53 protein-coding genes are annotated in these 54,708 nt (G+C 71.4%); 19 read left to right on the top strand and 34 right to left on the bottom strand.

Features of this window, described 5'->3' with window-relative positions:
• The 4 genes from ACESM1_RS10655 to ACESM1_RS10640 form a co-directional block, all read right to left on the bottom strand.
• Window positions 1-816, bottom strand: an 816-nt coding sequence (locus ACESM1_RS10655; RefSeq protein WP_372619905.1) for an outer membrane protein, incomplete at its 3' end; no start/stop codon positions are given.
• Window positions 817-1,034: 218 nt separating this feature from the next.
• Complete coding sequence (locus tag ACESM1_RS10650; RefSeq protein ID WP_372619904.1) at window positions 1,035-2,156, bottom strand: 5-(carboxyamino)imidazole ribonucleotide synthase; 1,122 nt, start codon at window positions 2,154-2,156, stop codon at window positions 1,035-1,037.
• Entirely contained in the window at window positions 2,153-2,641 is a 489-nt protein-coding gene (purE, locus tag ACESM1_RS10645; protein WP_372619902.1) for a 5-(carboxyamino)imidazole ribonucleotide mutase, read from the bottom strand. Before purE ends, ACESM1_RS10650 begins: the two co-directional genes overlap by 4 nt.
• 69 nt (window positions 2,642-2,710) lie before the next feature.
• Window positions 2,711-2,911: a YdcH family protein gene (locus tag ACESM1_RS10640; RefSeq protein WP_372619900.1), complete on the bottom strand. Its 201-nt coding sequence runs from the start codon at window positions 2,909-2,911 to the stop codon at window positions 2,711-2,713.
• Between the two features lie 233 nt (window positions 2,912-3,144).
• On the opposite strand from ACESM1_RS10640, the gene ACESM1_RS10635 reads away from it, so the two are divergent.
• Window positions 3,145-3,321: a YdcH family protein gene (locus ACESM1_RS10635; RefSeq protein WP_372619899.1), complete on the top strand. Its 177-nt coding sequence runs from the start codon at window positions 3,145-3,147 to the stop codon at window positions 3,319-3,321.
• 69 nt (window positions 3,322-3,390) lie between these two features.
• Here the strand turns inward: ACESM1_RS10635 and ACESM1_RS10630 are convergent, their stop codons facing one another.
• Entirely contained in the window at window positions 3,391-3,957 is a 567-nt protein-coding gene (locus ACESM1_RS10630) for a DUF1013 domain-containing protein (RefSeq protein WP_372619897.1), read from the bottom strand.
• 142 nt (window positions 3,958-4,099) lie between these two features.
• On the opposite strand from ACESM1_RS10630, the gene ACESM1_RS10625 reads away from it, so the two are divergent.
• A complete protein-coding gene (locus ACESM1_RS10625) occupies window positions 4,100-4,288 on the top strand; it encodes a DUF1192 family protein (protein WP_372619895.1) in 189 nt (62 codons plus the stop codon).
• Window positions 4,289-4,312: 24 nt separating this feature from the next.
• Here ACESM1_RS10625 and ACESM1_RS10620 read toward each other — a convergent pair whose 3' ends face one another.
• Window positions 4,313-5,863 carry a sensor histidine kinase gene (locus tag ACESM1_RS10620; protein WP_372619893.1) on the bottom strand — a complete coding sequence of 517 codons (1,551 nt, stop codon included), beginning with the start codon at window positions 5,861-5,863 and terminating at the stop codon, window positions 4,313-4,315.
• A 204-nt stretch (window positions 5,864-6,067) separates the two neighbouring features.
• Between ACESM1_RS10620 and ACESM1_RS10615 the strand changes: the two genes are divergently transcribed.
• Together ACESM1_RS10615 and ACESM1_RS10610 are read left to right on the top strand one after the other, a co-directional pair.
• The gene (locus ACESM1_RS10615) at window positions 6,068-7,513 is read left to right on the top strand and encodes an RAD55 family ATPase (protein ID WP_372619891.1); all 1,446 of its coding nucleotides are present in this window, start codon (window positions 6,068-6,070) and stop codon (window positions 7,511-7,513) included.
• A 1-nt stretch (window position 7,514) separates the two neighbouring features.
• On the top strand, window positions 7,515-7,874 hold the full coding sequence (locus tag ACESM1_RS10610) for a response regulator transcription factor (RefSeq protein WP_372619889.1): 360 nt from the start codon (window positions 7,515-7,517) through the stop codon (window positions 7,872-7,874).
• Between the two features lie 143 nt (window positions 7,875-8,017).
• Here ACESM1_RS10610 and ACESM1_RS10605 read toward each other — a convergent pair whose 3' ends face one another.
• Window positions 8,018-8,491: an Hsp20 family protein gene (locus tag ACESM1_RS10605; protein WP_372619888.1), complete on the bottom strand. Its 474-nt coding sequence runs from the start codon at window positions 8,489-8,491 to the stop codon at window positions 8,018-8,020.
• Window positions 8,492-8,757: 266 nt separating this feature from the next.
• Window positions 8,758-8,985, bottom strand: coding sequence for a 50S ribosomal protein L31 (gene rpmE, locus ACESM1_RS10600; protein WP_372619886.1), 228 nt, complete (start codon window positions 8,983-8,985; stop codon window positions 8,758-8,760).
• A 177-nt stretch (window positions 8,986-9,162) separates the two neighbouring features.
• Here rpmE and pdxY point away from each other — a divergent pair, with 177 nt between their 5' ends.
• Window positions 9,163-10,050, top strand: coding sequence for a pyridoxal kinase PdxY (gene pdxY, locus ACESM1_RS10595; protein ID WP_372619884.1), 888 nt, complete (start codon window positions 9,163-9,165; stop codon window positions 10,048-10,050).
• A gap of 69 nt (window positions 10,051-10,119) precedes the next feature.
• On the opposite strand, the gene ACESM1_RS10590 is transcribed toward pdxY, so the two are convergent.
• Together ACESM1_RS10590 and ACESM1_RS10585 are read right to left on the bottom strand one after the other, a co-directional pair.
• Window positions 10,120-12,084, bottom strand: coding sequence for a S8 family peptidase (locus ACESM1_RS10590; protein WP_372619883.1), 1,965 nt, complete (start codon window positions 12,082-12,084; stop codon window positions 10,120-10,122).
• Between the two features lie 807 nt (window positions 12,085-12,891).
• On the bottom strand, window positions 12,892-14,475 hold the full coding sequence (locus ACESM1_RS10585; protein ID WP_372619881.1) for an ABC transporter substrate-binding protein: 1,584 nt from the start codon (window positions 14,473-14,475) through the stop codon (window positions 12,892-12,894).
• A 290-nt stretch (window positions 14,476-14,765) separates the two neighbouring features.
• Between ACESM1_RS10585 and ACESM1_RS10580 the strand changes: the two genes are divergently transcribed.
• The 5 genes from ACESM1_RS10580 (at window position 14,766) to ACESM1_RS10560 (ending at window position 20,852) form a co-directional block, all read left to right on the top strand.
• Window positions 14,766-15,068: a hypothetical protein gene (locus ACESM1_RS10580; protein ID WP_372619879.1), complete on the top strand. Its 303-nt coding sequence runs from the start codon at window positions 14,766-14,768 to the stop codon at window positions 15,066-15,068.
• Between the two features lie 99 nt (window positions 15,069-15,167).
• Window positions 15,168-16,163, top strand: coding sequence for a TAXI family TRAP transporter solute-binding subunit (locus tag ACESM1_RS10575; protein ID WP_372619878.1), 996 nt, complete (start codon window positions 15,168-15,170; stop codon window positions 16,161-16,163).
• 28 nt (window positions 16,164-16,191) lie between these two features.
• Window positions 16,192-18,102: a TRAP transporter permease gene (locus tag ACESM1_RS10570; RefSeq protein ID WP_372619876.1), complete on the top strand. Its 1,911-nt coding sequence runs from the start codon at window positions 16,192-16,194 to the stop codon at window positions 18,100-18,102.
• A complete protein-coding gene (locus tag ACESM1_RS10565) occupies window positions 18,099-19,130 on the top strand; it encodes an amino acid ABC transporter substrate-binding protein (protein ID WP_372619874.1) in 1,032 nt (343 codons plus the stop codon). Before ACESM1_RS10570 ends, ACESM1_RS10565 begins: the two co-directional genes overlap by 4 nt.
• A gap of 120 nt (window positions 19,131-19,250) precedes the next feature.
• A complete protein-coding gene (locus ACESM1_RS10560) occupies window positions 19,251-20,852 on the top strand; it encodes a peroxidase family protein (RefSeq protein WP_372619873.1) in 1,602 nt (533 codons plus the stop codon).
• Between the two features lie 25 nt (window positions 20,853-20,877).
• On the opposite strand, the gene ACESM1_RS10555 is transcribed toward ACESM1_RS10560, so the two are convergent.
• The 12 genes from ACESM1_RS10555 to ACESM1_RS10500 form a co-directional block, all read right to left on the bottom strand.
• Window positions 20,878-21,621, bottom strand: coding sequence for an ABC transporter permease subunit (locus ACESM1_RS10555; protein ID WP_372619871.1), 744 nt, complete (start codon window positions 21,619-21,621; stop codon window positions 20,878-20,880).
• Between the two features lie 10 nt (window positions 21,622-21,631).
• The gene (locus ACESM1_RS10550; RefSeq protein WP_372619870.1) at window positions 21,632-22,552 is read right to left on the bottom strand and encodes an ATP-binding cassette domain-containing protein; all 921 of its coding nucleotides are present in this window, start codon (window positions 22,550-22,552) and stop codon (window positions 21,632-21,634) included.
• Window positions 22,549-23,670, bottom strand: coding sequence for an ABC transporter permease subunit (locus ACESM1_RS10545; RefSeq protein WP_372619868.1), 1,122 nt, complete (start codon window positions 23,668-23,670; stop codon window positions 22,549-22,551). Before ACESM1_RS10545 ends, ACESM1_RS10550 begins: the two co-directional genes overlap by 4 nt.
• Window positions 23,667-24,608 (bottom strand): ABC transporter substrate-binding protein, encoded by a 942-nt coding sequence (locus tag ACESM1_RS10540; RefSeq protein WP_372619866.1) that lies wholly within the window; start codon window positions 24,606-24,608, stop codon window positions 23,667-23,669. The genes ACESM1_RS10545 and ACESM1_RS10540 overlap by 4 nt, the downstream gene beginning before the upstream one ends.
• Window positions 24,609-24,690: 82 nt before the next feature.
• Complete coding sequence (locus ACESM1_RS10535; protein ID WP_372619864.1) at window positions 24,691-24,879, bottom strand: hypothetical protein; 189 nt, start codon at window positions 24,877-24,879, stop codon at window positions 24,691-24,693.
• A gap of 235 nt (window positions 24,880-25,114) precedes the next feature.
• Window positions 25,115-27,397, bottom strand: coding sequence for a DUF3141 domain-containing protein (locus tag ACESM1_RS10530; RefSeq protein ID WP_372619863.1), 2,283 nt, complete (start codon window positions 27,395-27,397; stop codon window positions 25,115-25,117).
• Between the two features lie 207 nt (window positions 27,398-27,604).
• Window positions 27,605-29,371, bottom strand: a complete 1,767-nt coding sequence (locus tag ACESM1_RS10525; protein ID WP_372619861.1) for an ABC transporter transmembrane domain-containing protein — start codon at window positions 29,369-29,371, stop codon at window positions 27,605-27,607.
• 53 nt (window positions 29,372-29,424) lie between these two features.
• Entirely contained in the window at window positions 29,425-30,744 is a 1,320-nt protein-coding gene (locus tag ACESM1_RS10520) for a TRAP transporter large permease (protein WP_372619859.1), read from the bottom strand.
• Complete coding sequence (locus tag ACESM1_RS10515; RefSeq protein WP_372619857.1) at window positions 30,744-31,259, bottom strand: TRAP transporter small permease; 516 nt, start codon at window positions 31,257-31,259, stop codon at window positions 30,744-30,746. Before ACESM1_RS10515 ends, ACESM1_RS10520 begins: the two co-directional genes overlap by 1 nt.
• A gap of 70 nt (window positions 31,260-31,329) precedes the next feature.
• On the bottom strand, window positions 31,330-32,328 hold the full coding sequence (locus ACESM1_RS10510; protein ID WP_372619855.1) for a TRAP transporter substrate-binding protein: 999 nt from the start codon (window positions 32,326-32,328) through the stop codon (window positions 31,330-31,332).
• 88 nt (window positions 32,329-32,416) lie between these two features.
• Complete coding sequence (locus ACESM1_RS10505; protein WP_372619853.1) at window positions 32,417-32,854, bottom strand: MaoC family dehydratase; 438 nt, start codon at window positions 32,852-32,854, stop codon at window positions 32,417-32,419.
• Entirely contained in the window at window positions 32,851-34,395 is a 1,545-nt protein-coding gene (locus ACESM1_RS10500) for an acyl CoA:acetate/3-ketoacid CoA transferase (RefSeq protein ID WP_372619851.1), read from the bottom strand. Before ACESM1_RS10500 ends, ACESM1_RS10505 begins: the two co-directional genes overlap by 4 nt.
• A gap of 64 nt (window positions 34,396-34,459) precedes the next feature.
• Here ACESM1_RS10500 and ACESM1_RS10495 point away from each other — a divergent pair, with 64 nt between their 5' ends.
• The 3 genes from ACESM1_RS10495 to ACESM1_RS10485 all read left to right on the top strand — a co-directional run bounded on the left by ACESM1_RS10495 (window position 34,460) and on the right by ACESM1_RS10485 (window position 36,980).
• Window positions 34,460-35,182: an enoyl-CoA hydratase/isomerase family protein gene (locus ACESM1_RS10495; protein ID WP_372619849.1), complete on the top strand. Its 723-nt coding sequence runs from the start codon at window positions 34,460-34,462 to the stop codon at window positions 35,180-35,182.
• Entirely contained in the window at window positions 35,182-36,201 is a 1,020-nt protein-coding gene (locus tag ACESM1_RS10490) for a Gfo/Idh/MocA family protein (protein ID WP_372619848.1), read from the top strand. The genes ACESM1_RS10495 and ACESM1_RS10490 overlap by 1 nt, the downstream gene beginning before the upstream one ends.
• Window positions 36,202-36,383: 182 nt before the next feature.
• Window positions 36,384-36,980 (top strand): hypothetical protein, encoded by a 597-nt coding sequence (locus ACESM1_RS10485; RefSeq protein ID WP_372619847.1) that lies wholly within the window; start codon window positions 36,384-36,386, stop codon window positions 36,978-36,980.
• Window positions 36,981-36,986: 6 nt separating this feature from the next.
• Here the strand turns inward: ACESM1_RS10485 and ACESM1_RS10480 are convergent, their stop codons facing one another.
• Genes ACESM1_RS10480 through ACESM1_RS10465 form a run of 4 tightly spaced genes read right to left on the bottom strand, consistent with a single transcriptional unit; the run spans window position 36,987 to window position 40,686 of the window.
• A complete protein-coding gene (locus tag ACESM1_RS10480; protein WP_372619846.1) occupies window positions 36,987-37,454 on the bottom strand; it encodes a MaoC family dehydratase in 468 nt (155 codons plus the stop codon).
• Complete coding sequence (locus tag ACESM1_RS10475; RefSeq protein WP_372619845.1) at window positions 37,454-38,218, bottom strand: 3-ketoacyl-ACP reductase; 765 nt, start codon at window positions 38,216-38,218, stop codon at window positions 37,454-37,456. The genes ACESM1_RS10480 and ACESM1_RS10475 overlap by 1 nt, the downstream gene beginning before the upstream one ends.
• Complete coding sequence (locus ACESM1_RS10470; RefSeq protein ID WP_372619843.1) at window positions 38,215-39,345, bottom strand: acyl-CoA dehydrogenase family protein; 1,131 nt, start codon at window positions 39,343-39,345, stop codon at window positions 38,215-38,217. Before ACESM1_RS10470 ends, ACESM1_RS10475 begins: the two co-directional genes overlap by 4 nt.
• A gap of 48 nt (window positions 39,346-39,393) precedes the next feature.
• Window positions 39,394-40,686 (bottom strand): MATE family efflux transporter, encoded by a 1,293-nt coding sequence (locus ACESM1_RS10465; RefSeq protein ID WP_372619841.1) that lies wholly within the window; start codon window positions 40,684-40,686, stop codon window positions 39,394-39,396.
• Between the two features lie 99 nt (window positions 40,687-40,785).
• Here ACESM1_RS10465 and ACESM1_RS10460 point away from each other — a divergent pair, with 99 nt between their 5' ends.
• Window positions 40,786-42,087 (top strand): ArgE/DapE family deacylase, encoded by a 1,302-nt coding sequence (locus ACESM1_RS10460; RefSeq protein WP_372619840.1) that lies wholly within the window; start codon window positions 40,786-40,788, stop codon window positions 42,085-42,087.
• A gap of 13 nt (window positions 42,088-42,100) precedes the next feature.
• On the opposite strand, the gene ACESM1_RS10455 is transcribed toward ACESM1_RS10460, so the two are convergent.
• The 5 genes from ACESM1_RS10455 to ACESM1_RS10435 are packed head-to-tail and all read right to left on the bottom strand — an operon-like array spanning window position 42,101 to window position 45,879.
• On the bottom strand, window positions 42,101-43,075 hold the full coding sequence (locus ACESM1_RS10455; RefSeq protein ID WP_372619839.1) for a Bug family tripartite tricarboxylate transporter substrate binding protein: 975 nt from the start codon (window positions 43,073-43,075) through the stop codon (window positions 42,101-42,103).
• A gap of 48 nt (window positions 43,076-43,123) precedes the next feature.
• Window positions 43,124-43,852: an aspartate/glutamate racemase family protein gene (locus ACESM1_RS10450; RefSeq protein ID WP_372619838.1), complete on the bottom strand. Its 729-nt coding sequence runs from the start codon at window positions 43,850-43,852 to the stop codon at window positions 43,124-43,126.
• On the bottom strand, window positions 43,853-44,767 hold the full coding sequence (locus ACESM1_RS10445) for a polysaccharide deacetylase family protein (RefSeq protein WP_372619836.1): 915 nt from the start codon (window positions 44,765-44,767) through the stop codon (window positions 43,853-43,855).
• A 3-nt stretch (window positions 44,768-44,770) separates the two neighbouring features.
• Window positions 44,771-45,127: a hydroxyisourate hydrolase gene (locus tag ACESM1_RS10440; RefSeq protein WP_372619835.1), complete on the bottom strand. Its 357-nt coding sequence runs from the start codon at window positions 45,125-45,127 to the stop codon at window positions 44,771-44,773.
• Entirely contained in the window at window positions 45,124-45,879 is a 756-nt protein-coding gene (locus tag ACESM1_RS10435; protein ID WP_372619833.1) for a hypothetical protein, read from the bottom strand. The genes ACESM1_RS10440 and ACESM1_RS10435 overlap by 4 nt, the downstream gene beginning before the upstream one ends.
• A gap of 96 nt (window positions 45,880-45,975) precedes the next feature.
• Between ACESM1_RS10435 and ACESM1_RS10430 the strand changes: the two genes are divergently transcribed.
• Window positions 45,976-46,959: a Bug family tripartite tricarboxylate transporter substrate binding protein gene (locus ACESM1_RS10430; RefSeq protein WP_372619831.1), complete on the top strand. Its 984-nt coding sequence runs from the start codon at window positions 45,976-45,978 to the stop codon at window positions 46,957-46,959.
• Window positions 46,956-47,858, top strand: a complete 903-nt coding sequence (locus tag ACESM1_RS10425) for a BMP family ABC transporter substrate-binding protein (RefSeq protein ID WP_372619829.1) — start codon at window positions 46,956-46,958, stop codon at window positions 47,856-47,858. Before ACESM1_RS10430 ends, ACESM1_RS10425 begins: the two co-directional genes overlap by 4 nt.
• 3 nt (window positions 47,859-47,861) lie before the next feature.
• Here the strand turns inward: ACESM1_RS10425 and mscL are convergent, their stop codons facing one another.
• Both mscL and ACESM1_RS10415 read right to left on the bottom strand, forming a co-directional pair.
• Window positions 47,862-48,329: a large conductance mechanosensitive channel protein MscL gene (gene mscL / locus ACESM1_RS10420; RefSeq protein ID WP_372619827.1), complete on the bottom strand. Its 468-nt coding sequence runs from the start codon at window positions 48,327-48,329 to the stop codon at window positions 47,862-47,864.
• 63 nt (window positions 48,330-48,392) lie between these two features.
• Entirely contained in the window at window positions 48,393-49,706 is a 1,314-nt protein-coding gene (locus ACESM1_RS10415) for a M20 family metallopeptidase (RefSeq protein ID WP_372619826.1), read from the bottom strand.
• Between the two features lie 132 nt (window positions 49,707-49,838).
• Between ACESM1_RS10415 and ACESM1_RS10410 the strand changes: the two genes are divergently transcribed.
• The gene (locus tag ACESM1_RS10410; RefSeq protein WP_372619824.1) at window positions 49,839-50,528 is read left to right on the top strand and encodes a glutathione S-transferase; all 690 of its coding nucleotides are present in this window, start codon (window positions 49,839-49,841) and stop codon (window positions 50,526-50,528) included.
• A 228-nt stretch (window positions 50,529-50,756) separates the two neighbouring features.
• Window positions 50,757-52,214, top strand: coding sequence for a PRC-barrel domain-containing protein (locus tag ACESM1_RS10405; RefSeq protein ID WP_372619822.1), 1,458 nt, complete (start codon window positions 50,757-50,759; stop codon window positions 52,212-52,214).
• Between the two features lie 81 nt (window positions 52,215-52,295).
• Here ACESM1_RS10405 and ACESM1_RS10400 read toward each other — a convergent pair whose 3' ends face one another.
• Window positions 52,296-52,943: a DUF6064 family protein gene (locus ACESM1_RS10400; protein ID WP_372619821.1), complete on the bottom strand. Its 648-nt coding sequence runs from the start codon at window positions 52,941-52,943 to the stop codon at window positions 52,296-52,298.
• 150 nt (window positions 52,944-53,093) lie between these two features.
• On the opposite strand from ACESM1_RS10400, the gene ACESM1_RS10395 reads away from it, so the two are divergent.
• Complete coding sequence (locus ACESM1_RS10395; protein ID WP_372619819.1) at window positions 53,094-54,317, top strand: MFS transporter; 1,224 nt, start codon at window positions 53,094-53,096, stop codon at window positions 54,315-54,317.
• Window positions 54,318-54,708 lie beyond the last annotated feature (391 nt).

Raw genomic sequence — 54,708 nt, 5'->3', positions numbered from 1 at the left:
GCGGGTGGAGTTCTGCGCGGCCTCGGCGATGATCTGGCGGGCGCGGTCGGTCAGGTCGGCGCGATCCCAGTCGAAGAAGACCAGGAAGGTGCGGGCCGGCGCCGGCGCGGCTGCTGGGGCAGGAGCCACCACCGGCGGCGGCGGGGCCGCGCCGAAGGCATAGCGGAGGCCGAGGAACAGGCTGTGGTTCATGTTGGTGAGCTCGGCGTTGCCGCGGGTCGCGCCGGCGGTGGCGTCGATCTCGGGGTTCAGCGTGCCCATGAACCGGTATTCGGCCGTCAGCGCCAGGCCGGGCGCGACGTCGTTCAGCGGCAGGGCGGCGCCGACGATCGCCTGGTAGGCGAACTGCCCGTTCGAGCCGTCCACCACCGCACCGGTGTTGCCGCGCAGGCCGTCGGCATCGGTCCAGACATAGCCAGCGCCAAGGCCGACATAGGGCTGCACCGGCAGGCCGAGGTCGAAGTCATACAGCGCGTTCGCCATCACACCGTAGGAGCGAACCGTGCCGCTGCCGCCCGTCACGCCGCCGAAGCCGGAAACGCTGTCCACTTCGTTCTCGCGGTAGTTGCCCTCGATCTCGGCGCGGACGCCGTTGCCGAAGCCGTAACCGAGGCTGATCACGCCGCCCCAGCCGAGGTTGAACTCGGCATTGCCCGAGCGCGGCGCGGCGAACTGGCTGCTGAGGTCGACGTCGCTTTCCATCAGCCAGTTGATGCCGGCGCCGGCACCCACATAGAAACCGCTGACCGGCTGGGCCTGCGCGGCGACCGGCAGAGCCAGCACCGTCGCGGCAAGAAGCGCCCTTTTGAGGCTCATCTGGGATTCTCCTCGGAATCTCGAACTGGGCACCGGTGCGGCTGAGGAAGGAGCCAATCTCGAAGCGGCAAGCCTTATGCCTGGCGCCGATCGCTCCAGCCCTCAGTCAGGGCGATGCATGAACCGGAACATATCACCGATTCGGTTCGCCGATACCTCCTGCGCAACGGAAATGGCGCAGTGTGGCGAAGCCGCAACAGCAGGGTGTCGCGCCCGCGCTACACCGGCGCGAGCGCTGCCGGATCGCCCGCCGAGGCCAGGCTTCCTTTCGCCAGTAGCCGCGTCGCATGGCCCAGCTTGCGGCCATCACGCGCTTCGGACTTGCCGTAGAGGTGCAGCGCAACGCCGGGTTGCGCCGCCAGATCCGGCCAGCGGGCGTAGGATTCGGGTCCGACCAGATTCTTCATCACGGCATCGTGATGTCGGGCGGGATCCGGCAGCGGCAACCCGGCCACCGCCCGCACATGCATCTCGAACTGCCCGCACAGGCAGGCATCCATCGTCCAATGGCCCGAATTGTGCGGCCGCGGCGCCATCTCATTGGCCAGCAGACGACCATCCGGCAGCAGGAACATCTCCAGGGCCAGCAGGCCGACCAGCCCGAGTCCGTCTGCCAGCCGCGCGACGTGGGCGCGAGCAGCCGAGGCCACCTCGGCCGGGACCTGGGCCGGGGCGATCGAGAGGTCGAGGATGTGGTGATGGTGGCGGTTCTCGGTGGCGTCGAAGGTCACCACCGCGCCATCCGCGCCGCGCGCGGCGATGGCCGAGATCTCGCGCTCGAAGGGGATGAAGGCTTCCAGGATCAGCGGCCGCGGCGCCAGCCTCTCCCAGGCCGGATCGAGATCCTCCGGCGCGCGCAACACCGCCTGGCCCCGCCCGTCATAGCCGAGCCGGGTGGTCTTCAGCACCGCCGGCAGGCCGAGGGCGGCGACCGCCGCCTCCAGATCGGCGCGGCTGGCGACCTCTCGCCAGGGGCCGACGGGCAGTCCGGCCGAGTCGAAGAAGCGCTTCTCCAGCAGGCGGTCCTGGCCGATGCGCAGCGCCTCCACCCCCGGCCGGCAAGGTACCAGGGGGGCGAGAATGTCGAGCGTGGCGGCGGGGACGTTCTCGAACTCGAAGGTCACCACGTCCACCGCGGCGGCGAAGGCGGAGAGTGCCGCGGCATCCTCATAGCCGGCGACACTGCGCGCGGCCGCCACCTGCATCCCCGGGCTGTCGGCCTCCGGCGCATAGACGTGGCAGCGATAGCCGAGCCGGGCCGCGGCCAGCGCCGACATGCGGCCGAGCTGCCCGCCGCCGAGGATGCCGATGGTCGAGCCGGGCGCCAAGGGCGAGGTCATGCCGGCATCTCCGGCACCGACTCCGTCTGCGCAGCGCGCCAGGCAGCGAGCCGCCGCGCCAGGTCGGGGTCGGCCAGGGCCAGGATGGCCGCGGCCAGCAGCGCCGCGTTCACCGCGCCGGCCCGCCCGATCGCCAGGGTGCCGACGGGGATGCCGGCCGGCATCTGGACGATGGAAAGCAGGCTGTCCATGCCCTTCAGCGCATGGCTTTCCACCGGCACGCCGAGCACCGGCAGCGCCGTCATCGAGGCCGCCATGCCCGGCAGATGCGCCGCCCCGCCGGCGCCGGCGATCAGCACCTTGAGGCCGCGGCCCTCGGCGGCGGCGGCGTAGTCGAACAGCCGGCGCGGGGTGCGGTGGGCGGAGACCACGCGCGCCTCATGCGGGACGCCGAGCTTCTGCATCGTCTCGGCCGCGTGGCGCATGGTCTCCCAGTCGGAGGTGCTGCCCATGATCAGCCCCACCAGGGGCGCCGCGTCGCTCATCTTGTCCAACCGTATCGGCTCATCGGGAGAGGGAAAGCGGCGCGGGCCTGGTCTGCCGGCCCCGGCGCATCAGGCGATCACGTCCGGGATCAGCCGGCTTTCGAGCCAGGCGATCTCGTCCTTGAGCTTGAGCTTGCGCTTCTTCAGGCGCTGCAGCTGCAGCGGATCCGCGCCCGACTCGCCCAGCCTGGCGATCACCGTGTCGAGGTCGCGGTGTTCGCTGCGCAGCTCGTGCAGGCGGCGGAGGAGGCTGTCGCGATCGGCCAGCATGCGCCCCCGGATCCAATCATGGTCGTTGCGGCGGCCGGGCTTCGTTAACCCTTGCGGGCGCAGGAAGGAACCGGCGGCGGGACGAAGAAATCCTGGACCCCGCCGACAGACGGCATAACATGGGTGTCGTGGGGGCAGAAGTGACGGATCGCGGGAGTTGGGCCCGGCGTCGAGTCCGGCCCTGCTACGCGACCTGCCACAGCCCCTGCGGACAACGGACAGGGATCGTGCGCATGCCAGAGTTCCCCCGCCTCCGCGCCCTCGAGGAGCGCCACGCCGCGCTGGAAGCCCGCATCAGCGAGGAGGACAACCGTCCCCGCCCCGATGCGGACCAGCTGTCCCGGCTGAAACGCGAGAAGCTGCGGCTGAAGGAGGAGATGGAACGGCTGAAGGGCCAACTCGTCCACTGAGTGGAAAGGGGGGCACCGCGACGGTGCCCCCGACCAGCCGGTTTCAGTCGGCGCGGCGCGTGCTTCGTTTCAGGCCGCGTCGTCGGTGGGAATAGGCGTGGTGTTGGTGGCCCCCGTCCGGGCATTCGCCGCGGCCACCGCCTCGTTCAGCGCAGTCTGCGTGCACAGGCCAAGGGTGACCGGATCGCGCGGCTTGATGTTCGCCATGTTCGGATGGCTCTTGTCGCGCACCTTCTGGATCGTCTCCTTGGTGGTGGCGAGCAGCTTGACGACCTGCGGGTCCGAGAGCTGGGGGAAGTTGCGCAGCAGCCAGGCGATGGCATCCGGCCGCTCCGTCCGCTTGGCCACAGGAATGTAGCGCGCGCCCTTGCCGCGGGGCTTGGGCAGGGGGATCGAGCTTTCGAGCAGGGTCAGCCGGGCGGAGGGGTCGGCCTCGGCGCGGGCGATCTCCTCGCGCGTCAGCTGGCCGTTCGCCACCGGGTCATAGCCGACGATACCCTGCGCGACCTCGCCATCCGCGATCGCCTGCACCTCCAGCGGGTGCATGCCGACGAAATCGGCGATCTGTTCGAAGGACAGCGAAGTCTTTTCGATCAGCCACACGGCGGTGGCCTTGGGCATCAGGGGCGTCTTCATCGGCTGGCCTTCGGGAATATCGGGACAGGACCGGGGCACATGCGGGCGCGAGCGCCAGCCGGGGCGCCCTTGCCTCGTCGCCATGGGATATAAGGACCGGATTGGGCCGGGTCAAAGCCCGGCGGTGCAAAGGGCGAAGGATATGGACGACCCCGAGGGCCCGCGGCCCGTCAACCGCTTCGCCCCACCGGTGATCGACCGCTGGGGCGTGGATGACCTGCGTGCCTATATCGCCGAGCTGCGCGAGGAGATCGCGCGCGCCGAGCGCGAGATCGGCAAGCGCCAGGCGAGCAAGGCGGCGGCCGACCTGTTCTTCCGGCCGCCCGGCTGAGCGCGCGACCGCCGCCGGGCCCGGTCAGGCCAGCCAGGCCCAGCTGGAGAGGCGGAACCGCATGCGCAGCACCAGCCCCTCGGGCCGATACTCCGTCTCCAGCCGGCCGCCGAGCTCGTTGACCACGCTGCGTTCCACCAGCCGCGTTCCGAAGCCCCGCCTCGGCGGCGCGGAAACCGGTGGCCCGCCATGCTCGCTCCAGGTGAGCGTGACCATCTGCGGCTCCTCTTTCGAGGCGAGCGACCATTCGACATGGATGCGCCCCTCGGGGGTGGAGAGCGCGCCGTGCTTGGCGGCGTTCATGGCCAGCTCGTGGAACACCGTATGCAGCGCGATGACCGCCTTCGGTGCCAGCGCAAGCTCCGGCCCGGTATTGGTCACCCGCGCGGCGCCGGTATCCTCGCCGAGGAACGGCGCGAGGGTCTGGCGGACGACGTCCGCCAGCAACGCCCCGCCGCCGCCGGTACGGGTCAGAATGTCCTGCGCCCGGCTGAGCGCCAGCAGCCGGCCCATGAGGGTTTTCCGTGCCTCGTCGAGCGACGAGGCGCCCTTCAGCGTGTAGGTGACGATCGCCTGGACTGCCGCATAGGCGTTCTTGACCCGGTGGTTCAGCTCCGCGAGCAGCAGCAGCTGGCGTTCGTCGGCGCGCCGCCGCTGCGTCACGTCGGTCAGCACGCCGAGCAGGTGGGTGATCCTGCCCTGCGTGTCGCGGAACGGTCTTCCCTGCACGCGAACCCAGCGCGGCGCGCCGTTGTCGGCGCGGCGGATGCGGAACTCGATCGCCCAGATCACCTCCCGCGCCATGGCGTCGCGGAAGCTCGCGGCCACCCTCGCCCGGTCCTCGGGGAGAATGCTCATGCGCAGCTCCGCCTCGGTCATCCGTCCCTGCGCGCCGGACAGGCCCAGGATCTCGTCGCAGACCGGGGATCGCTCGATTTCCCCGGTCGCGAGATTAATCTCCCAGGCGCCCTGGCGGCCGACATCGAGCGCCGCCCCCAGGCGGATCTGGACACGGCGGAGCTTCTCGTTCGCCGCCTTGAGCCGGCGGTTGGCCTCCTGCACTTCCCACGCGCTGCGCCGAATGGTCTCTTCGCGCGCGGCGTCACGATCGTTCGCGGCGGCGCTCCGTTCGAGCAGGACGTAGTCCGTCACGTCCTCCACGCGGTGCACGATGCGCGCCACCGATCCATCCGCGCGCAGCACCGGCGCGTTGATCGGACTCCAGTAGCGCGGATCGAAGCCCGGGCGCCCGTCACGCCGAGGGATATCGTATTTCTGCACAGCCATGGTGTCGGGCGCGCGCTGCGCCAGCACGCGCTCGAGCGAGGCGCGCAACTCCCGCACGCCGGTCGCCCCCGGATCGTCGGGCCTGTCGGGGAAGGCCTCGAAGATGCCGAGCCCGAGCAACTGCCCGCGCGCGCTGCCGGTCGCCGCCAGATAGGCGTCGGTCGCGGCGAGGATGGTGAAGCGCGGGGGATCGGCATCCAGCAGCAGGCAGGGGCTCGGCACCGCTTCGAAGGCGCTCTGGAAGTCGATGGCAGCTTCCGGCGCAGCCGGTCGGTTCGAGGGCATCATGGAACCGGCGTGCACCCGCTGGCTTGTTGCTCCGGTCGGATAACATCCGGGCGCCGGGTGCAGACAGGCCGCGTGCGGTTGATCTCGTGCCTGTGATAGGCGAATCCTGAGTTGTGTAGACAGCAGGCCGATTTGGTTGCGCATCGGCGAGAAGCGGGGTGAAGCGGCGTGGCGATCGCGGGCGGAGCGGACTTTCCGGCACGGATGCCGACAGGGATCGGCGGCGTGGATGCGGTGCTCGGCGGCGGCCTGCTGCGCGGCTCCGCCTACATCGTGCAGGGACCGCCCGGCGCGGGCAAGACGATCCTGGCCAACCAGATCTGCTTCAACGCCGCCGCTTCCGGTGAGCCGGCGCTCTATGTCAGCCTGCTGGCCGAGGCGCATGACCGGCTGCTGACCTACATGCGCCCGCTGCGCTTCTACGACGCGGCGCTGGTGCCCGAGCGGGTCTCCTACCTCAGCGCCTACCCGATCCTGGAGAAGGAAGGGCCCGGTGCGCTGCAGCGAATGCTGCTGGAGGAGGTGCGCCGGCGTGGTGCCCGTGTGGTGGTGCTCGACGGCCTGTTCGTCATCCATGATGCGTTCGGCAGCGAGCCCGCCTTCCGGCGCTTCGTGCATGAGATGCAGGGGCTGGCGAGCCTGGCCGGGTGCAGCCTGCTGATGCTCACCAACCAGGCCAGAAGCCGCGCCGCGCCGGAGCACACCATGGTGGATGGCTGGATCGAACTGCTGGACGAGATCCACGGGCTGCGCGCCGTGCGCGCCCTGGTGGTGCACAAGCAGCGCGGCTCGGCCTATCTGCGCGGGCGGCACCTCTACCGGATCACCGATGCGGGCATCACGCTGTTCCCGCGGCTGGAGGCGGCGCAGCCGTGCGAGCCGGATACGGCGCCACGGAACGGCCGGATCGGAAGCGGCATCGCGCAGTTCGACACCATGCTGATGGGCGGGTATCCGCCGGCTTCCTCGACCTTCCTGCTGGGGCCGTCCGGCTCCGGCAAGACGACCTTCGGCCTGCACTTCCTCGGCCGGTGCACGCCGGAGGAGCCGGGCCTCCTGTTCGGCTTCTACGAGACGCCGACGCGCCTGATGGTCAAGGCGCGCCGCATCGGCCTGGACCTCGAAGGGCTGGTGGCGCGCGGCGCCGTCGAGGTGATCTGGCAGCCCGATGCCGACAATCTGGTGGACGAACTCGGCCACCGGCTGATCACGGCCGCGCAGCGCCGGCGCGCCAAGCGGATCTTCGTGGACGGGCTCGGCTCGTTCGAGCGCGCGATGCTCCACAAACAGCGGCTGCCTGCCCTGGTGGCGGCGATCCACAACATCCTGCAGCCGCTCGGCGCAACCATCCTTTACAGCCGTGAGGTGCAGGAACTCGACATGCTCGAGCGGCTGCCCGACAGCGACCTTTCGACGATGGCGGAGAACCTGATCCTGTTCCACTACGCGCGGCAGGGGCGGCTGCTGCATCGCATGCTGTCGATCCTGAAGCTGCGGGACAGCGACTTCGACCCCTTCGCCGAGGAATTCCACATCACCCCGGACGGCGTGCGCTTCGGCCGGAGGCCGCTCGCGACCGCCCGCCCGGCGGAGGCCGACGAACTGCCGGATGTGCCTTCCCTCGGGGACACCCCGCCCACCGGCCCATGACATGAAGAAGATCATGGTGGTCGAGGACGAGATCGTCGTCGCGATGAGCGTCGAGATGGTGCTGGAGGCGGAGGGCTATGCGGTGGTGCTTGCCACTGACGGCCGCGAGGGGCTGCGGCTCGCGCATGACGAGCAGCCCGACCTGATCCTCACCGACCTCATGATGCCGCGGATGGATGGCGCCGCCATGGCCGCCCGGCTGCGGGAGCAGCAGGTGCGGACGCCCATCGTCATGATGACCTGGATCGCCGAGGATCGGCTGCCGCAGGCGCGGCGCGCCTTCCATGATGCCTTCCTGACCAAGCCGTTCAGCGACGAGCAACTTCTCGCCGTGGTACGGCGCCTGCTCGGGCCCGCCTGACGGGCTGGCCCGTCGGGCGTCGCCGTGCGGGTCAGGACGCTGCCCCGGACTGGACGGCGGTGCAGGCCAGGGTGCTGGCGCCGGGGCACGAAAAAGGCCGGCGGATCGCTCCGCCGGCCCCCGTTCAACTCAGAAGGTCAGGCTCAGGCGGCCTGCTTCGGCTGCTCCGCCTCGTTCGCCTCGATGGCGCGCGGGGCACGGCCCTGGATCGCGATGCGGCGCGGCTTCAGCGCCTCCGGCACCTGGCGCTTCAGCATGACGTGCAACAGGCCGTTCTCCAGGTTCGCGCCCTCCACCACGATGTGGTCGGCGAGCACGAAGCGGCGCTCGAAGGCACGGCCGGCGATGCCGCGATACAGCACGCGGCCCTCATCGGCCTGCTGCGGCGCCTTGCCGGCGACCGTCAGCGTGTTCTCGTGCACCGTCAGTTCGATGTCGTTCGGGCCGAAGCCGGCCACCGCCATGGTCAGCACGTAGCTGTCCTCGGCGGTCTTCTCGATGTTGTAGGGGGGATAGGCAGGACCCTCGGCCGCCGCCCGGGCGGTTTCGACGAGGCGGGCCATGCGGTCGAAACCGATCGCGGCGCGCATGAGGGGGGAAACGTCGAACGCATTCATCGATTGAGCTCCTTCGATCAGCAAGCTCGGTTGGTCCTGCGGATGACGGCCCATGGACCCCGCAAGGGCGGTCCTGCCGATCCGCGCCGGCGGCCCCGATCGGGCGCCTCCGGCGGCGACGCAGATGGAGTGGGCACGGGGCGGCTTCAAGACCCCGGTTGACTCCGGTTCGACCTCCGCCCTCCCGACGCTCGCGAGGCCCCTGCAACGCGAAGCGGCGCGCCCCTGGGGGCGCGCCGCTGGCCGGCACGATGCGGGCGGGAGCCTCAGCCCTTGCGCGAGCCGATGCCGGCGAAGCGCTTGTTGAACTTGGCGATCTGGCCGCCGGTGTCCACCACGCGCTGCTGGCCGGTCCAGGCCGGGTGCGACTTGGGGTCGATGTCGAGCCGCATGGTGTCGCCCGGATTGCCGTAGCAGGACCGCGTCTTGAACGTGGTCCCATCCGTCATGATGATGTTGATCTCGTGGTATTCGGGATGGATGTCGGGCTTCATGGCAGGGCTCGCACGCAATGGGCCCGCCGACGGCGACCGGCAGGCACGGGAGACGGGCGTATAGGGGAGGGCAGGGCGCGGTGCAACTGCGCCGGCGGCTGCCCGGCGGCGGCGAATTGACCGTGGCCGGGCGCGGTCCTAGCGTCCGCGCCCTTGCCGCCGGCCGGAGCAGCGCGCGTGAACCAGGCGACCTCGCCTTCGGACGCTGGTCGTCCGCTCAACATCCTGTCGATTCAGTCCTGGGTCAGCTACGGGCATGTCGGCAACGCCTCCGCCGTGTTTCCGCTGCAGCGGCTCGGTGCCGAGGTCTGGGCGGTGAACACCGTGCAGTTCTCCAATCACACCGGCTACGGCGCCTGGCGCGGCAGCGTGTTCGGCGCCGAGCTGATCCACGAGCTGGTGGAAGGCATCGCCGAGCGTGGTGCGCTGCCGCGCTGCGACGCGGTGCTCTCGGGCTACATGGGCGCGGCGGAGATCGGCGAGGCGATCCTTGCCGCGGCGGGGCGCGCCAAGGCGGCGAACCCGGCGGCGATGTATTGCTGCGACCCGGTGATCGGCGATGTCGGGCGCGGCGTCTTCGTCCGCCCCGGCATCCCCGAGTTCATGCGCGACCGCGCGTTGCCGGCCGCCGACATCGTCACCCCGAACCAGTTCGAGCTGGAATGGCTGACCGGCCGCGAGGTCCGCTCGCTGGAGGGCGCAAAGGCCGCGGTGGCGGCGCTGCAGGCGCGGGGGCCGCGCTGCGTGCTGGTGACCTCGCTGCGGACCGAGGCGACGCCGGATGACGCGATCGAGCTGCTGGCCGGGGAGGGCGGCGAATTCTGGCGTCTGCGCACGCCGCTGCTGCCGCTCAGCATAAACGGGGCGGGAGATGCGATCGCCGCGCTGTTCCTGTTCCACCGGCTGCGCTGGGGCGAGGCGCGGGTGGCGCTCTCGGCCGCCGCATCCTCCATATACGGATTGCTTCGGCGGACGGCTGAGGCACGCTCGCGCGAGATCCTGACCGTCGCCGCGCAGGAGGAGTTCGTCACGCCGAGCCGGGTGTTCCGCGCGGAGCCCTGCTGACGCGGAAGGGCCTGGGCGGCGATGCGGTGCGAGGCCCAGCCTCGCACCACCTGGCCACCCTGCGCCTCGCTAGACGATGATGAGGTCCGACTGCGAGAGTGCGCCAGGCGCTGCCCCGACGACGAGGGCGATCATCTCGTCGTAGCGGGTGTAGGTGCCGGTGCCGTCGGTATCCAGGAAGATGCCGGTGCCGGTGAAGCCGTCCCGGGTGAAGTTCTCGCGGAAGAAGTACTCGCCCGCGCCACCGGCGACCTGCATCTTGTCGCCCGCCTCGAAATCCATGATGCGCGCGTGGTGGTTCATGCCGGCCTGGGTGGCCTTGCCGTCGTCGTAGAACACGCCGCGCGCGTCGCCGAGGACGAAGACATCGTTGCCCGCGCCGCCGGTCAGCACGTCCAGCGTGCCATGGCCGAGGCGCCTGTCGCCGCTCTCTGGCACGCCGGAGATGGTGTCGCCGCCGGCGGTGCCGGTGAGCGTGTCACTGCCGGTGGTGCCGTAGATGAGAACGCCCTGCGGCTCGTCGGTCGGCGCGGGATCGGTGGTCGGCGCCGGTTCGGGCGCCGGCTCCGGTTCCGGCTCGGGGGTCGGTTCCGGCTCTGGCGCCGGCGCCGTCAGCTGGTCGAGGTTGAGCATCTTGTCGAGGTCGAGACGCCCGCCGCTGGCCACCTTGCCGGCCAGCGAGTCGGTGGGGGCGGCCGAGTTCAGCAGCGCCGCCCGGATCTCCGCCGCGGTCGCATTGGGATTGAGCGACGCATAGAGCGCGACCGCGCCGGTGACGTGCGGCGCGGCCATCGAGGTTCCGCTCATCCCGCCATAGCCGCCATTCGAGGTGGTGGAGACGATGCCCTCGCCGGGTGCGGCGATGTCCACCGATTGCGTGCCGTAGTTGGAGAACCAGGACAGCCCGCCGCTGCCGTTGATGGAGGCGACGGAGATCACCGCCTCGTAGCCCGCGGAGCCCATGGTGCTCATCGAGGCCGGGTAGATCGGGGTGCTGTCGGTGTTCCGGGAATTGTTGCCGGCGGAGGCGACGGTGAGAATGTTGGCCTGCGCGGCGCGGTCGATCGCACCCTGCAGGGACGAGCTGTAGGAGCTGGTGCTCCAGGAATTGTTGGTCGCGACGAAGTCCTGCCCCACCGCCTTCTTGCTGGCGTTGGTGAAGTAGTCGAGCGCCTGCACGGCGCGGGAGACGTAGCCACCGCCATCCGCGCCGGCATATTTCAGCGCCACCATCGAGGTGGCCCAGTTCACGCCGGCCACGCCGACGCCATTGCCGCCGACCGCGCCGATCGTGCCGGCGACATGCGTGCCGTGGCCGTTGTCGTCCCAGGGGTCGTTGTCGCCGTTCCAGAAGTCCCAGCCGACCAGGTCGTCTCGGAAGCCGTTGGCGTCCTCGTCGGTGCCGTTCTCCCACCGCGTGTCGTTCAGCAGGTCGCCGGCGTCGATGTAGCCGTTCTTGTTGATGTCGGTGACGTAGGAGGCATTGGCGCCCTGGTTCAGGTCACGGAAGGTGATCAGGCCATCGCTGTCCGTATCGACCAGGTTCTTCTTGAACGAGACCGGGATTTCTCCCTGGTTCAGCCAGATGTTCATGTACAGATCCACATGGCTGTAGTTGATGCCGGTATCCACCACGCCGGTGACGACCTTCATCGAGCCGGTGACGCCGGCCGACCAGGCTTCGCCCGCCTGGCTGCCGAACTGGTTCACCACCTCCGTCGAATCGCCGTACATCCCCCACAGCGAGCCGTTGGTGTAGCTGGTGTCGTTGGCGATGGTCGCCAGCGCGGTCACCGCATCCGCCACGTCGTCGGCGCCGGACGAAGCTTCGCCGCCCTGCGGCCCTTCCGTCGCCACGCTGGACGGTGCTTCCGGCAGTGCCAAGGCCGGCGGCACGCCGGCAGGCGTCTGGACCTCTCCTGGCCGCTGGTCGGGAGCGGTGCCGGGCATGCTGCCAGCGACATCCTCCTCCCCGTCCTCCGCCCATCCTGGCGCGGTGAAGATCAGCTTTCCGGTGTACCCAGTCTGCGACATCGGCCGATCATCCCCTCTTCATAACGAGCTGCGCCACAGTGATCGAAAGGAGTTAACGAAGTCTCGCGCGGGATATTCCACTCGCGAGGCTTCTTGCATGGCTTGTCTCGTGGCGGACAATCGGCATGCTGGCCATCGCGGTCAATGACCAGGTGTGTAAATACAACACTAAGATGCAAATGCTTTTGCGGTCCTACATGCTCGAACTTGTATGATTGCGAGATGTTGGCAGACGAGGCAGAAACGAAACTTAGTGACTACAATTTATGTTCAGAGATGTTTCCTTGCATTGTAGGGCAGCACCAGGCTGCGCAGTCGCGCCGTGGGCCAGGAGCAGAGCCCGTGCCGCAGCGTGGAAAGGGAGGAGGAAGTGGCGCGGTGCTCGCCTGCGGCGAGCGCTCGCCGCGTGGTCAATCGATGCGCCGAGGCCGAGCGCTTCTGACGCGGCCCCGCCAATGTCGCAGGAGCATGCAGACCGTCATCCGCAACGCCGCGCGCACCCGGCCGGGCTCACGACCTGCCGGCGCATGTCGTCCTCGATCAACGGCAGTTCTGCGCGGCATTGCTTCGCCCGCAGTCACCACCGATCCCAGCGCGATCATCGCGCGGTCTGGTGAGACGTCCGGCCCATGGCCGGCTACCGATGCTCACATCAGGGACGGCGTATCGGCCGCCGCACCAATCTCCGACGCTGCTCTTTCGAACAACGGATCATCGGCGCCGCAGATGGGCGGTTGGTGCAGCGCGCGAGGCTCCATCAGCGCCGGCGCATCGGCCGGCGGCGCTGCCCTGCCAGGGGCGGGCGGGTCAGCCCCGCCGAAGGTTGATCGGCAGCGTCATGCCCTTCTGATGGCCGGTGATGTTCCGCCGCCATGCAGCATGGATGAAGTACTGGCCAAGCGGGATGTGTGGCAGATCCTGCCACAGCGCCGCCTGGATCCGTCGCGCGATCGCCTTCTGCGCATCGAGGTTCGGCGCGCCGAGCCATCCCTCGCGCAGCGCCTCCAGCGTCGGGCTGGTCGGCCAGCCGAACCAGGCCTGGCGGCCATTCGCGCGCAGCAACGGATGAACGCCGGGATTGCCGAGGTCGATGCCGCCGAACAGCACGATCAGCGCGTTCCAGCCGCCCTGGCCCGGCGGCTCCTGGCGGGAGCGGCGCTGCAGCACCGTTCCCCAGTCGCTGGTCGCGCTCTCGGCATTGAGGCCGCTGCGCTTCAGCGCATCCACCGCGACCGTGGTGAGCGCGTTGTTGTTCACCACATCGGTCGGGTGCAGCACGATGACGCGCTCGTTCGCGTAGCCGGCGGCACGCAGCGCCTCGCGCGCGGCGTCGAAGCTTCGAGGGCCCATCAGCGCCTGGATGCCTTCATCGTTCGCCAGCGGCGAAGCTGTGGGGAAGGCGCCGATGCCGTCCGTCCACAGGCTGCGGTCGTCGCCCATGATCGAGGTCATGTAGTCCGACTGGTTGATCGAATGCAGCAGCGCGCGGCGGATCGCCGGATTGTCGAAGGGGGGATGCAGGTGGTTGAAGCGCAGATGCGCGATGGTGCCGCCGGTGTCGATGCGGTCCACGACGATGTCGCGGTGGCGGCGCAGCACGGCGCGCAGGTCTGGCGCGACCTGCTCGTACATGTCGATCTCGCCGGCCTGCAGCGCCGCGGCAACAGTGCCGGGATCGGGGATCCAGTTGAACTCGACGCGCTCGAAATGGCCGATCTTGGCGCCGCCGAGCAGGCTGGGCGGGCGCGGATTCGGCACATAGCCCTCGAACCTGCGGTAGACCGCCCGCGCACCCGAGAGCCGTTCCTCCGCGACGAAGCGGTAGGGGCCGGAGCCGACCACCTCGGTGAAGGGCCGCGCCGGGTCCACCGTGGCGAAGCGCTCGGGATAGACGAAGCAGGGATAGCTGCTCGGCTTGCCGAGCGCCTCCAGCATCGGACCGAAGCGCTGCTTCAGGCGGATCTCGACGCGCCGGTCATCGAGCGCGCGCATCCCCTCCGTGCGTGCGCGCAGCGTCTGGCCGAGCGTGTCGCGTGCCGACCAGCGCGCGATGGAGGCCACCGCGTCGGCGGCGCGGATGGGCTCGTTGTCGTGGAAGCGGATGCCCTCGCGCAGGGTGAACACCCAGCGCAGGCCGTCGTCTTCGACGACGTGGCCCTCGCAGAGCTGCGGGCGCATTTCGAAGTTCTCGTCCGGCCCGTAGAGCGTGTCCCAGCACATATGGCCGTGGTTGCGCACGCCGTAGCTGGTGGTGCTCATCGGATCGACGGCCGTCACATCGGCCTGCGGCATGTAGCGGAAGGTCGTGGCGGCTGCGCCCTGCGCCAGCGCCGGCATGCATGGTGCGGTCGCGGCGGCGGCGAGACCGGAAAGCAGGGTGCGGCGGCGCATGGTGTCCTCGGCGGGCTGGATGGGCAAGCATGGCGTAGCTGCGGGACTGCGCGCAACCGTTGCCGCAGGCTTGAAGCGGCGCGCCGGCAGGGCCAGTTCCAGCGCTCCGGTCCGGGCCCCTCTGGCGTATCGTTCACGACGACGATGCGCGATGTCGGACCTCCGCCTTGCGGTGCCTCCCCGGCAGCCGCGACCTGGAGGAGCGGCGCCATGGCGCTCGAGACTGTTATTCCCCGCTTGAGGGCCTTCGCCCTGCAGCCGCGCTCCTGCCGGCGGTCCGGCGGCGCGCCATGATCGAGGCCGTGATCGCATGGCTGGTCGCCACCTTCCTGCTCGGCCCTTTACAGGAGGGCATGGCCGATCGGCTGGCCGCGGCGCGGGCCCCGGCGGCCGTGGTGGAGCAGGTGGCGCGCTGCGTCGCGGACTCGGCGCCGCAACTCGTCGCTCGGGCCGGTGCCGATCCGTGGTGGGCGATTTCCACCGCTGTCGGCGCCTGGAGCGGCACCATTGCGCCCGAGGCGGCGCTGCGCGATGCCGTCCCCGGCTGTGCGCCCGCCCTTGCGGCGGCGCGGCCCTTCCTCGGCGGAAGCTGACCGCCGGGAGTCATTGCGGCTTCTCCATCTCTGCAGCGGTTGCAGCCTGCGCGCCTCGCCGCGCATGATGCTCAACCGGGGAAGCAAGGGAGACGCCTCATGCCCGTTTTCGTTTCGCGCCGCGCCGCATTGTTCGCCACCGCGGGCGCCCTGTCACTGCCCGCGCTCCGCACGGCGCAGGCGCAGCAGACCTTCGAGTGGGTCGCGGGTTCGGTGGGCGGTGGCTGGTACACCATGGCCGCCGGCCTCTCCGCGCTGATCGCGGAGGAGAATCCGGCGATCCGCATCCGCGTGGTGCCGGGCGGCGGGCTGGCCAATTCCACCCGCGTCAACAACAACCAGTCGCCGATCGGCTGGGGGATCGACGCCTTCGCCGCCGCCGCCGCCCGCGGCGAGGACCCCTACAACCGCAAGCATGAGGACCTGCGCAGCCTCGGCACCGGCTACAGCCCGACCGAGCACAACCTGCTCCGCACGGCGGAAGGGCCGGAGGACATGCGGGCCATCCTGACGCAGCGCGGCCTCAAGATCGCCGCCCCCCAGCGCAGCAGCACCGACGAGATGACGCTGCAGCGCATCCTGCGCTTCCTCGGCACATCCCCGGACCAGATCCGCAGCAATGGCGGGCGCTACCTGAACGGCAGCTACGCCGATATCGGCGCCGCCTTCGCCGACGGCCAGGTGGACTACATGTACGCCGCGCTCGCCAAGCCGGCGGCGCTGCTGACCGAACTCGGCCAGGGCCGCCGCGCCGCGCGGCTGGTCGGCTTCCCCGACGACATCCGCAAGCACCTGATCGACACCTACGCCTACAACGAGGGCGTGCTGCCGGCGGGCACCTATCCGACGCTGCAGACCGGCCCGCTGACGGTGACGACCATGGACAGCGTGATCATGGTGCACAAGGACGTGCCGGACGACGTCGCGTACGGCATCACCCGGACGCTGATCCGCAACCGCGGCCAGCGCCTCACCTCGATCCATGCCAGCATGGGCGCCTTCGACCCGGCCAAGGCCTGGCGCTACCAGGGCGTGCCGCTGCACCCCGGCGCCGCCCGTGCCTTCCGCGAGGCGGGCGTGATGCCGCCGGCCTGATCCGGCCTGCTGCCCGGCGGGCCGCGCCTTGCGTGATCTCCAGGGCCCGCTGAGGGCCCTCTGCTGGAGTTGGGCCGCGGCAGCCGCCGCGGTCCACCTCTATTTCGGCGGCACGGGATTCCCCGAGCCGATCCAGATGCGCGGCTTCCACCTGCTGGTGTTCACGCCGCTGCTGTTCCTGCTCTACCCCGCGACGAAACGCTCGCCGATGCATCGCCCGACCGTCCTCGACTGCGTCTGGGCGGTGGCCGCCGGCGTGCCGCATGCCTGGGTAATGTGGAACTGGATGGCGGTGGCCGACCGCATGGAATACGTGGACGAGTTCACGCCGACGATGATGGTGCTCGGCACCATCGCCATCATCACCCTGCTGGAGGCGATCCGCCGCGCGGTGGAGCCGGGGCTGGCGATCATGGTCGCGATCTCGCTCGCCTACATGCAGTGGGGCTGGCTGGTGCCCGGCGTGCTGAATGCGCGTCCCTTCTCGCCGGAGGAGATCGTCGAGTCCGCCTGGCTGGTTCCTACCGCGGGCGGCGTCTATGGGCCGCTGACCGGCATCGTCTCCACCATCATCGCGGTCTTCATCCTGTTCGGTGCCTTCCTGCAGCACAGCGGCACCGGACGGCTGTTCTCGAATTTCGGTGCTGCCGTGGCGGGGCGCTATTCCGGCGGGCCGGCCAAGGTGGCGGTGGTCACCTCCGGGCTGTTCGGGACGATGAGCGGCAGCAGCGTCTCCAACGTCATCACCACCGGCTCGATGACCATCCCGCTGATGATCCGCACCGGCTACCGCCCCGTCGCCGCCGGCGGCATCGAGAGCGCGGCAAGCGTGGGCGGGCTGCTGATGCCGCCGGTGATGGGTGCCGCCGCCTTCGTGATGGCCGAGATCACCAACATCCCCTACGGCCAGATCATTGTCGCCGCCGCGATCGGCGCGGTGCTGTACTTCTTCGCCATCCTTGCCGCCGTGCATTTCGAGGCGCGGCGCATGGGCTTGGCGCCGATGCCGATGAAGGAAATCCCGGCCTGGCGCGAGGTGCTGGCGGATGCGCACCTGGTGCTGCCCATCATCGTGCTGGTCTGGCTGATGATGGAGCGCTGGTCAGGCAACTTCGCCGCCTTCTGCGCCACCGCCTCGATGGTTGCCATCGCGCTGCTGCGGGCGCGCACGCGGATGGGGCCGGTGGCGATCTTCCGCGCCTTCGCGCATGCGGGCTTCACCATGGCGCCGCTGGCGGTGACCATCGCGGGCGCCGGCATCGTGGTCTCGGCGCTGACCGCGACAGGCATGGTCGTGGCGTTCGGCGGCATCATCAAGCAGCTGTCGGGCGGGCATCTCGCGCTGCTGCTCACGCTGCTGGCGCTGACGGTGCTGGTGCTGGGGATGGGCGTGCCGACGACGCCCGCCTACATCATCGCGGCCGCGATCGGCGTGCCGCAGGTGCTGGAACTCGGCCAGGCGCTCGGGGTGGATCCGCTGCAGGCGCATCTGTTCGTCTTCTACTTCGCGGTGATCGCCGATGCGACGCCGCCCGTCGCTGCCGCCGCCTTCGCCGCCGCTGCCATCGCCAAGGCAAGCCCGCTGCTGACGGCGCTGCATGCCTCGCGCTACGGCATCGCCGGCTTCACCGTGGGCTTCGCCTTCATCTACGACCCGGGCATCATGCTGCGCGGCAGCCTGGCGGCGATCTCGCTCGCCACCGCGATACAGGTGGTGGCGCTGACGCTGATCACCGCCGGCTTCGCGGGCTTCCTGCTGGCGCCCCTCGGCACGGCGCTGCGCGTGCTGCTGGCCAGCGCCGGGCTGACGGCGGCGTTCGGCCATATGCTCACCGACACCACGCGCCTGCTGGTCGGCGCGTGCATACTCGCCGCGGTGGCGGCGGTCCAATGGGCGGCGGCACGCACCGCGCCCGCACGACAGGGAGAAGAGAGATGATCCGACGCGGCCTGCTTGCCCTCGGTGCGACGCTTGCCGTCGCATTGCCGGCTATGGCGCAGACCATGGCGCCCGCCGGGCCGACCCTCGCCGCCACGCGCAGCAAGGGCGTGGTGGATTGCGGCGCGCATCCCGGCGCGGCCGGCTTCGGCGTGGCCGACAGCCGCGGCGAATACCAGGGCCTCGATGCCGATATCTGCCGCGCCGTCGCCGCCGCGATCTTCGGCGATGCCAGCAAGGTGCGCTTCACCGTGGTGACCTCCGCCGCACGGCTGCCGGCGCTGCAGGCCGGCCAGATCGACCTGCTGCCGCGCACCACCACCTGGACCCAGTCCCGCGACACCGCCAACGGGCTGAACTTCACCGCCGTCACCTTCTACGACGGGCAGGGCTTCATGGTGCGCCGCGCCTCGGGCGTGACGCGTGCCAGCGAGCTGGAAGGCGCTTCCATCTGCGTCACCTCCGGCACCACAAACGAGCTGAACCTGGCCGACTGGGCGCGCAGCAACCGCATGAACATCCGCCCCGTGGTGTTCGAGCAGAATGACGAGACGCGCATCGCCTACGCCAGCGGGCGGTGCGATGCCTTCAGCACCGATGCCAGCCAGCTTGCCGGCACCCGCACCACCTTCCCGCGGCCGGAGGAGCACATGGTGCTGCCGGACATCATCTCGAAGGAGCCGCTGGCGCCGGCGGTGCGGCATGGCGACGACCAGTGGTTCGATATCGTGCGCTGGACCATCTACGCCCTGATCGAGGCGGAGGAGCTCGGCATCACCCGGGCCAATGTGGACGAGATGCTGAACAGCCCGCGGCCGGAGGTGCGGCGCCTGCTCGGCGTCACCGGCGACCACGGGCCGTTCATGGGGCTTGAGCGGCGCTGGGCCTACAATGCGATCAAGGCGATGGGGAATTACGGCGAGATCTTCGAGCGCCACCTCGGGCGCGATTCGCCGATCGGGCTGCCGCGCGGGCTGAACGATCTGTGGACGCGGGGTGGGCTGATGTACGCGATGCCGGTGCGGTAGGCGCGGGCGGGGGCGCGGCGGCAGCGCCCCCGCTCGCATCTGGAAAAGTATTCAGTATACTTTCAAGAGCGGCAAGTCCTAGGCTCCGCAGCCGGAGGAGATGCGGACAAGGACCGACCGATGCAAGCTGGGCATGGCAAGCACCTGCGCGGACTCGAGGAGGGGGCGCGCCGGACGCAGAGCTTCGGCCGCTTCGGCCAGATGTTTCCGGACCTCGAGGCGCTGGAGGTTGATGACGACCGGCTCGCGAAGCTGGCCGCCACGATGGTCGATGTCGGGCAGTCCGGCGACAACCGCAACATCCCGGCCGGCTACACCTATCTTGGCCAGTTCATCGACCACGACATCACCTTCGACACCTCGGGCCTCGGCGAGAAGGTCAACGATCCGACCGCGGTGCTCAACTTCCGCTCGCCGCGGCTCGACCTCGACAGCGTCTATGGGCGCGGGCCTGCGGACCAGCCCTTCCTCTATGACCGCGTCGATCCCCGCAAGCTGGCCGTCGGTGTCACGGGGCCTGGTGGCGAGCCGCGCGGGCCTGGCGGCCGGCGCATCCGTGCGGGCCTGCCCAACGACCTGCCGCGCAGCCGCGAAGGGCTGGCGATCATCGGCGACCCGCGGAACGACGAGAACCTGCTGGTCGCGCAGACCCACCTCGCCCTACTGAAGTTCCACAACGCGGTCGTAGACCGGATCGACCGCGCGGGCACCGCAAACCCCGACCAGGTGTTCGAGGAGGCGCGCCGCACCGTGCGCTGGCACTACCAGTGGCTCGTCCTGCACGACTTCCTTGACCGGCTGGTGGACTTCAACGACGTGCACGACGTTCTGACGAACGGACGGAAGCATTACCTCTTCGAGCGGCAGAGCGAGTACGCGGACCCCTACATGCCCGTCGAGTTTTCCGTCGCCGCCTATCGGCTGGGCCACTCGATGGTGCGGGAGGACTACAGCCACAACCGGGTCTTCCGTCCCGGCGCCGGGCCCTCGACCTTCAGCTTCCTGTTCCACTTCAGCGGCCTCTCCGGCGGCATCGTCGGCGAGCGGGTCGGCGAGCCGGACATCGTGGCGAAGCTCAGGCTGCCGAAGCTGAAGCTTGCCGACGGATCGGAGGTCGACCCCTTCCCGTTGCCGAACCTGCCGGGCGACTGGGCCATCGACTGGAACCGCTTCTACGAGATCGGCGTATCCAAGGCGCCGCCGCAGGGCGCCGAACCGCCAGCCAACGAGTTCAGGCTGAACTTCTCGCGCCTGATCGACCCCTACCTCGTGCCGGCGCTCCACGACCTGCCCGGCGGCGGCGGCAACCTCGCGCACCGCAACCTGCAGCGCGGCGTGAAGATGCATCTGCCGAGCGGCCAGGCCGTTGCCGGCGCCATGGGCATCGCGCCGCTGACACCGGCGGAGATCGCATCCAGCGGCCCGGACGGCGCAAAGGCGAAGGAGCTCGGCCTGCATGAGAAGACGCCGCTCTGGTACTACATCCTGAAGGAGGCGCAGCTGAGGGGCGATGGCGGGAACCGGCTCGCGGGAGTCGGCAGCCGCATTCTCGCCGAGGTATTCGTGGGGCTGCTGGAAGGCGATTGTGAATCCTACCTGCGCCAGGACCGCAACTGGAAGCCGGCGCTGCCATCGCAGCACGCCGGCACCTTCACCATGCCCGACCTGCTGCGCTTTGTCGGCGACCTCGACCCGGTGAACGAGCCGACCAGCTTCGAATGAAGCGGCAGCGGCGCGGGGGTGCCGCTCAGTTCGGCAAAGGCGCGTCCAGCCGGGCGGGGCTCCCCTGCCGCCGCCCGGCGACTGCGAGCAGCGCGCCCTCCGCCGCGAAGGCCAGCGCGGCGGTGGCGGCCGCGCCCTGCACCACCATCACCTGGTTCTGGTTCTGCAGCCCGAGCACGATGGGCGTGCCGAGCGTCGCGGCACCCGCCAGCGCGCCGACCGCGGCGGTCGCCACGGCCAGCACCAGCGCCACCCGCAGCCCGTCCAGCACGAGCGGCCAGGCCAGCGGCAGTTCCACCTCGGCCAGGATGCGCGCCGGCGGCACGCCGATCGCTTCGGCCGCCGCGCGCACATCCGGCGGCACGGCCTCCAGCGCGGCGACGGTCGCGCGCAGCACCGGCATCAGCGCATAGAGCAGCAGCGCCAGCGCCGTCGGCCAGAGCCCGAAGCCGAAGGCCGGCACCGCCAGCGCGACCACGACCACGGGCGGCACCGATTGCGCCGCCGCGGCCAGCGCATCCGCCGCCGGCCGCATCCCGCGCCCGCGCGGCCGCGTCACCCAGATGCCGAGCGCGATGCCGAGCAGCGCCGCCGGCACGACGCCGGCCAGCGACAGCCCGGCATGCGTCAGTGCCAGCGAGGCCAGCCGTCCGGCCGGGAAGGGTGCCGCCGCCTCGCCGAGTGCGCCGCCGAGCAATGCGGCGCCCTGCGGCGCGGCAAGCGCGGCCAGCAGCAGCGCGAGCAGCAGCGGCGGCCAGGCCCGTCTCATGGCGCCCCCCTCATCGCGCCTGCCGCAGCAGCGTGCCGGCGCGCAGCGAGCCCGACGCGCCTTCCAGCGCCAGGCTGTCGCAGCCGCGCTCGGCCATCAGCGAGAGCGCGTCGGCCAGGCTCGCATCGCGCGGCAGTACCGGCGCGTCGTCCGGCGCCGGCGCGGGATCGAGCGCATCCGCCGCCGGCAGCAGCGCCAGGCGTCGCAGCCCCGGCTGCGCACCGCCGAGGAGCTCGCGCGTGAAGGCATCGGCGCCGGGCGCAACGACGGCGGCCGGCGGCCCGTCGGCGACGATGCGCCCGCCGCGCAGCACGACGATGTGGGTGCCGAGCTCCAGAGCTTCCTCCGGATCGTGGGTGACGAGCACGATGGTCTTGCCGGTCTCGGCGTGGATCCGCCGCAGCTCGGCGCGCAGCTCGCGGCGGGTGATGGGATCCACCGCGCCGAAGGGTTCGTCCATCAGCAGGATGTCGGGATCGGCGGCAAGGGCGCGCGCGAGGCCGACGCGCTGCGCCTGCCCGCCGGACAGCGCGCGCGGCAGCCGATCCGCCATCGCGGCGTCGAGCCGCAGCATGCGCAGCAGATCGTGCACGCGCTCGGCTATGCGCGCGCGATCCCAGCCGAGCAGGCGCGGCACGGTGGCGATGTTCTCGGCGACGGTCCGGTGCGGGAACAGGCCGACCGACTGCATCGCATAGCCGATCGAGCGGCGCAGCGCCGGCGCGTCCTGGCGCATCACGTCCTCGCCGCGCACGCGCACGGTGCCGGAGGCCGGCGCCACCAACCGGTTGACCAGGCGCAGCAGCGTGGTCTTGCCAGAGCCGGAGGGGCCGACCAGTGCGCAGAGCTCGCCTTCGCGCACCTCCAGGCTGACGCCGGAAAGCGCCTGGGTTCCGCCGAACTGCACGGTGACGTTGTCGAAGGCGATCATGCGGGCAGCGCAAGCCGGCGTTCCGCCGCGCGGGCCAGTGCATCGGCGAGCAGCGCAAGTCCGACGATCGGCAGTGCGCCGAGCAGCATCAGATCGGTGGCGAATTGCGCCAACCCCTCGAAGACCAGCGCGCCGAGGCCGCCGGCGCCGACCAACCCGCCGAGCGTGACCAACCCGATCGCCTGCACCACCGCCACCCGCAGCCCGCCGGCGAAGACCGGCAGGGCGAGGGGCAGGCGGACCTCCCGCGTGATGCGCGCCTCGGTCATGCCCATGGCGTGCGCGGCGGCAACGGCTGTCGGGTCGGCGGCGGCGAGCCCGCCGGAGATGCTGCGCCAGAGCGGCAGGGTGAGATAGGCCGCGGTCGCCAGCACCGCGGGCGCCGGCCCGATGGCGGCGAGCCCGAGCCCGCGCAGCGCCGGCAGCGCGGCGAGCAGCGCGGCGAGGATCGGGATCAGCAACGCGAACAGCGCGAGCCCCGGCACCACCTGCACGCCCGCGAAGGCGGCACCGAGCGGGCCAGCCAAGCGCGGACTGCGGAACGCCGCCCAGGCGAGTGGCGCCGCAACGAGCAGCGCCAGCACCAGCGCGCCGCCGGCGAGCGCGAGGTGGCGCAGCAGCGCGGCCTGCACGGCGTCCGCACGGGCGCGGTACTCCACCATCAGCGAAAGCGGCTCGATCAGGCCGCTGGCGAGCAGCAGCACCAGCGCCGCGGCACCGCCGAGCCCGAGCAGGGCGCGCCCGGTGGGCGCCAGAGCCGCGGCGCAAGCGACGCAGAGCACCACCGTCGCCACCAGCGCGAGCCAGAAGCCGCCGCCGAGGCCGGCCCGCGCGGCGGGCGACATGCCTTCCAGCGCCCGCCCGGCACCGAGGCCCGTCGCACCGACCAGCAGCAGCGCGGCGGCCAGCGCCGAGAAGGCGGCCGCCGCCGGTGGCGCGCGCCGGGGCAGTGCGGCAAGGACGAGCAGCGCCGCCACAACCACCGGCCAGCCGAGCGCGGCCAGCGCGGCGAGGGGTTGGCCCGGCAGCAGGCGGTTGGGCGCGACGGCCAGCCAGGGCAGCGGCAGGAGCAGCGCAGCGAGCGCCACCAGCGCTGGCACCGCCAGCGTGGGGTTCACCGCAGTGCGCCGATGGCCACCAGATGCGCGCGCGCCACCGCCGCCGCGGGCTGCCCCTCGACCGCGATGCGCGCGTTCAGCTTCTGCAACGTCTCGAGGTCGAGCGAGGAGAAGACGGGCGCGAGCGCGGTGCGGATCGCGGGGTGGCGTTCCAGCACCTCGGCACGCACCACCGGCGCGGGCTCGTAGACCGGCTGCGCGGCCTTGTCGTCGCGCATCACCACGAGGTCGAGCGCGGCGATGGCGCCATCGGTGCCATAGACCATCGCCGCATTCACGCCGGAGATGCCCTGCGCGGCGGCGCGCATCGTCACCGCGGTGTCGCCGCCGGGCAGCACGACGATGTTGTCGCGGGGGAAGGTGCCGCCATAGGCCTTCTCGAAGGCGGGCAGGGCGGCCGCGCTCTCCACGAACTCGGCCGAGGCGGCGAGCTTCACCTCGCCGCGCTGCGCGGCGGCGAAGAGATCGCTCATCGTGCGCAGGTTCAGCCGCTGCGCCACGTCGCGCCGCACTGCGATCGCCCAGGTGTTGTTCGCCTTGGCGCGATCCAGCCACACCAGGTTGTTCTCCGCCTTGTCGAGCTCCGCGGCCAGTGCGGCGGCGCGCTCGCTGTCGCGCCAGGCGGGGTCCTCCGGGCGGCGGAAGAAGAACGCGGCATTGCCGGTGTATTCCGGATAGATGTCGATCTCGCCGGCAAGCAGCGCCTGGCGCACGATGCGCGTCGGGCCGAGCGCCAGCCTTGCTTCGGTGGGCACGCCGGCATTCTGCAGCGCGAGCAGGATCATGTTGCCGAGCAACGCGCCTTCGGTGTCGATCTTCGACGAAACCACCACCGGCCCGCCCGAACGCTGTGCGGCGGCGCTGCGTGCCAGCATCGCGGTGGCGCCCAGCGCGAGCATCGTGCGCCGCGTGGCGCGGGGCGTCTTCGCTTCCGACATCTGTTGTCCTCCGTGCGGTCGCGACCAGCCTATCCCCCCTCGCGGGTGGATTGCCAAGCTCACGATGCCGGGAGGTGGGCGATCAGCCCGTTCGGTCAAGCGCCCGCCACAGCGCTTCGGCCAGGGCGCGCGCGGTGGCCTCGTCCGCGGCAAGCCGCAGCCGTTGCCCATCGCGCGCGACGAGATGAACCTCGGCGCCGGTGCTGGAGGTCAGCAGGGAAGCGGCGACAAGCTCCGGCGGCGCGGCCGGGCCGAGCGTCGTCGGCGTCATCGTCAGGTGTCCTCTTGTGCCTGATGCGCGCGATGCTTGCGCGCGGGGGCACAATGCCGGGCTGGTGTTGCGCGAAGATGAACGCCGCGCGTCATACCAGCGGCCGACTTCGTCCGCCGATGGCATGAGTCTTGTTCTGCCCTCGGCGGCGGGCCGCATTCGCGGCCTCGCCATCCGTCAAAGACCGATGCCGCTCGTATCCTCGACGCGCGCTGTGCGCGCGCGCCGTGGCGGCTCAGCGCCGAGCGAGCCCGAGCACCTCGCGCAGCCGCGCCAGCATCGCCTGCGCCGGGGCGCCGAGTTCCTCCTCCGGGCCGGCCACATCCTCCACCGCGGCGAGGGCGCGGCGCCGCTCGGCCTTGTCGGCGAGCAGGCCGGGCAGCGTGGCCAGCGCCTCCTCCGGCGCCATCTCCACCACCAGCGTCTGCTCGCGGATCAGTGCCTGGCGTGCGGCGGAGGTCATCTCGGCGAAGGGCGCCTCGCCGGTCAGCAGCGCCTGGCTGCGCGCGAGGCGGGAGCGGCGGACGCCGCCGCGCGCGCGCGCCAGCAGGATCATCATGCGCACCACCGCCTCGGCGTAGCTGCCCTCGGCGATGCGCGCGAGTGCGGCACGCACCGCCGGCGCATCGGCCAGCGCGTCGGCGGTCTCCGCCACCTCCTCCTCGGCCGTCGCCTCGGCCACGCCGAAGGCCGCGAGCGTGCCATAGACGGTGTGGAAGGCGGTCTCGGTCCAGGCATCGCGCCAGTCCCGCCAGGTGTCCATCGCATCGCCCACGCGCTCGGCCATGGCACGCTCGGCGGCGACGAAGGGATTGTCGGCGGCGGCCGGCGCGCGCTGTGCCTTCACCCGCTCCGCCGCCGCGGCGAAGGGCAGCATGAAGGGGTTCAGGTCACTGACCATGTAGCGCCGTGCACGCATCGGATGCATCTGCCGGCGCAGCTCGGCGGTCCTCTCGGTGGTCATCTGCCGCACCGCGGGGCCGATCATCAGGTCGTAGAGCGTCTGGTTCACCGCGGCGATCTTCGCCACCGCCGGGAAGGCCTCGTTCTCCGCCTCGCCGGAGACGGCGCGGATATCGGCGATGGTGCGGCCGACCAGCTCCACCTGGTAGCCGGCATTCACGCCGCTGCCCTCGGCCGCGGTGATGCGCATCTCGTAGAGGCCGGGCGCGACCGCCTCGATCATGTCGAGGGTGTTGGCGATCTCGGTGTGCTCCTTGTTCGCCACCTTACCGCTAACGAAGATGCCGAGATGGCCGATGTCGTCATGCACGAGATAGACGATGGTCTGGCCGAGCGCGCGGATCTCCTTCTCGTCGCGATAGACGTCGGCGATCCAGCGCAGCGCCTGGCCGGGCGGCGTGATGTTGTCGCCGACGGAGGCGAAGACGATGATCGGCGACTTGATGGACCGCATGTTGAAGGTCGCGCCGTTGCGGCCCGGCCCCGCGCTGATCTCGCCGCGCGCGAAGCGGTCGCCGATGAACAGGTTCTCGACGATCCAGCGGATCTCGTCGCGGTTCATCAGGTAGTAGCCGCCCCACCAGCGCTCGAACTCCAGGAAGCGGTCTGGCTCGCTGTCGGCCTTCTCGTAGAGGCTCCAGTATTTGCGGAACCAGGTGTTGCCGGGCGAGAGCGCCTCGAAGTTCAGCACGAGGTTGGCGCCGTCGAACCTGCCATTTCCGAGGTCGGCCATCAGCGCCGCCGGCCAGGAGCCGCCGGCCAGCCCGCCGGTGTAGCGCATCGGGTTCCGCCCGCGCTCGCCGGCCCAGTAGGAGAGCGGGGCGCCGTTGAGGACCAGTGGCCCCATCAGCTCGGGGTCGGAGGCGCCAAGCATCATCACCGCCCAGCCGCCCTGGCAGTTGCCGATAACAACCGGCTTCGGTGCGTCCGGGTGGAGTTCATGGACGCGCTTGAGGAAGGTGCGCTCGGCGGCGGTGATGTCCAGGATGGTCTGGCCGGGTTCCGGGTCCTTGAAGAAGATCACGAAATACACCGGATGGCCGCGGCGCAGCGCGACGCCCACCTGGCTGTCCGACTTGAAGCCGCCGATGCCGGCGCCGTGGCCGGCGCGCGGGTCGATGATCACGAAGGGGCGCATCGCCGGGTCGGGGGCGCGCATGCCGGCGGGCGGCTTGATGCGGACGAGGGCGTAGTTGCAGCGCCGCGGCAGGGTGCGGCCGTCCACCACCATCTCCCAGTCGAACACCAGCACCGGCGGGCAGCCCTGCTTCTCATGTTCGACGAAATCGTTGCCGGCGCGGCGCATGGTGTCCCAGAACAGGGTGGCGCGCTGGGTGGCGTCCACCGCGTATTCCATCGCTTCCTGCATCAGGGTGAATGGGTTGCGGCCGAAGAACGGCATCAGCGCGGGCGCGGCGGGCGGCTTCGGCGCCAGTGTCTCGGCCTGGCGGGCGGCGAGTTCGGTGAGACTGCGGGCCTGGTCCAGCGCGCGGCTCACGGTCTCGGCGCTCTTGGCGAGGAGTTCGCGGCTGGGATTGGGTGGCAGGGCGTTCACGGGGCGGAGGTCCTGGAGCTCATGGTATGCTGCAACGCACCATATAGGGTGAGGTGTATTACAATTCGCGTTACGTCCTGCCCATCTCCGGCTGCCCGGATTTCCAGGCCGGCACCCGCAGATTGATCAGCGGGCCGTGTCCGTGAACCAGCCGAGCAGAGGCCGGGCCGGGCCTTCGGCCCTGCGGGGGCGGTGCCGGCTTCGTGCTCAGGCGTGTTCGGCGAACTGCAACGCAGCGAGGCGGGCGTAGAGGCCGCCCGCGCGTACCAGCGCCTCATGCGCGCCCGTGGCGACGATGCGCCCCGCCTCCAGCACCACGATGCGGTCGGCCCGGCGCACCGTGGCCAGGCGGTGCGCCACCACCAGCGTGGTGCGGCCGCGCGAGAGGCGTTCGAGGGCCTGCTGCACCGCCTGCTCCGATTCCGCGTCGAGTGCGCTGGTCGCCTCGTCCAGCAGTAGGACCGGCGCGTCCTTCAGGATCGCGCGCGCGATGGCGATGCGCTGGCGCTGCCCGCCGGAAAGCGTGACGCCGCGGGCGCCTAGATGCGTGGCGAAGCCCTGCGGCAGCGCGGCGATGAAGTCCGCCGCGGCGGCGGCCTCGGCGGCGCGGCGCACTTCGGCGTCGGTGGCGTCGGGGCGGCCATAGCGGATGTTCTCGGCGGCGGTGGCACCGAAGATCAGCGGTTCCTGCGGGACCAGGCCGATGCGGCGGCGCAGCGCGCGAGGATCGAGGGTGGCGACATCCACGCCGTCCAACGTCACGCGGCCGGATTGCGGGTCGTAGAAGCGCAGGAGCAGCTGGAACAGCGAGGTCTTGCCGGCGCCGGAAGGGCCGACGAGGGCCACCGTCTCGCCCGGCTCGACCGCGAGGCTGATATCCTCCAGCGCCGGCTGGTCGGGTCGCGAAGGATAGGCGAAGCGCACATGCTCCAGCGCCACGCGACCCTGCGCCGGTTCGGGCAGCAGCGCCGGACGCGCCGGCGCGGCGATGTCGGGTTGTACCGAGAGCAGTTCCAGCAGCCGGTCCGCCGCGGCGCCGGCGCGCTGGATCTCACCCCAGAGCTCGCTCACGGTCGCGCCGGCGCTGGCCGCCAGCACGGCATAGAAGACGAAGGCGGCGAGGTCGCCGCCGCTCATCCGGCCGGCCACCACATCCTGCCCGCCCACCCAGAGCGCGAAGGTGATGGCGCCGAAGCCAAGCAGGATCACCGCCAGGATCAGCGCCGCGCGTGAGGCGATGCGGCGCAGCGCGGCGGCGACCGAGGCCTCGGTGCCCTCGGCGAAGCGGGCGCGCTCGGCGCCTTCCTGGGCGAAGGCCTGCACGGTGCGCAGGCCGTTCAGCGTCTCCTCGGCCCGCGCGGCAAGGTCGGCGATGCGCTCCTGCGCGATGCGGGAGAGGCGGCGCTCCCGCCTTCCGAACAGCACCAGGGGTGCGATCACCACCGGCAGCACCAGCGCCACGATGCCGGCGAGCTTGAGGGAGGTGGCCGCCATCATCACCAGCGCGCCGGTACCCGTCACCGCGTTGCGCAGCCCCATCGAAATCGCCGAGCCGACCAGCGATTGCAGCAGCGCCACATCGGCGGTCATGCGGGAGAGGATGTCGCCGGTCCGCGCCGTCTCGAAGAAGGATGGCGAGAGGCCGAGCACATGGTCATAGACCCGCCCGCGGATATCCGCGGCGACGCGCTCGCCGAGCCAGGAGACCAGATAGTAGCGCAGCGCCGTCGCCACGCCGAGCGCGGCGACGATCGCCGCCATCAGCGCCGCCGCGGTGTTCAACCCGGCCTCGCTGCCGGGGCCGAGCCCGGTGTCGATCAGTCGCTTGAGCCCCTGGCCGAGGCCGAGGGTCAGCAGCGCCGCCGCCACCAGCGCTGCCCCGGCGCCGAGCGCCCGGGGCAGGTAGGGGCGGAGATGCGGTAGCAGGAGCCGCAGCGCCAGCACCGGCGCGCGGGAGGGGGGGAGGGCGGTCACACCGCGCAAAGTGGCGGCGGGCGCCCTTCCCGGCAAGTTGCGGCGGCCTGAGGCTACTGCAGGAACTCCGGCTCCAGCAGACGCGGCATCAGCAGCGCCATGTCCGGCCAGAGGATCAGCAGGCAGAGCACGCCGAGCATCGGCAGGAGCATCAGGCAGACATCCTTCAGCACATCCACCAGTCGCAGGTTCGCAATCGAGCAGCAGATCAGCAGACACAAGCCGTAGGGCGGCGTCACCAGGCCGAAGGCCAGCGACATGATGGCGATCATCGCGAAATGCACGGGGTGGATGCCGGCATCGGCGGTGATCGGCTGGAGGATGGTGCCGACGATGATGATGGCCGGGATGGCATCCAGGAAACAGCCGACCACCAGGAACGCCGCAGCGACGAAGAAGCCGGCGGCGATGGGTCCCATCTCCCAAGCCGCGACGCCGGAGAGCAGCGCATCGGGGATCTTGTAGAAGGCGAGCAGCCAGCCGAAGGCGCTGGCGGTACCGACGGCGAACAGGGTGATCGCGGCGAAACGGCCGGTGTCGCTGAAGGCGCGGAACAGGCGGCGTGCATCCATCTGCCGATAGACCAGGAAGGACAGCGCGAGCGCATAGAGCACGGCGATGCAGGCCGCCTCGGTCGGCGTGAACCAACCGAAGACCTTGCCGCCGATGATGATGAAGGGCGTCATCAGCGCGGGGACGGAGATGAACAGCGCGCGTCCGAGCTCGCCCCAGGTCGCCTTCGGATAGGTCGGGTAGCGGCGCGATTTCGCGTACAGGTGCACGGTGCCCATCTGCACGCCGGCCAGCATCAGACCGGGGATGATGCCCGCAAGGAACAGCGCGCCGATGGACGTGGTCAGCACGCCGCCCCAGACGATCATAAGGATCGAAGGCGGGATGACGACGGCAAGCACCGAAGAGACGGCGGTGATCGCCACCGAGAAGCTGGGCGCGTAGCCTTCCTTGATCTGCGCCTCGATGAACAGCTTGCCCTGGCTGGCGGCGTCGGCGGTGGAACTGCCGGAGATGCCGGCGAAGAACACCGAGAGGACGACGTTGATCTGTGCGAGACCCCCCGGCAGGTGGCCCACCAGCGAGCGCGAGAGCCGTACCAGCTGGTCGGTGATGCCGCCGGCCGTCATCAGGTTGGCGGCCAGCAGGAAGAAGGGCACGGCGAGGAGGATAAAGGAGTTGTAGGAGTTGAACGTCTCCTGCACGAGGATCATCGGCCAGAGCCGGTCCTCCATGAACAGCGGGGGCAGGCAGGCGATGCCGAGCGCGACCGCCACCGGGACGCGCAGCGCCAGCAGGGTGAAGAAGATGCCGAACAGCAGCCAGGCGGCGTCGCCGGTGGCCAGTGCGTTGCCGCCCATCACTCCGCCGCCTTCTCGCCGTGCAGCAGCACCTGCACATCGTCCCACATCCGCTCGCCGGCGAAGAGGATCCAGGTGGCGCCGGCGATCGGCCAGGCGATGTGGATGGTCCAGAGCGGCAGCTCCGCCAGCTCGCTGATGCGATACCAGGCGGTGTCGGTGAATTCCCAGCCATAGACCAGGAAGACATAGGCGAAGAACAGCACGAAGAGGCCCGAAAGGATGTCCATCGCCGCCTTGGTGCGCCCGCGCAGGTTCTGGAACAGGTCCACGGTGAAATGCGTGCCTTCGCGCACGCCGATCATGGCGCCGATCATGATCATCCAGACCAGCAGGAAGCGCGCCAGCTCCTCGGTCCAGATGTAGCGGGGAATCCACTCCACGAAGCGGGCGAAGATCTGCATCGTCACCGGAATGATGATGATGGCGACGCTAATGACCAGCAGCAGGTCGAGCACCCGGCTGTAGTAGAACGTGATGCGGCGGAAGATGCCGCGCGCGCCGGGTGGCGGCATGCGGTCGGTCCTTGCTGGGTTGGCGGGATGCTGACCGGCGGGGCGGCGGGCGCCGGCCCGCCGGAGGGGCTCAGGAGGTGAGCGAGGCGATCTGGTTGTGGATCGCCTCCGCATCGATCTCCTTGGCGTAGGCGACCATCACCGGCTGCACGGCGGCGTTCATCTGCGCGCGTTCGGTGAACTCGATCTTCCGCAGCCGGCCGGCGGCGGCGAGCGCATCGACCTTCTGCGAATCCTCGGTGCTCTCGGTCTGGCGGCCGAAGGCGCCCGCTTCCTTGCCGGCGCGGCGGATCGCCTCCTGCAGCTCGCGCGGCAGGCGGTTCAGCGTCTGCACCGAGAAGCAGAGCGGGCGGATGGTGATGGCGTGCTGCGTCATGATGAGGTTCGGACCGACCTCGTAGAAGCGCATCTGCTCGACGCCCGCGGCCTCGTTCTCGCCGGCCTCGATGACGTTGTTCTGGATGGCGTTGTAGACCTCGTTGTAGGCGATGACCTGCGGCGCCATCCCGATCGCCTGGAAGGTGCGGCTCCAGATCGGGGCGCCCTGCACGCGCACGCGCAGGCCGCGCAACTCCGCCATGTTGCGCACCACCTTGTTCGCGAAGATGTTGCGCACGCCGCCGCCGGCATAGCCGATCAGCGCCACGCGGGCGCGCCGCTCCACCTCGTCGGCCACCGGCTTCAGCAGGTCCTGGTCGAGAACCTTGTTCCAATGGGCAAGGTCGCGGAACAGGAAGGGTGCATCGATGTAGGGCGCGGCGCGGCTGAAGGTGGACATGTGCGCCGGGCTGACGATCGCGAAGTCCACCGCACGGCCGGCCGACATGTACTCGAAATACTGCTTCTCCAGCCCCAGGGAGCTGTTGTTGTGCATCACGAAGTTCACCGGGCGGCCGTAGTACTGCTTCACCAGGTCCTGGAACCGCTGCATCGTGCGGTTGAAGACGTGTTCCGGATTGAACTGGCTGGCGCCGTTCAGCGTGATGGGGGCCTGCGCGCGCACCACATTCGGTGCGGCGAGCAGGGTCGTGGCGGCACCGACGGTGCCGAGGAAAGCGCGACGTTGCATGGACAGGTCTCCCCTTGATCCGCCGGCATTGCGCCCGGCTTGATGCGGCGCAGGCTAGCCCGGCGGCGGCCGCTTGGGAACCACCCGGTTACGTGGCGGGCCGGACCCATCGCATGATATGGCGGGCGACCAGGCAGACCTCGCCGGCCTGGTTCACCACTTCGCAGGCGCTCTCGGCACGCGCGGCGGCTTCGTCGGTCCGCTCCACCAGGTAGCGCGCGGTCAGCGTGTCGCCCTCGAAGACCGGGCGGAGGAAGCGCACGCGGTCGTAGCCGAGCGAGACCGGCAGGCCCTCCGCGCCATTGGCGATGGCGCGATGCGCGATGGTGCTGGCGGTGGCCGAGAGCAGGCCGAGCACCAGCGCACCATGCGCGATGCGCCTGCCATACGGTGTGGTCGCGGCATAGGCGGCGTCCACATGCAGCGGATCGTGATCGCCGGTGATCTCGGCGGTCAACAGCAGGTCGCGCTCGGCGACGGTCTTGGTGAAGGTCGCCGACTCGCCGGGCGCGATGCCGAGCCTCACGCCGGCAGTTCCGCCAGCCGTGGCGAGGCGGGACGGCCCGGCTTCGCGGCGATGTCGGCGGCCAGGTTCATGCGCGCATTGCGGAACAGACGCGGGTCCATGGACCGCAGATCCGGCGCCACGGCGGGGCGGAAGCCCATGCGGGCAATGACCTGCTCCACGGTGAGATCGGGCGCGATCTCCACCAGTTCCGGGCCCGCCGGGCCGAGGCGGAACACCGCGGCCTCGGTGACGTAGAGGACCGGCTGGCCGCGTTCGCGCGCATAAGCGCCGGAGAAGGTGATCTGCTCCACCTGTGCCACCGCTTTCGGCTTGCCGCCGGCGGTCAGCGTGCCGCCGAAGATCACCCGCTTCGCGTTCTGGCTGATGTTGATGAAGCCGCCGGGCCCGATCAGGCGATCACCGAAGCGGGAGACGTTCACGTTCCCCGCCGCGTCGAACTCGGCGAAGGAGAGGAAGGCGAGGTCGAGCCCGCCGCCATCGTAGAAATCGAACTGGTAGGGCTGGTCCAGCTGCGCGTCGGGATTCATCGCCGCGCCCGCCTCGCCGCCCGAGGCCGGTGCGCCGCCGATGTTGCCCTGCTCGTTGGTGAGGCAGACGGCATCGAGGCAGCCTTCCTCGGCGGCGACATTGGCGATGCCGGTGAAGATGCCGGAGCCGAGGTTGCACACCGCGCGCGGGAACAGTTCCAGGGCGCCGCGCCGCGCCACCACCTTGCGCGCATCCTGCTTCAGGACGGGGATGTCCTCCAGCGGGATGCGCAGCTCGCCGGAATAGGCGGGGGAATAGGGCGTCTCGTAGGTCTGCTCCTGGTCCGGCGCGAGGACGACCAGGTCCACCAGGATGCCGGGGATCTTCACCATCTTCGGGTGGATGCTGCCGCGGCGGGCGATGCGCTTGACCTGCACCACGACGATGCCGCCGCAGCGCTTCGTCGCCTGCGCCTCCGACAGCATCTCGAGCGTGACGGCCTCCTGCTCCATCGAGACGTTGCCGTCCTCGTCCGCCGTGGTGCCGCGCAGGAAGGCGACGTGGATGTGGTAGGGCTTGTAGAACAGGTATTCCTCGCCGCGGAACTGCACCAGCTCCACCAGCTCCTCCCTGGCGGAGGGTGACTGCCGGCCACCCTGCAGGCGCGGGTCCACGAAAGTGTGCAGGCCGGTCTTCGTCAGCAGGCCGGGGCGGCCGGCCGCCATCTCGCGCATCAGCTGGGAAAGCGCGCCCTGCGGCAGGGACCAGGCCTCGATCTCGTCCCGCAGCGCCATCGCGCCGACCGGGGGCGAGTTCACGTAGCTGCCGGCCACGTTGCGCTTCAGCAGTCCCTTCTGCGCCAGATGGCCCAGGCCGCGATGCGCGCCGTCGCCCACGCCCACCGGATGCAGCGCGGTGATGTCGCGCGGCGCGCCATTCTCGCGGAAGCGGTTGCCAAGGGCGGCCAGCAGCGCATCCGGCACCGCATGCCCGCCACCCGAGCCGCCGATCAGCAGCGTGTCGCCGTCCCGGACGAGGGACGCGGCCTCGGCCGCCGTCACCCTGCGCATCCTGCCCGTTTCCCCTTCGCTGGATGGCGCTACTCTACCGGGCGCGCGGTCGGGAGGGAACGGGATGGACGGGCGGGTCACGCTGGAGCAGGCGGAGGGCGTCGCCGTGCTGACGCTCGACCGGCCCGGCAAGCACAACGCCATCACCAACGCGATGGCCGGGCAGCTTGCCGATCATGCGCGTGCGATCAACGCTGACGCGGCGATCCGTGCCGTGCTGCTGAAAGGCGCCGGGGAGCGCGCCTTCTGCGCGGGCATGGACCTGAAGGCCATCGAGGCCTTCCAGACGCCCTGGGAATTCCGCCACCGGCCGGACTATCCCGGCGCGGTGCGGACGATCCGCAAGCCGGTGGTCGCCGCGGTGAAGGGCTGGGCGCTCGGCGGCGGATTCGAACTGGCGCTGGCCTGCGATATCCGAGTCGCGGGCCGCAGCGCTCGCATCGGCTTCCCGGAGGTGACGCGCGGCTGGGTCGGCGGCGGCGGTGCGTCGCAACTGCTGCCGCGGGTGGTCGGCCTTGGCCAGGCGATGCGGCTGCTGCTGACCGGGGAGCAGGTCGAGGCCGAGGAAGCCGTGCGGCTGCGCCTGGTGGAACAGGTGGTGGAGGATGCCGCGCTGGAGGAGACGGCGCTGGCCCTGTGCCGCAGGCTCGCCGCGCTGCCGCCCGTTGCGGTGCAGGCGGTGAAGGCGGCGGTGCGGCAGTCGCTGGAAGCGCCGCTCGCGGCGGGGCTTGCCTATGAGAACGAGATGAACGTGCTGTGCCTTGCGGCACTGCGGGAGGGGACGTGATGATCGGCGTGGGCATCGTCGGGCTCGGCATGGCCGCGGCGCCGCACATGCTGGCGATCCGCGACCTGGAGAAGGCGGGACGCGCGCGGCTGCTCGGCGGCTTCTCGCCGAGCGCGCAGCGGCGCGGCGCCTTCGCGCAGGCCTGGCGGGCGCCGGTGTTCCTGAGCCTGGATGCGCTGCTCGCAGCGCCCGACCTCGACCTCGTCATCGTGCTGACGCCGCCTGGCGCGCACCTGCCGGTGGCGGAGGCGGCGGCGAAGGTGGGGAAGCACATCCTGGTGGAGAAGCCGCTCGAGATCTCGCTCGAGCGCGCCGAGGCGCTGGTCACGATGGCGGAGCGCGCGGGCGTGACCCTCGGCGTGGTGTTCCAGCACCGCTTCCGGCCGGCGGCGCTGCGGCTGAAGCAGACGATCTCGGATGGCGAACTCGGGACCCTGCTGTCCTGCTCGGCCTCGATCCGGTGGTGGCGCAATGCGGCCTATTTCGCGCAGCCGGGGCGGGGGATGAGGGCGCGCGATGGCGGCGGCGTGCTGCTCACGCAGGCGATCCACACGCTCGACCTGCTGCTGCACCTGGCGGGGCCGGTGGCGCAGATCGGCGGCTTCGCGCGCACCTCCGCGCTGCGGGCGATCGACACCGAGGACATCGCCGCGGCCGCGCTGCGCTTCGCCAGCGGCGCGATCGGGGCGCTGGACGCGACGACGGTGGCCGAGCCCGGTTTCCCGGAACGCATCGAGATCGCCGGCACCGGCGGCAGCGCCGCGCTGGTGGCGGAGCGGCTGGAACTGCATGTGAAGGACCGCCCGGTGGAGATCCTGGATGGCAGCCTTGCCGGCGGCGGCGGCGCCGATCCGATGGCCTTCGACCACGGCCCGCACCGTGCGATGATCGCCGAGATGTTCGACGCCATCGCCGCCGGCCGCCAGCCTTCCAATGCGGGTGCGACGGGGCTGGCAGTGCAGCGGCTGATCGCGGCGTTGCTCGAGAGCGCGGCCACGGGGCGCTTCGTTCAACCCTGACGAGATCCGCCGCTGCGCATGGCGCAAGGCTTCGTGCGTTGCATGCCGGGCGACGCCGTGCACGGTGCTGTCATGTTGCATGGCGATGACGAGCGGGTGACGCTGACGTGAAGGGGAGGTCGGCATCACGCGGCAGGCGCGATGCAGCCGATGCGGTAGCGCGGTGGCTGGGCGTGGCTTGCGTGGCGGTGCCGGTGGCGGTGCTGCTGCTGGCGACGCTGGTGTTCGGGCTGCACCCCGCGCGCGCGCTGCGCGATCCTGCAGCCTATGTGGACTTTCCGTTCTATGTCGGCATGTTCTCGCATCTCGGCGTGCTCGGCTGGTGGACGGCTGCCGCGGCGGGCCTGCTGGCGGCGTTCACCCTGAAGGAGGCCTCCGAGCAGCGGAGGATGATGCTCTGGGCAGGGCTGGTCTCCGCGATGCTGGCGATCGACGACCTGTTCATGGTGCATGACAACGTGATGCCGGCCTATCTCGGCGTTCCGGAGTTGCCGGTGCTCGCGGCGATCGGCCTGTCGGGTGTGGCCTATCTCTGGCGCTTCCGTGCCTTGCATATGCAGGTGGCGCCGGTCCTCCTCGTGGTCTGCCTGGTGCTGTTCGCCTCCGGCATCGTGGTGGACCTGGTGCGCGGCTCGGCCCAGGACGAGCAGGGGCTCGGCATCCTGTTCGAGGATGGATTCAAGCTTGCCGGCATCGGCGGCTGGGCCGCCTATCACTTGCTTGTCGCGCGGGACTTCCTGCGGCAACGCATGTCGCCGCAGGGCGACGGCGCGGGCTGAGGGTGTTCAGGAAGCGTCGTCGATCCGCGCGCCGTGCACCATCAGGTCGTTCTCGCCCTTCTGCACCACCTCGCCCTTCTGGTTCACCAGTTCGAAGCCGAGCGTGACGATGCCGCGCGACGGGTTCTTCGTCAGTCGCTTCGACAGCACGGTGATGCGCGCGGCGATGCGGTCGCCGACCAGGATCGGGCCGGTGAAGGACCAGCGCCAGTTCAGCGAGACGATGGCGGCGAAGCGCACCGGCGCGCGGTTCTTCAGGCCGTCGCACAGCGCGAGCCCGAGCAGCCCATGCGCGACGCGGCCGGGATAGCCGAGCGCGCGGGCGTATTCGTCATCCATGTGGATGTCGTAGAAATCGCCGGTCAGGCCGGCAAAGCCGAGGATATGTCCCTCGGTCACGGTGATGCCGCCGGTCTCGAAGGCCAGGCCGGGTTCGATCTGCTCGTAGCGCAGCAGCGCCTTGTCGATCTTCATCACAGCCGCTGGATGTGCAGCCCGCCATCCACATGGAAGGCGTCGCCGGTGGAGAAGGGAATCGCCCCGCTGACCAGCGCGGCGATGGCATCGCCGACATCCGCCGCCTCGCCCCAGCGGCGGATCGGCGAGAGGCCCTCGGCGATGCGCTGTGCGTAGCGCGCGGCGACCGGTGCCGTCATATCGGTGCGGATCACGCCGGGGCGGATGTCGTGCACCGGGATGCCATCCTCGGCCAGGCGCAAGGCGAAGCAGCGCGCCACCATGGAAACCGCCGTCTTGCTCGCGGTGTATTCCGCACGGTCGGGCGCGGCCATGAAGGCGTTGGCGGAGGAGACGAAGACCAGCGCGCGATGGCCGCGCCGGGGCGCGCCCTCCGCCACCATCCGTCGGGCGATGGCCTGGGAGACGAAGAAGGCGCCGCGTGCGTTGATGTCCATGCAGCGGTCCCAGGATTGTGGCGTGACGTCCAGCAGGTCGCCGCGCAGCATGGCGCCGACGCCGGCATTGTTCACCAGCGCCTCCACGCCGCCCCATTCGCTCCAGGCCCAGTCGGCAAGCGCGGCGACGGCCTCCAGGTCCGACACGTCGCAGAGCCGGAAGCCGAACCTGCCGCCAAGGTCGGCGACGGCCGCGGCGGTTTCGTCCGCGCCCTCCTCGGCGATGTCGCAGCCGAGCAGATCATAGCCCTTGGCGGCCAGCGCCGCGCAGGTCGCGCGCCCGATGCCGCGACGGGCTCCCGTCACCAGTGCAACCGGCCTCATCCCAGGATTTCCCTCGCCATGATCACCCGCTGGATCTGGTTGGTGCCTTCGTAGATCTGCGTGATCTTGGCGTCGCGGTAGAGCCGCTCCACCGTCACGCCGCGGATGTAGCCGGTGCCGCCATGGATCTGCACCGCGTCTGCCGTGCGCGCCACCGCGGCGTCCGAGGCGAAGCACTTCGCCATGCTGGCCTCCAGCGTCGCGCGCCGGCCGGCATCCATCCGCTCCGCCGCGTCGCGCACCATCAGCCGCGCGGCATGCGCATCCCTGGCCATGTCGGCGATCATGAACCGGATCGCCTGCTGCTCGGCGATCGGCCTGCCGAACTGCACGCGCTGCTTCGCATGGGCGACGCTTTCCTCCAGCGCTCGCTGCAGGATGCCGAGCGCGAGCGCGGCGATGCCGATGCGGCCCTTGTCCAGGACCGACATCATCATGTGGAAGCCGCGCCCCTCGGGCCCGAGCAGCGCCTCCGCCGGCAGCCGCGCATCCTCGAAGCGCAGGCCACCGACCGGGGAGGCGCGCTGGCCCATCTTGTGCTCCGCCCGCAGTCGCTCGACGCCCTTCGCGTGCAGGTCCACCAGGAAGATGGACATGCCGCGATGCCCGGCGGTGGGGTCGGTGCGTGCCAGCACCGCCGCGAAATCGGCACGTGGCGCCATGTGGATCCACATCTTCTCGCCGTTCAGGCGCCAGCCATCGCCGTCGCGCAGCGCTGTGGTCTTCAGCGCCGCGAGATCGGAGCCGGCCTCCGCCTCGGTCAGCGCATAGGCGCAGTTCTTCTCGTAGCGCAGCAGGGGGGCCAGGAACGCGTCGCGCTGCGCCGGCGTGCCGTGCTCGCTGAGCAGCGTCGCCAGCAACTCCACCAGTCCCACCTGGTCGGCGACGCTGGCATAGCCGCGCGACAGTTCCTCCATGACCAGCGCATAGGCGGTGACACCCGCCTCGGCGCCGCCCATGGCTTCCGGCACGGTGATGCCGAGCAGGCCGAGCCGGCCCAGGGCGAGGTAGATGTCGCGCGGGAATGCCTCGGTCTCGTCCAGCTCGGCGGCGCGCGGCGCCACCTCGCTTTCTGCGAAGCGGCGCGCGGTGTCGCGCAGCGCCTCCAGCGTGCCTGCATCGGGCACGGCGTTCCCTCCTCGGTTCGTGCCGCGCAGCATGCCGCCGCGGCGCGCTCAGCGCCAGACGCCGGGACGGACCGAGGCGGCGGTCACCAGGCCATAGGCGGTGATGCCCAGTGCGACAGCGAGGAACTGGCCCTCCAGCCCCAGCGGCCCGGCCATCAGTGCGCCGCCGAACACCGCGATGGCGAAGCGCGAGCAGGCCGCGACCACCGGCCAGCCCATCCGCCCCGCACCCTGGCAGCCGAAATACAGCGCCATTCCGAGGCCGAAGGCGCCATAGGCCGGGCCGATCACGGCCAGCGCGCGCGCCGCGACCTCCACCACCGCCGCGTCGCCGGTGAAGGCCGCGGCGAAGCTCCGAGGGAACAGCGTCACCAGCAGCCCGCAGGAGCCGGCGATCACGAAGGCCAGGCCACCGCCGGTCCAGGCAAGCCGCCGCGCCTCCGCCCAGTCGCCCATGCCGACCGCGCGGCCGACTAGCGCGGTCAGCGCCGAGCCGATGCCGAAGACCAGCGGGATCATCAGGAACTCCAGCCGGGCGGAGATGCCGTAGCCCGCCACCACCGTCGGCCCCTGTGCCGCCAGCTGCGCGGTGACGAAGATGGTGGTGAGGTTGGCGATCAGCGCCAGCAGGCAGGCCACCAGCCCCACAGACAGGATGCGCCCGAACATCGCGCGGGAGGGCCGCAGGCGCAGGCTCGGCGCGAAGCCCGCGCCGCCGCGCAGCACCGCCAGCCCCATCACCGCCGCCGTCAGCCAGAACACCCCCGCGAAGGCCGCGCCAAGCCCGGCGAGCCCCATGCCGGCGGGCTCCGCCAGCAGCCAGGCCAGCGGCGGATAGAGTGCCCAGCCGAGCAGCAGCACGCGTGCCGCCAGCCCGTGCCGGCCGCCGCCGCGCAGCACGGAGGCGAGCGTATTGCTCAGCCAGGCCGGCAACGCGCCGGCACCGAACAGCCATATCGAGTAGGCCGCGGCGGCCTCTGCGGCCTCGCGCCCGCCGACCCAGCCGAGTACGGTGCGCGGGAACAGCGCCAGCGGCAGGGCGAAGAGCGCGGCGGCGGCGAGCGCGATCAGCCCTGCATGCATCACCAGCGCCGCCGCATCCTCCCGCCGGCCGCCGCCGAGCGCGCGCGCGATGGCGGCCACCACGCCGCCGCCCATCGCGCCGGCCGAGGTCATCTGCATCAGCAGCGCGAAGGGCAGCACCACCGCCCAGCCGGCGAGCGCCGCCGTGCCCTGCCGGGCCGCCAGCCATGTCTCGAAGAGTTGCGCCGCGACCTGCAGGAAGGAGACCAGCGCCGTCGGCGCCGCCAGCGCGAAGATCGACGCGAGACGTCGGCGCATCAGGCGGGGAGCGCGAGCATGGCGCGGAGCATGCCGCCGCTGCCGCTGGCTGCAAAGCGCGGCTTGACCCCTGGCGCGCCGCGCGCCCTCATGGCCGCCATGACCGACGCACATGCCCGCAGCCCCTCCGCGATCGCCGCAGCGATCGACGCCGCCATCGACGCCGCCTTCGAGCGGCAGGTCGGCTTCCTCGCCGAGCTGGTCCGCTTTCCCTCGCTGCGCGGGCGGGAGGCGCCGCTGCAGGACTGGTTCGCGCGCCAGATGGCCGCGCGCGGCTATGCGGTGGACCGCTACACGCTCGCCGACGTGCCGCTCGCCTCGCATCCCAAGGCGGCGCCGATGGTGGAGGCCGATCCGGCGGCCAGCGTGCAGGTGGTCGCCACCCACCGCGCTGCGAGCCCGACCGGCCGCAGCCTGATCCTGCAAGGCCATATCGACGTGGTGCCCGAGGGTCCGGCCGAGATGTGGACGCATCCGCCCTATGCGGCGGTGATCCGCGACGGCTGGATGTACGGCCGCGGCGCGCATGACATGAAGGCGGGCGTCGCCTGCATGGTCTTCGCCATGGACGCGATCCGCGCGGCGGGCTTCGCGCCGGCCGCCGACGTCTACATCCAGACCGTCACGGAGGAGGAGAGCACCGGCAATGGCGCGCTCTCGACGCTGATCCGCGGCTACCGCGCCGATGCCTGTCTGATCCCGGAGCCGACCGGGCACACCATCACGCGCGCGCATACCGGCACGATCTGGTTCCGCCTGCGCGTGCGCGGCGTGCCGGTGCATGTGGCGGTGGCGCAGGCGGGCAGCAATGCGATCATGTCCGCCTTCCACCTGATCCAGGCGCTGCACGCGCATGTCGCGCGGCTCAACGAGGCGGCCAGGCAGGATGCCTGGTATGGCGAGATCCCCGACCCGCTGAAGTTCAATCCCGGCATCATCCGCGGCGGCGACTGGGCTTCCTCCACGCCCGCCTGGTGCGAGGTGGATTGCCGCATCGGCCATCTGCCCGGCACCGATCCGCATGAGGCGATGCGCGCGGTGGAGCGCGTGGTCGCCGAGGCGGCGAAGGCCGACCTGTTCCTCGCCAACAACCCGCCGGAGGTGGTCTGGACCGGCTTCCAGACCGATGGATTCGTGCTGGAGCCCGGCTCGGAGGCCGAGCGCGTGCTGGCCGACGCGCATCTGGCCGTGCACGGCGCGCCGATGCAGGAGCGGCGCTCCACCGCGGTGAACGACACGCGCTACTACGGCATCGACTACGGCATGCCGGCGCTGTGCTACGGCCCGCTCGGCGAGGGCGCGCACGCCTTTGACGAGCGCACCTCGATCGAGGACCTTCGCCGCTGCACCCGCACCATCGCGCGCTTCATCGCGGAGTGGTGCGGGCTGCGGCCGGGCTGAGCGGCGGCCTGGATCAGGCCGGCCGCACGCCGGCGCTGCGCACCACACCGCCCCAGCGCGTCGCCTCCTGCGCGACGAAGGCGCCGATCTGCACCGGCGAGAGGTTGCCGAGCGAGACCACCCCGATGCCCTCGAGCCGCGTCCTGGTGGCGGGCTCGGCAAGCGCTGCCTGGATCTCGGCACTCAGCCGCGCGGCGATTGCCGGATCGAGCCCGGCCGGCGCGGCGAGCACGAACCAGTTGGTGGCGACCGCCTCGGGGAAGCCCTGTTCCTTCAGCGTCGGCACCTCCGGCAGCGCGGCGACGCGCTCCGCCGAGGAGACCGCGAGGCCCTTGAGGCTGCCGCCGCGGATCGCGGCCGCATTGGCGCCGGAGGTGTCCCAGAGCGAGACGGTGTCGCCGGCCAGCACCGCGCGCTGCGCATCGGCCGCGCCGCGGAACGGCACGTGCAGCAGCTTGACGTCCGCCTGCATGGACCACAGCACGCCCGCCAGGTGGCCGGCGGAGCCGACGCCGGAGGAGCCGAAGGAGACCTCCTCCGCCCGCTGTGCGGCGCGCGCCTTGTAGTCGGCGATGCTCCGCAGCGGGCTGTCGCCCTTCACCGCGCAGACCAGGGGCGCGCCGCCGAACATGCTGACCCAGGTGAAGGCGCGGGAGGGATCATAGGCGAGGTTGGGGAAGAGCGAGGGCGCGACGGCCAGCGGGCCGGTGTTGGAGATCAGCAGCGTGTGCCCATCCGGCACCGCCCTCGCGGCCTCGCCGGTGGCGAGCGACCCGCCGGCCCCGGGCCGGTTGTCGATGACGAAGGGGCGGCCGAAGGCTCGCTCCAGCCGCTCCGTCAGCGGGCGGATGATCAGGTCGCTGGTGCCGCCCGGCGCATACGGGTTGATGACGCGCACCGGCCGGTTCGGCCAGGCGCCCTGCGCGGCGGCGAAGCGCGGCGCGGCAAGGGTCGCGGCGGCGGCGAGCAGAAGGCGGCGGCGTTGCATGGTTGAGGTTCCCCGGAGGTCCGGTCGAGCCAAGCAAGCGCCGTGCCGTCAGCCGGCGTAGAGCTTCCCCAGTTCCGGCGCGAAGCCGGTCAGTGCGCGGGGACGAGCTGCACGCGGCGCGCCGGGTGGCGCAAGGCCGACCATCGCCTCCGCCAGCCGCACCGCGGCGGCGGTGCCATCCACCAGCGGCACGGGCACGCGCGGGGCGATCACCGGCGCCAGGCCGGCGAGCGGGCCGCCGGCGAGGATGATCGCTTCCGCGCCATCCTGCTCCACGGATTGGCGACAGAGATCGGCGATGAGATCGGCGCGCTCCTCCGCCACGCGTCCGGGATCGCCAGAGAAGGGCGGACCCATGCGGAAGCCGGCGCAGCGAGAAGCGAGGCCGTGATGCGCCAGGCATTCCTCGAACATCGGGCGCAGCGCGGCGGTGAAGCTCACCACGCCGAAGCGGCGACCGAGCATGGAAGCGGCGTGGAAGGCGGCCTCGCTGATGCCGAGCACCGGCACCTCCAGCAGTTCCTTCGCCGCATCCAGGCCGGGATCGCCGAAGCAGGCGATCACCGCGGCGTCGTAGCCGCCGCGACGGGCGGCCAGCGCCGCAAGCGTGGCAGGGCCGGCCACCAGCCAGTCGGCGCGGGTGACGATCAGCGGCAGGCCGAAGGGCGCGGTGACGGCCTCGACTTCCGTGCCCGGGGAGGCGGCGGCGCGGGCGGCGGCGGCGATGCGGTCGGTGACGCCGTCGGTGGTGTTGCTGTTGACGACGAGGATGCGCATTCAGCGGGCCTCCTGCGCCAGCCAGTGCTGCGCGATGTCGCGGCGGCGCGCCACCCAAAGTCCGGGCGTACGTGCGACGTGTTCGAGGATCTGCTCGAGGCCGTGCATGCGCGCCGGGCGGCCGATGATGCGCAGATGCAGGCCGATGGAGAGCATCCGCGGCGCGCTGCGGCCTTCGCGCATCAGCCAGTCCATGGCCGAGATGCAGTAACGGGAAAAGTCCTCGGGCTGCACGAATCCGCCGCCGGGGCCGAAGCGCATGTCGTTGGTGTCGAAGGCGTAGGGCAGGATGACATGCCGGCCACCATCGGGGCGCGCGATGCTGCGCGGCATGTCGTCGTCGTAGCAGTCGGAATCGTAGAGGAAGCCGCCTTCTTCCAGCAGCAGGCGCCGCGTGTTCACGCTGCTCGCGCTGCGGGTGTGCCAGCCGACCGGCCGCTCGCCCGCGGCGTCGGCGATGGCCTCGACGGTGGCGGCGATCACCGCCCGTTCGGTCGCCTCCGCCATCCCGGCATGGCGTTCCCAGCGCCAGCCATGCGCCGAGATCTCGTGCCCCCGCGCGGCGGGTGCCGCGGCAAGCGCCGGCGTCGCGGCAATGGCGCGGCCGCAGGCGGAGAAGGTGGCCTTCACGCCGAAGGCGTCGAACAGGTCGAGGATCCGCCAGATCCCGGCGCGGCTGCCATAGGCGAAGTGGCTTTCCATGCAGGGATCGGGGTGGCCTTCGACTTCCTCGCGCGCCTCGTAGACGCTTTCGTTGCGCGCATCGTCGCTGGTGAGCGACAGCTCCGCGCCTTCCTCCACATTGACCACGAAGGACAGCGCGAGGCGCGCATCCTCCGGCCAGGTGATCCGCGGTGGCGTCGGACCATGGCCGGTCAGCTCGCGGCTGGCGGGCGGCATCCCTCCGGGGACCATCGCTCAGGCTCCCCGGTAGAGCGAATAGCCGAAGGGCGTGAACTTGATCGGCAGGTGGTAGTGCTGCGCGAGGTCGAAGACGCGGAAGCGGAAGGGCACGACATCGAGGAAGGGCGGCGCCTCGCTGCCGGTTGCGCGGTGGAAGGCGCCGAGATGCATCAGCACCTCATGCTCGCCCGGCTCCACGCCTTCGCCCTGCGCCACCGGATGTTCCAGTGCGCCGGTCGGGCCGATGCGGCCTTCGGCGATGGTCACGCGCGCGCCATCCGGCTCGATGCGGTCGATGCGCACCGCCATGCCCTCCGCCACGCGGCCGCGCGCCACGTCCACCGCATGCACCGAGATGCCGCCCGCCTTCATCCGCGATTCTCCAGCGTGAACAGCCGGCCCCATGCCGCGCCCGGCCTTGCCGCGATGCCCGCGACGCCAAGCCCGCCCCAGATGCCGAGCGCCGTGGCATCGAGGAAGGGCAGGCCGAGCTCCGCTTCCAGCGATGCTGCCAAAGGCGCAGCGGCACAGTTGGTGTTCCAGGCGATGATGGCCTGCACGCCGGCGGCGCGCGCAACCTGGCGCGCCATCGCCACGACGGCCTCGTCGCCGACCGCGGCGAAGCCGAGGTTGTCGGCGATGCCGAGGCTCGCCTGCGCCACCGTCTCGATGCCTTCGGCGGCAAGGCCGCGCGCGGCGCGCTCGTTGTAGTCGCGCCCATGCGGGCCGATCAGCGCGATCCGCGTGAGGCCGAGCAGCCGCAGGGCCCGCAGCAGCGCCAGGCCCGGCGTGTCGGCGGCGATGCCGGTGCGCGCGGTGATCCCGGCGACCAGCGCGCGATCATGGTCCAGCCCGATCACCGCGCCCTTGCCGGCGCTCAGCACGATGACATCCGGCCGCGCATCGGCGAGCAGTTCCGCGGCGTCCAGCAGCGCCGGCACGTCGTGGCGATCCGGCGAGGGATCGGTTGCGCCGCGCTTCGCGATTCGCGTGAACAGCGGCGCCACCGGCAGCCCGCGCAGCATCGCGATGGTGGTGCGCTCCACCACCGTGTTGGCCGAGGGCAGGATGGTGGAGAGCAGATGCGGCGCGGCCGGCATCAGCACGTCGGGGGCAGTGGTCATCAGCCCCATCCTGCCGCGCCGGACCGGCTGCCGCCAGGGGCGCATGACGCCGGCATGAGACTTGCGCAGGTTGCGGCGAAGACAGGGAGACACCGTATGTATCGCCGCCAACTGCCCATCATCGCGGCAGCCACCGCCTTCACGCTGGGCAGGCCCGCCCTGGCGCAGACCGGCTGGCCCAGCCGCAGCATCCGCATCGTCGTCACCTTCCCGCCGGGCGGCTCCTCCGACCTCGTCGCGCGGGTGCTGGCGGATGTGCTCTCGCAGAAGCTCCCGCAGCGGGTGATCGTGGACAACCGCCCCGGCGCGGGCGGCACGCTCGGCGCCGCGCATGTCGCGACGCAGCCGGCGGATGGCTACACGCTGCTGCTGAGCAACACCGCGCCGATCGTCACCTCGCCGCCGCTCTATCCGAATGTCGCCTATGATCCGGCGGCAGGCTTCACGCATATCGCCTATCTCGGCGCGACGCCGCTGGTGATCATGGTCAATCCGCGCCAGGTGCCGGCGAACGTGACGGACCTCGCCGGGCTGGTCGCCTGGGCCAAGGCGCAGCCGGCGCCGCCCGGCTATGGCAGCTCCGGCGCCGGCTCGGTGCACCACATCTTCGGCGAGGCGCTGATGGCGCGCACCGGCGTGCGGCTGACCCACGTTCCCTATCGCGGCAGCTCGCCGATGCTGGCGGACCTGCTGGGCGGCGCCATCCCGATCGGCTTCGACACGCTGCCGCAGAATGTCGAGAACATCCGCTCCGGCCGGCTGCGCGCCATCGCGGTCACCTCGCCGATGCGCCAGGCGATGGCGCCGGAGGTGCCGACCACCGGGGAGGCCGGCTTCGCCGGGCTGCTGGCGGAGAATTGGCTCGGCTTCTCCGCGCCGCCCGGCCTGCCGGCGCCGATCGCGGCGAAGCTGCATGCGGAGGTGACGGCCGCGCTCGCGCTGCCGCCGGTGCAGCGGCGCTGGGAGGAACTCGGCATCGCTCTGCGGCCGATGAGCCAGGCGGAGTTCACCGCCTTCGTCGCCGACCAGGTGAAGACGGTCGGCGGTGCCGTGCGCGCGCTCGGCATCACCGCGCAATGAGCGCCGCCCGCATCGTCGCGGTCTTCTTCGGCCGCCCCGGCGCGGGCAGCTTCAACGCCGCTGGCGTCGCGGGGCTGGCACGCGCCGCCGCGCGCCATGGCCTGGCGCCGGAAACGCTGTGGGAGCCGGAACCGGCGCAGCGTGCGCAGACCCTCGCCGCAGCCGCCGCGCGCGCCGATCTCGTCATTGCGCATGGCGGCCAGGGCGAGGCCGGAGTGCGGCTTGTCGCGCCGGCGTTTCCGCGCACCGCCTTCGCCGTGACCCAGGGCCGCATCGCCGGGCCGAACATCGCCTGCTTCGAGGTGCTGCAGGAGCAATCCGCCTTCCTCGCCGGCGCGCTGGCGGGCTGGTGGAGCCGCGGTGGCGTCGCCGCGCATCTCTCCGGCGAGAAGGTGCCGCCCGGCCTGCGCGGTCGCGCCGGCTTCGCCGCCGGGCTGTCTCACGCGCGCCCCGATGCCGTGCTGCTCACCGGCTTCTGCGGCGATCAGCATGATCCGGAACTCGCCGGGCGCTGGACGGCGATGCAGGCGGCCGCGGGGGCGGAAGTGCAGTTTGCCATGCTCGATGGCGGCCGGTCGGGCGCCATCGCCGCCTGCCGCCATGCGGGTATCCGCGCCATCGGCAATGTCCGCGACTGGACGGCGGAGGATCCGGTCTTCCTCGCCTCCGCGGTGGCGGAGAACGGCTTAACTGTGGAGGCAGCCGTTGCGGCGTTCCTCACCGGCCGCTTCACCGACCGGCGCATCGGGCTCGAGGCGCCGGAGGCGGTACGCCTCGCGCTGGCCGCCGATGTGGATCCGGAACTGGCCACGCGCGTGGAGGCGCTGCGCGGGGCTATCCTCTCCAGCGCCGTGGCCGTGCCGGAGCACTATGACGGGCCGGAGTGGATGCCAGGCTGAGGCTCAGACCTTCGGACGCGCCCGCAATTCGTCGCGGATGTCCGCCAGCAACGCCTCGGTGGGCGTCGGGCCGGTCGGCGCCTCCTTGGCGGCTTCGGCCGGCTCCTCCGACCTGCGCAGTCGCGACAGCACGCGCAGCAGCCAGAAGATCGCCATCGCCACGATCAGGAACTTGATGATGGCGTTGATGAACCTCCCCACCGCCAGCACTGCCGCGCCGCTCTCGCGCGTCGCTTCCAGCGAAGGCAGCCGCTCGCCGCTCAGCACGATGAAGAGGTTGGAGAAGTCGATCCCGCCGACCAGCAGGCCGATCAGCGGGTTGATCAGGTCCTCGACCAGGCTGGAGACGATGGCGGTGAAGGCGGCGCCGATCACGATCCCGACCGCGAGGTCGATCACGCTGCCACGCATGATGAAGGCCTTGAACTCGCGGAGCCAGGCCGGCTCCTTCAAGGGAATCGGTGGCTGCATCTGGTTGCACTCCGCTCTCCTCGCGCAGCTTCGCAGTTTCGGCCCGCGCGCAAAACGGAAATGTCACCCGGCCGGCTCGACCCCACACCATAGCGCGATGAGTGCCGCCACCACCGCCACGCCGCGGCGGTAATCTGCCTCGTCCACCCATTCGTCGCGGCCGCCATTCTGCGTCAGGTCGCCGCAGAGCGGGCCAAGCCCGACGCAGGGGATGCCGGACTGCACCATCGGGTTGCGGATGTCCGACGAGGTGTGCAGCGGGTTGATCTCCGGCACCTGCCCGGTGCCCAGCCGCACCGCCTCGCTGGTCGCGGTCCAGAGCGGGTGGTCGAGCGGCACTTCGGCGCCGGTGACGCCGGACAGGAAATGCAGCACGGGCGGCGTGTCGCGCAGGAACGGGTCTGCGGCGGCGGCCTCGGCCATCGCGGCCTCGACCTCCGCCTGCACGGCGGCGAGCTTCTCGCCCGGCGGGAAGGACAGCGCGCAGAACAGCTGCACCGCCGGCGCCACGCGGCTGGCGCGGCCATCGCCGAGCGTGCGGATGTCGCCGACCAGCAGGTTGGTGGAGCGGCCGATCGCCGCATCCAGCGCCGGGTGGTGCACGCGTTCGCCGCGCCTTGCATCCAGCGCGCGCAGCGCAGCCAGCACCACCATCGCCTTGTCCACCGGGTTCACCGCGACATGGGCGAAGGCGGCATGTCCCGGCTCGTTGGTGGCGGGCAGGCGGCCGGGGACGATCACCTTGAAGATCAGCTGGCCGGCGGCCAGCGCCTTCACCTCCCGCATGCCGATGCCGGATTCGGCGGGGTGCAGATAGACGGCCGCATCCGCCGCGACGCCGCCATGCAGCAGCGCATGCACGCCCCGCGCGTGGCGCTTGGAGGGCGTACTGGCGAGGATGACGTCGCCCTTCGGTCTTAGCCCGGCATCGCGCAGCACCTGGATCGCCTCCACCATGGTGGCGACGCCGGCCAGGTCGTCGGCCACGCCCCAGCCATGGATGCGCCCGCCATCCACCTCGCCCGCCAGAGGGTCGTGCATCCAGCCATGCTCGGGCTGGAAGGGCTCGCCATCGGGATGGGCGAAGAAGATCACGCTGCGGCCGCCGCCGGCGCCGGGCAGGCGGGCGAGCACGGCCTCGCGCTGGTCAGTCGCCATGGCGGCCTCGGCGGCGAATTCATCCTTCAGCACCACCTCGGCGGGACGGTAGCGGCGGCGCTCCACCTGGCAGCCGAGCGCCGCGCAGGCCTCGGCGACGCGCCCCTGCACGGCGGCCTCGCCCTCCGCCTGCAGGCGGATCAGCGCGCGCAGGAACTCGACCGCGGCGGCGCCGCCTGCCTCCGCCGCGCGCTGCACGCGCGCCACCGACTGATCCATTGATGAATGCTCCTGGAATCGAGGGGGATGGTCCGGCGCGGCGGCAGGCGCGTCAATGCGCGCTTGCGGAACCGGCCGGGGCGTGGCCATGTTGTCGTTACGCAAACGGCGCCGGGGAGCGGTCGCGCGCGCATGATGCGTCTCATCATCGGGGCCAAGTGGTCCTCCACCTGGACGATGCGCGGCTGGCTCGCCTGCCGCCTCTCGGGCCTGCCCTTCGTGGCGGAGACTCTCTGGCTGTCACGGCCCGACAGCAAGGCGAAGCTGGCCAGCGCCTCGCCGACCGGGCTGATCCCCGTGCTGGAGCATGAGGGCTTCATCGTCACCGACACGCTGGCGATTGCCGAATATCTGTGGGAGCTGGCGCCGGGTTGCGGAATCTGGCCCACGGAGTTGCGCGCACGCACCGTCGCGCGCATGTCGGCCGCCGAGATGCACGCGCATTTCGCGGAACTGCGCGCGGCGCTGCCGATGAACCTGGTGAAGCGCTGGCCGATCGCCAACGGCATCCCTTCGAACGCGAAGCTGCTCGGCCGACCGGGCGTGCAGGCGCAGGTCGCGCGCGTGCAGGAGAGCTGGCGCCAGACGCGCACGGCCTGGGGCGCGGGCGGGCCCTATCTGTTCGGGGCGCGCTTCTGCTTCGCGGACGCGATGTGGGCGCCGATGGCCAGCCGCTTCCGCACCTATTCGGTGGCGCTGACGCCGGAGGCGCAGGCCTATGCCGATGCGGTGCTGGCGCATCCCCTGGTCGCCGAATGGGTCGCCGGTGCCGAGGCGGAGGCGCGGGAGATCGGCTGGGAGGCCTGCGCGGCCTGGCCGTGATCGTGGCGGCGCTCGGCGCCGCAGGGTGCCGCATCGCAACGGTGCGCAATCACCAGCGGTTCCGGGACGCATGATGCGCGCATCGGTTCCCTCGGCTTCGCCTAGGTAGGGACACGGAATCCTCTGCTTCGCCGCGGCATCCCACATCGCGATGGGTCGGCACAGCACCAGAGCGGGCAGCCTTCGGCACGCCCTGCCGCTATGCCAGTACCGGAGAGGAATGACAGCATGACACGAACCCCCGATTACCGTCCGCACGTCGCCGCGCGCCCCCTGGGCGGCCGGGCCCTTCTGCTCGCCGGCGCTGCCGCGCTGGCACTCGGCTTCGGCAATGCGGCGTTGGCGCAGCAGGGCCAGGCGCAGCAGCGTCCGGCGCAGCAGGGCCAGCAGGCGCAGCAGCAGCCAGGCCAGGCCGGCCAGCAGGGCCAGATGCCGCAGGCGCAGGCCACCCAGATGCAGACCGTCGAGCGGTCGCTCCGCACGGCGCAGGAGCAGCTTTCGCGCAACCAGCAGCAGCCGAATTTTGGTCAGGCGCGCGCCGCCGTGGAGGCTGGGACGAACGCGCTGCAGGGCGTGCCGCAGCAGGCCCAGCGTGGGGAAGCCTACCGCACGGCGCAGCGTGAGCTGAACGAGGCGCAGCAGGCGCTGCGGCAGCAGCAGCCGAACCGCGAGCAGGTGGCCGGCTCGCTGCGTGAGGCTGCGGATGCCCTGGTGATCCTGATCCGCGAGGTCGGCGGTACGGCCGCTGCCGCTGGCGCAGCAGGCGGCGCCCAGGGCGCACAGATCGCCGTGCAGCAGCCCTCTCCGCAGGTGACGGTGCAGCAGGCGCAGCCGCAGGTCACCGTGCAGCAGCCTTCCCCGGATGTGACGGTGCAGCAGCCCGCTCCGCAGGTGACGGTGCAGCAGCCCGCTCCGCAGGTGACGGTGCAGCAGCCGCGGCCCGAGGTGACCGTGCAGCAGGCGCAGCCGCAGGTGACGGTGCAGCAGCCGCGCCCCGAGGTGACTGTGCAGCAGGCGCGGCCCGAGGTGACTGTGCAGCAGGCGCAGCCGCAGGTGCGCGTGCAGCAGGCCGAGCCCCAGGTGAGGGTGGAGCGCGAAGGTCAGCCGCAGGTGACGGTGCAGCGCCAGGGCGAGCCGCAGGTGCAGGTCCAGCGTGAGGGTCAGCCGCAGGTGACCGTGCAGCGCGAGGGCCAGCCGCAGGTGCAGGTCGAGCGCGAGCGCCAGGCACAGGTCCAGCGGGAGCGCGAAGTCCGGCCGGGCATGACCGAGCAGCGGACCGGCGCCACCACCGCCGTCCCGCCGCCCGCGCAGTCCGGCGGTGCCCAGCCGCAGGTCGCCGTCGCCACGCCGACGGCTGGCGTGCCCCTGACCACGGTGCAGAGCCTGATCGGCACCGATGTCTACGGCGCCAACGGTCGCGAGGCCGGCGAGGTGGAGAACCTGCTGATCGACAACAGCGGTCGCGTGCGCGCCGCGGTGATCGAGTGGGGCGGCTTCCTTGGCATCGGTGAGCGCCGTGCCATGGTGCCGATCGAGCGGATCCGGCTCGGCGCCGCCGGCAACGACCGCGCCCTGCTCGAGATGACGCGCGAGGAGCTGGAGGCGCTGCCGCGCTACGATCGCGAGCGCGTCGCCGATTACGGCCGCGAGCGCGGCTGGGGCGAGGGGCTGCGACTCTATCGCTGACCCTGGCGGGTCTGGGCCGGCGGCGGGATGCCGCCGGCCCATTCCCTGCCAAGGAATCCGGCCGGCTTCGCGCTGGCCCTTTCAGGCAGCGCCGGGATGACCCCGGCGCTGTCTCAGCATGACGGCACCCGCGGCAAGACCGCCCACAAGCAGCAGCCAGTCCTGCGGCACCGCAAGCAGCACGGCTGCGGATCCGCCGATCACCGCCCAGAGCAGCGGCACCGCGAGCAGCCACCGCGGCACCGGCGCCTCAGCCAGCAGCAGAATGCCGAAGGTGAAGATCGTCACCGGACAGGGGGTGACACCGAAGGCCGGCAGATCGGACCACTCATGGCCGGCAAGCCGCCCGAGCAGCGGGTAGACCAGTGCCGCATAGGCGACCAGCGCCAGCCCGAACACGCCGCGCCAGCCTCGCGGCGGCCCGAAGGGCAGCCCGCCCCGTCGCACGGCCGCAAGCAGCAGCAGCCCGCCCTGCAGCAGGAAGGCCGCGCCGAACAGACGCGCCGCCGGGTTGATCGCCGCGAAGTGCAGCAGGTGGTAGCCGAGACCCGTCCAGATCCACATCGCCGCGAGCGCCGCCGGCACCAGCCGCGCCGCGGCCCCGCCGCCGCGCAGCGCCAGCGCCACGGTCCCGGCACCCAGCAGCAGCGCCACCGCCTGGGCCGGCCAGATCGCCGCGTTGTAGGCGGCGAAGACCGCGAAGAACTCCGCGACGGTGAATGGCAGCATGGCAGCGCCTCCTCTGCCCTTCGGATGCGTGGGGAAGCGCGCAACCTCGCCCATCCTGCGGGTCATCCGGGTTAACAGCCTGGCACAGCTTGCCTAACCTGCCCGCCTTTGAGGACGGGACGGGCGGACGATGCTGGCAGTCTGGTGGCCTTGGCCGCGACGATGCAAGGCGGCGCGGCGCGGCCGCGCGGCATGACGGGCGAGGCGGCGCCGGCCGGGGCACGACGCGTCGTTCTTGCGCTCGGTACGGCGCAGACGCTGTCCTGGGCCTCCTCCTACTACCTGCCCGCGATCCTCGCCGCCCCGATGGCGCGCGAGATGGACCTGCCGGTCTCCTGGGTGTTCGGCGCCTTCTCCGTTGCGCTGGTGCTTTCGGCGCTGCTCGGCCCGGCGGTTGGGCGGGCGATCGATCGCCTCGGCGGCAGGCCGGTGCTGGCGGTCTCCAACCTGGTGCTGGCAGGTGGGCTGCTGCTGCTGGCGGTTGCGCCCGGGCCCTGGGTGATGGCGGCCGGGTGGGTGGTGCTCGGCATCGGCATGGCCATGGGGCTCTACGACGCCGCCTTCGCCACGCTGGCCGGGCTCTATGGGCGCGCCGCGCGCGGGCCGATTACCGGCATCACGTTGATCGCCGGCTTCGCCAGCACGGTGGGCTGGCCGCTTTCGGCGGTGCTGGAGGAAGGCTTCGGCTGGCGCGGCGCCTGCCTGGTCTGGGCCGGGCTGCACCTGGCGATCGGGCTGCCGCTGAACCGGCTGCTGGTGCCGCCGGCGCCACCGCCCGAGAAGCTGGCCGCCACCGAGGCTGGTGATGCCCCGCCGGCGCCGCGTTTCGCGATGCCGCTGCTGGCCTTCGTCTTCGCGGCAACCTGGACGGTGACGGGCGCGATGGCGGCGCACCTGCCGAACCTGTTGCAGGCCGCGGGCGCCTCCGCGGCGGGTGCGGTGGCGGCAGCGGCGCTGGTCGGGCCTGCGCAGGTGGCGGCGCGGCTGCTGGAATTCGGGCTGCTGCGGCGCTTCCATCCGATCCTGTCGGGGCGGCTGGCGGCGCTGGGCCACCCGCTCGGCGCGGCGGCGTTGGTGGCCTTCGGAGGGGTGGCGGCGCCGGTCTTCACCGTGCTTCACGGCATGGGCAACGGCATGCTGACCATCGTGAAGGGCACTCTGCCGCTCGCGGTGTTCGGGCCGGTCGGCTACGGCGCGCGGCAAGGGCTGCTCTCGGCGCCCGCGCGATTCATGCAGGCACTCTCGCCCTTTGCCTTCGGGCTGCTGCTGGAGCGCGGCAGCGTGCAGGCGGCGCTGACGCTCACCGCCGGGCTCTCGCTCGCGGCATTCGTCGCACTGCTGCTCCTGCGGATGGCGGCGCCGGTCAGGCGATAGGGCGCGGGATGTCCGGGCCGGGCGGGCTGACCGGCGGGATCTCGGTCGGGGAGGGCACTGGCCCCGCCGGCGGCACCTCCGGGCCCGGTGGCTGCGGCGTCACCGGCGGCAGCCCGGGCAACTCGGGGCCTGGCTGCGGCGGCGTGTCCGGTCGAGGCGTCTCGGTGGGTGGTTCGGCCGGTGGCTCGGGTACTTCGCGCGGCGGATCGGATCCTTGCATCCGGACCCAACGCGCCGCGGCGCCGCCGGTTGAGCGGGGCAGGGTTCAGCGCGGTGCCGGCGCATTCGCTGCCGCTAGACCCGAGTAGCCCAGGCTGGAATCGGCTTGTGATTGGATGCGGCGCGGCAGGGTGTGATTCGTAGGCGTCCAGCTTTGGCTGGAGGCGGAGAT

The sequence above is a fragment of the Falsiroseomonas sp. genome (assembly GCF_041690465.1).
In the GTDB taxonomy this organism is placed as follows: domain Bacteria; phylum Pseudomonadota; class Alphaproteobacteria; order Acetobacterales; family Acetobacteraceae; genus Falsiroseomonas.
The sequence above is the reverse complement of the archived record's forward strand: the minus strand, read 5'-3'. Positions and strand labels throughout refer to the sequence as shown.

Coding starts and splice junctions, on each gene's coding strand:
- ACESM1_RS10650 (WP_372619904.1), bottom strand. CDS start 2,156: ATGACCTCGCCCTTGGCGCCCGGCTCGACCATCGGCATCCTCGGCGGC.
- purE (WP_372619902.1), bottom strand. CDS start 2,641: ATGAGCGACGCGGCGCCCCTGGTGGGGCTGATCATGGGCAGCACCTCC.
- ACESM1_RS10640 (WP_372619900.1), bottom strand. CDS start 2,911: ATGCTGGCCGATCGCGACAGCCTCCTCCGCCGCCTGCACGAGCTGCGC.
- ACESM1_RS10635 (WP_372619899.1), top strand. CDS start 3,145: ATGCCAGAGTTCCCCCGCCTCCGCGCCCTCGAGGAGCGCCACGCCGCG.
- ACESM1_RS10630 (WP_372619897.1), bottom strand. CDS start 3,957: ATGAAGACGCCCCTGATGCCCAAGGCCACCGCCGTGTGGCTGATCGAA.
- ACESM1_RS10625 (WP_372619895.1), top strand. CDS start 4,100: ATGGACGACCCCGAGGGCCCGCGGCCCGTCAACCGCTTCGCCCCACCG.
- ACESM1_RS10620 (WP_372619893.1), bottom strand. CDS start 5,863: ATGATGCCCTCGAACCGACCGGCTGCGCCGGAAGCTGCCATCGACTTC.
- ACESM1_RS10615 (WP_372619891.1), top strand. CDS start 6,068: ATGCCGACAGGGATCGGCGGCGTGGATGCGGTGCTCGGCGGCGGCCTG.
- ACESM1_RS10610 (WP_372619889.1), top strand. CDS start 7,515: ATGAAGAAGATCATGGTGGTCGAGGACGAGATCGTCGTCGCGATGAGC.
- ACESM1_RS10605 (WP_372619888.1), bottom strand. CDS start 8,491: ATGAATGCGTTCGACGTTTCCCCCCTCATGCGCGCCGCGATCGGTTTC.
- rpmE (WP_372619886.1), bottom strand. CDS start 8,985: ATGAAGCCCGACATCCATCCCGAATACCACGAGATCAACATCATCATG.
- ACESM1_RS10590 (WP_372619883.1), bottom strand. CDS start 12,084: ATGTCGCAGACTGGGTACACCGGAAAGCTGATCTTCACCGCGCCAGGA.
- ACESM1_RS10585 (WP_372619881.1), bottom strand. CDS start 14,475: ATGCGCCGCCGCACCCTGCTTTCCGGTCTCGCCGCCGCCGCGACCGCA.
- ACESM1_RS10580 (WP_372619879.1), top strand. CDS start 14,766: ATGATCGAGGCCGTGATCGCATGGCTGGTCGCCACCTTCCTGCTCGGC.
- ACESM1_RS10575 (WP_372619878.1), top strand. CDS start 15,168: ATGCCCGTTTTCGTTTCGCGCCGCGCCGCATTGTTCGCCACCGCGGGC.
- ACESM1_RS10565 (WP_372619874.1), top strand. CDS start 18,099: ATGATCCGACGCGGCCTGCTTGCCCTCGGTGCGACGCTTGCCGTCGCA.
- ACESM1_RS10560 (WP_372619873.1), top strand. CDS start 19,251: ATGCAAGCTGGGCATGGCAAGCACCTGCGCGGACTCGAGGAGGGGGCG.
- ACESM1_RS10555 (WP_372619871.1), bottom strand. CDS start 21,621: ATGAGACGGGCCTGGCCGCCGCTGCTGCTCGCGCTGCTGCTGGCCGCG.
- ACESM1_RS10550 (WP_372619870.1), bottom strand. CDS start 22,552: ATGATCGCCTTCGACAACGTCACCGTGCAGTTCGGCGGAACCCAGGCG.
- ACESM1_RS10540 (WP_372619866.1), bottom strand. CDS start 24,608: ATGTCGGAAGCGAAGACGCCCCGCGCCACGCGGCGCACGATGCTCGCG.
- ACESM1_RS10535 (WP_372619864.1), bottom strand. CDS start 24,879: ATGACGCCGACGACGCTCGGCCCGGCCGCGCCGCCGGAGCTTGTCGCC.
- ACESM1_RS10520 (WP_372619859.1), bottom strand. CDS start 30,744: ATGGGCGGCAACGCACTGGCCACCGGCGACGCCGCCTGGCTGCTGTTC.
- ACESM1_RS10515 (WP_372619857.1), bottom strand. CDS start 31,259: ATGCCGCCACCCGGCGCGCGCGGCATCTTCCGCCGCATCACGTTCTAC.
- ACESM1_RS10510 (WP_372619855.1), bottom strand. CDS start 32,328: ATGCAACGTCGCGCTTTCCTCGGCACCGTCGGTGCCGCCACGACCCTG.
- ACESM1_RS10500 (WP_372619851.1), bottom strand. CDS start 34,395: ATGCGCAGGGTGACGGCGGCCGAGGCCGCGTCCCTCGTCCGGGACGGC.
- ACESM1_RS10495 (WP_372619849.1), top strand. CDS start 34,460: ATGGACGGGCGGGTCACGCTGGAGCAGGCGGAGGGCGTCGCCGTGCTG.
- ACESM1_RS10490 (WP_372619848.1), top strand. CDS start 35,182: ATGATCGGCGTGGGCATCGTCGGGCTCGGCATGGCCGCGGCGCCGCAC.
- ACESM1_RS10480 (WP_372619846.1), bottom strand. CDS start 37,454: ATGAAGATCGACAAGGCGCTGCTGCGCTACGAGCAGATCGAACCCGGC.
- ACESM1_RS10475 (WP_372619845.1), bottom strand. CDS start 38,218: ATGAGGCCGGTTGCACTGGTGACGGGAGCCCGTCGCGGCATCGGGCGC.
- ACESM1_RS10465 (WP_372619841.1), bottom strand. CDS start 40,686: ATGCGCCGACGTCTCGCGTCGATCTTCGCGCTGGCGGCGCCGACGGCG.
- ACESM1_RS10460 (WP_372619840.1), top strand. CDS start 40,786: ATGACCGACGCACATGCCCGCAGCCCCTCCGCGATCGCCGCAGCGATC.
- ACESM1_RS10455 (WP_372619839.1), bottom strand. CDS start 43,075: ATGCAACGCCGCCGCCTTCTGCTCGCCGCCGCCGCGACCCTTGCCGCG.
- ACESM1_RS10450 (WP_372619838.1), bottom strand. CDS start 43,852: ATGCGCATCCTCGTCGTCAACAGCAACACCACCGACGGCGTCACCGAC.
- ACESM1_RS10445 (WP_372619836.1), bottom strand. CDS start 44,767: ATGGTCCCCGGAGGGATGCCGCCCGCCAGCCGCGAGCTGACCGGCCAT.
- ACESM1_RS10440 (WP_372619835.1), bottom strand. CDS start 45,127: ATGAAGGCGGGCGGCATCTCGGTGCATGCGGTGGACGTGGCGCGCGGC.
- ACESM1_RS10435 (WP_372619833.1), bottom strand. CDS start 45,879: ATGACCACTGCCCCCGACGTGCTGATGCCGGCCGCGCCGCATCTGCTC.
- ACESM1_RS10430 (WP_372619831.1), top strand. CDS start 45,976: ATGTATCGCCGCCAACTGCCCATCATCGCGGCAGCCACCGCCTTCACG.
- ACESM1_RS10425 (WP_372619829.1), top strand. CDS start 46,956: ATGAGCGCCGCCCGCATCGTCGCGGTCTTCTTCGGCCGCCCCGGCGCG.
- mscL (WP_372619827.1), bottom strand. CDS start 48,329: ATGCAGCCACCGATTCCCTTGAAGGAGCCGGCCTGGCTCCGCGAGTTC.
- ACESM1_RS10415 (WP_372619826.1), bottom strand. CDS start 49,706: ATGGATCAGTCGGTGGCGCGCGTGCAGCGCGCGGCGGAGGCAGGCGGC.
- ACESM1_RS10410 (WP_372619824.1), top strand. CDS start 49,839: ATGATGCGTCTCATCATCGGGGCCAAGTGGTCCTCCACCTGGACGATG.
- ACESM1_RS10405 (WP_372619822.1), top strand. CDS start 50,757: ATGACACGAACCCCCGATTACCGTCCGCACGTCGCCGCGCGCCCCCTG.
- ACESM1_RS10400 (WP_372619821.1), bottom strand. CDS start 52,943: ATGCTGCCATTCACCGTCGCGGAGTTCTTCGCGGTCTTCGCCGCCTAC.